At 46.0% G+C, this 57,197-nt stretch carries 52 protein-coding genes, 5 tRNA genes, 3 rRNA genes, 1 pseudogene and 1 riboswitch (1 of these 62 cut by a window edge); of the genes and pseudogenes, 35 read left to right on the plus strand and 26 right to left on the minus strand.

The genetic code is table 11. The features are described 5' to 3' along the window. Window positions 1–153 carry the 3' end of a bifunctional 4-hydroxy-2-oxoglutarate aldolase/2-dehydro-3-deoxy-phosphogluconate aldolase gene (locus tag VEJY3_RS16170; RefSeq protein WP_014233478.1) on the plus strand. The gene continues 471 nt to the left of window position 1, outside the view, so only the last 153 of its 624 coding nucleotides appear in the window; the start codon falls outside the window, past its left edge; it ends in the stop codon at window positions 151–153. Between the two features lie 103 nt (window positions 154–256). On the opposite strand, the gene VEJY3_RS16175 is transcribed toward VEJY3_RS16170, so the two are convergent. Together VEJY3_RS16175 and VEJY3_RS16180 are read right to left on the minus strand one after the other, a co-directional pair. Continuing rightward, the gene (locus VEJY3_RS16175; RefSeq protein ID WP_014233479.1) at window positions 257–1,030 is read right to left on the minus strand and encodes a siderophore-interacting protein; all 774 of its coding nucleotides are present in this window, start codon (window positions 1,028–1,030) and stop codon (window positions 257–259) included. A 187-nt stretch (window positions 1,031–1,217) separates the two neighbouring features. After that, window positions 1,218–1,802 (minus strand): LysE family translocator, encoded by a 585-nt coding sequence (locus VEJY3_RS16180; protein WP_014233480.1) that lies wholly within the window; start codon window positions 1,800–1,802, stop codon window positions 1,218–1,220. Between the two features lie 126 nt (window positions 1,803–1,928). Here VEJY3_RS16180 and VEJY3_RS16185 point away from each other — a divergent pair, with 126 nt between their 5' ends. After that, on the plus strand, window positions 1,929–2,369 hold the full coding sequence (locus VEJY3_RS16185) for an Lrp/AsnC family transcriptional regulator (RefSeq protein WP_014233481.1): 441 nt from the start codon (window positions 1,929–1,931) through the stop codon (window positions 2,367–2,369). Window positions 2,370–2,399: 30 nt separating this feature from the next. Here the strand turns inward: VEJY3_RS16185 and VEJY3_RS16190 are convergent, their stop codons facing one another. Further along, on the minus strand, window positions 2,400–3,017 hold the full coding sequence (locus VEJY3_RS16190; RefSeq protein ID WP_014233482.1) for an HAD family hydrolase: 618 nt from the start codon (window positions 3,015–3,017) through the stop codon (window positions 2,400–2,402). Between the two features lie 49 nt (window positions 3,018–3,066). Further along, on the minus strand, window positions 3,067–3,378 hold the full coding sequence (locus VEJY3_RS16195) for a cupin domain-containing protein (RefSeq protein ID WP_014233483.1): 312 nt from the start codon (window positions 3,376–3,378) through the stop codon (window positions 3,067–3,069). A gap of 361 nt (window positions 3,379–3,739) precedes the next feature. Between VEJY3_RS16195 and ompW the strand changes: the two genes are divergently transcribed. Further along, window positions 3,740–4,384 (plus strand): outer membrane protein OmpW, encoded by a 645-nt coding sequence (gene ompW / locus VEJY3_RS16200; RefSeq protein ID WP_014233484.1) that lies wholly within the window; start codon window positions 3,740–3,742, stop codon window positions 4,382–4,384. 153 nt (window positions 4,385–4,537) lie between these two features. Here the strand turns inward: ompW and VEJY3_RS16205 are convergent, their stop codons facing one another. Further along, on the minus strand, window positions 4,538–4,783 hold the full coding sequence (locus VEJY3_RS16205) for a Rho-binding antiterminator (protein ID WP_014233485.1): 246 nt from the start codon (window positions 4,781–4,783) through the stop codon (window positions 4,538–4,540). A 190-nt stretch (window positions 4,784–4,973) separates the two neighbouring features. On the opposite strand from VEJY3_RS16205, the gene VEJY3_RS16210 reads away from it, so the two are divergent. Continuing rightward, the gene (locus tag VEJY3_RS16210; protein ID WP_014233486.1) at window positions 4,974–6,107 is read left to right on the plus strand and encodes an MBL fold metallo-hydrolase; all 1,134 of its coding nucleotides are present in this window, start codon (window positions 4,974–4,976) and stop codon (window positions 6,105–6,107) included. A 158-nt stretch (window positions 6,108–6,265) separates the two neighbouring features. Here the strand turns inward: VEJY3_RS16210 and VEJY3_RS16215 are convergent, their stop codons facing one another. The 5 genes from VEJY3_RS16215 to VEJY3_RS16235 form a co-directional block, all read right to left on the minus strand. After that, entirely contained in the window at window positions 6,266–6,781 is a 516-nt protein-coding gene (locus tag VEJY3_RS16215) for a macro domain-containing protein (RefSeq protein ID WP_014233487.1), read from the minus strand. A 40-nt stretch (window positions 6,782–6,821) separates the two neighbouring features. Beyond that, window positions 6,822–7,247: a VOC family protein gene (locus VEJY3_RS16220; RefSeq protein WP_014233488.1), complete on the minus strand. Its 426-nt coding sequence runs from the start codon at window positions 7,245–7,247 to the stop codon at window positions 6,822–6,824. Window positions 7,248–7,373: 126 nt separating this feature from the next. Next, complete coding sequence (locus VEJY3_RS16225) at window positions 7,374–7,703, minus strand: DUF4144 domain-containing protein (RefSeq protein WP_014233489.1); 330 nt, start codon at window positions 7,701–7,703, stop codon at window positions 7,374–7,376. A gap of 25 nt (window positions 7,704–7,728) precedes the next feature. Next, window positions 7,729–8,265: a DUF924 family protein gene (locus VEJY3_RS16230; protein ID WP_014233490.1), complete on the minus strand. Its 537-nt coding sequence runs from the start codon at window positions 8,263–8,265 to the stop codon at window positions 7,729–7,731. Window positions 8,266–8,333: 68 nt separating this feature from the next. After that, window positions 8,334–10,181 carry a M3 family metallopeptidase gene (locus VEJY3_RS16235; RefSeq protein ID WP_014233491.1) on the minus strand — a complete coding sequence of 616 codons (1,848 nt, stop codon included), beginning with the start codon at window positions 10,179–10,181 and terminating at the stop codon, window positions 8,334–8,336. Between the two features lie 310 nt (window positions 10,182–10,491). Between VEJY3_RS16235 and VEJY3_RS16240 the strand changes: the two genes are divergently transcribed. After that, window positions 10,492–10,854, plus strand: a complete 363-nt coding sequence (locus tag VEJY3_RS16240; protein ID WP_014233492.1) for a hypothetical protein — start codon at window positions 10,492–10,494, stop codon at window positions 10,852–10,854. Between the two features lie 70 nt (window positions 10,855–10,924). Here the strand turns inward: VEJY3_RS16240 and VEJY3_RS25860 are convergent, their stop codons facing one another. Continuing rightward, window positions 10,925–11,098, minus strand: coding sequence for a hypothetical protein (locus VEJY3_RS25860; RefSeq protein WP_014233493.1), 174 nt, complete (start codon window positions 11,096–11,098; stop codon window positions 10,925–10,927). Between the two features lie 238 nt (window positions 11,099–11,336). On the opposite strand from VEJY3_RS25860, the gene VEJY3_RS16245 reads away from it, so the two are divergent. The 3 genes from VEJY3_RS16245 to VEJY3_RS16255 all read left to right on the plus strand — a co-directional run bounded on the left by VEJY3_RS16245 (window position 11,337) and on the right by VEJY3_RS16255 (window position 15,138). Further along, complete coding sequence (locus VEJY3_RS16245) at window positions 11,337–12,479, plus strand: sugar diacid recognition domain-containing protein (protein ID WP_014233494.1); 1,143 nt, start codon at window positions 11,337–11,339, stop codon at window positions 12,477–12,479. 162 nt (window positions 12,480–12,641) lie between these two features. Then, entirely contained in the window at window positions 12,642–13,991 is a 1,350-nt protein-coding gene (locus VEJY3_RS16250) for a GntP family permease (RefSeq protein ID WP_014233495.1), read from the plus strand. Between the two features lie 16 nt (window positions 13,992–14,007). Then, window positions 14,008–15,138, plus strand: coding sequence for a glycerate kinase (locus VEJY3_RS16255; RefSeq protein WP_014233496.1), 1,131 nt, complete (start codon window positions 14,008–14,010; stop codon window positions 15,136–15,138). 76 nt (window positions 15,139–15,214) lie between these two features. On the opposite strand, the gene VEJY3_RS16260 is transcribed toward VEJY3_RS16255, so the two are convergent. Further along, entirely contained in the window at window positions 15,215–15,685 is a 471-nt protein-coding gene (locus VEJY3_RS16260; protein WP_014233497.1) for an HAD family hydrolase, read from the minus strand. 35 nt (window positions 15,686–15,720) lie between these two features. Beyond that, a complete protein-coding gene (locus VEJY3_RS16265) occupies window positions 15,721–16,236 on the minus strand; it encodes a GNAT family N-acetyltransferase (protein ID WP_041170379.1) in 516 nt (171 codons plus the stop codon). A gap of 269 nt (window positions 16,237–16,505) precedes the next feature. On the opposite strand from VEJY3_RS16265, the gene VEJY3_RS16270 reads away from it, so the two are divergent. After that, window positions 16,506–17,600, plus strand: coding sequence for a NapC/NirT family cytochrome c (locus VEJY3_RS16270; RefSeq protein WP_024372614.1), 1,095 nt, complete (start codon window positions 16,506–16,508; stop codon window positions 17,598–17,600). A gap of 22 nt (window positions 17,601–17,622) precedes the next feature. Beyond that, a complete protein-coding gene (locus VEJY3_RS16275) occupies window positions 17,623–20,070 on the plus strand; it encodes a molybdopterin guanine dinucleotide-containing S/N-oxide reductase (RefSeq protein ID WP_041170380.1) in 2,448 nt (815 codons plus the stop codon). A 70-nt stretch (window positions 20,071–20,140) separates the two neighbouring features. Here VEJY3_RS16275 and VEJY3_RS16280 read toward each other — a convergent pair whose 3' ends face one another. The 8 genes and pseudogenes from VEJY3_RS16280 to thiD form a co-directional block, all read right to left on the minus strand. Next, window positions 20,141–20,866 carry a phosphatase PAP2 family protein gene (locus VEJY3_RS16280; RefSeq protein ID WP_041170381.1) on the minus strand — a complete coding sequence of 242 codons (726 nt, stop codon included), beginning with the start codon at window positions 20,864–20,866 and terminating at the stop codon, window positions 20,141–20,143. A gap of 138 nt (window positions 20,867–21,004) precedes the next feature. Continuing rightward, window positions 21,005–21,619: a thiamine phosphate synthase gene (thiE, locus tag VEJY3_RS16285; RefSeq protein ID WP_014233502.1), complete on the minus strand. Its 615-nt coding sequence runs from the start codon at window positions 21,617–21,619 to the stop codon at window positions 21,005–21,007. 59 nt (window positions 21,620–21,678) lie between these two features. Further along, window positions 21,679–22,476: a hydroxyethylthiazole kinase gene (thiM, locus tag VEJY3_RS16290; protein ID WP_014233503.1), complete on the minus strand. Its 798-nt coding sequence runs from the start codon at window positions 22,474–22,476 to the stop codon at window positions 21,679–21,681. A gap of 12 nt (window positions 22,477–22,488) precedes the next feature. Beyond that, window positions 22,489–23,157 carry a thiaminase II gene (tenA, locus tag VEJY3_RS16295; RefSeq protein ID WP_014233504.1) on the minus strand — a complete coding sequence of 223 codons (669 nt, stop codon included), beginning with the start codon at window positions 23,155–23,157 and terminating at the stop codon, window positions 22,489–22,491. 18 nt (window positions 23,158–23,175) lie between these two features. Then, window positions 23,176–24,126, minus strand: a complete 951-nt coding sequence (locus tag VEJY3_RS16300; protein WP_014233505.1) for an ABC transporter substrate-binding protein — start codon at window positions 24,124–24,126, stop codon at window positions 23,176–23,178. Between the two features lie 37 nt (window positions 24,127–24,163). Next, window positions 24,164–24,898, minus strand: a pseudogene (locus VEJY3_RS16305) (ABC transporter permease); the annotation flags it as partial. 58 nt (window positions 24,899–24,956) lie between these two features. Continuing rightward, window positions 24,957–25,715, minus strand: coding sequence for an ABC transporter ATP-binding protein (locus tag VEJY3_RS16310; protein WP_014233507.1), 759 nt, complete (start codon window positions 25,713–25,715; stop codon window positions 24,957–24,959). Then, window positions 25,705–26,562 (minus strand): bifunctional hydroxymethylpyrimidine kinase/phosphomethylpyrimidine kinase, encoded by an 858-nt coding sequence (gene thiD / locus VEJY3_RS16315; RefSeq protein ID WP_014233508.1) that lies wholly within the window; start codon window positions 26,560–26,562, stop codon window positions 25,705–25,707. Before thiD ends, VEJY3_RS16310 begins: the two co-directional genes overlap by 11 nt. Window positions 26,563–26,660: 98 nt before the next feature. Continuing rightward, window positions 26,661–26,768: riboswitch (TPP riboswitch) on the minus strand. A 295-nt stretch (window positions 26,769–27,063) separates the two neighbouring features. On the opposite strand from thiD, the gene VEJY3_RS16320 reads away from it, so the two are divergent. Together VEJY3_RS16320 and VEJY3_RS16325 are read left to right on the plus strand one after the other, a co-directional pair. Next, on the plus strand, window positions 27,064–28,449 hold the full coding sequence (locus VEJY3_RS16320; protein WP_014233509.1) for a TldD/PmbA family protein: 1,386 nt from the start codon (window positions 27,064–27,066) through the stop codon (window positions 28,447–28,449). Continuing rightward, window positions 28,449–29,792 carry a TldD/PmbA family protein gene (locus tag VEJY3_RS16325; protein ID WP_014233510.1) on the plus strand — a complete coding sequence of 448 codons (1,344 nt, stop codon included), beginning with the start codon at window positions 28,449–28,451 and terminating at the stop codon, window positions 29,790–29,792. Before VEJY3_RS16320 ends, VEJY3_RS16325 begins: the two co-directional genes overlap by 1 nt. A 95-nt stretch (window positions 29,793–29,887) precedes the next feature. Here VEJY3_RS16325 and trmY read toward each other — a convergent pair whose 3' ends face one another. Next, window positions 29,888–30,487: a tRNA (pseudouridine(54)-N(1))-methyltransferase TrmY gene (gene trmY, locus VEJY3_RS16330; RefSeq protein ID WP_014233511.1), complete on the minus strand. Its 600-nt coding sequence runs from the start codon at window positions 30,485–30,487 to the stop codon at window positions 29,888–29,890. Window positions 30,488–30,635: 148 nt separating this feature from the next. Between trmY and VEJY3_RS16335 the strand changes: the two genes are divergently transcribed. The 11 genes from VEJY3_RS16335 to VEJY3_RS16385 all read left to right on the plus strand — a co-directional run bounded on the left by VEJY3_RS16335 (window position 30,636) and on the right by VEJY3_RS16385 (window position 39,474). After that, window positions 30,636–31,160: a DUF3087 domain-containing protein gene (locus VEJY3_RS16335; RefSeq protein ID WP_014233512.1), complete on the plus strand. Its 525-nt coding sequence runs from the start codon at window positions 30,636–30,638 to the stop codon at window positions 31,158–31,160. 535 nt (window positions 31,161–31,695) lie between these two features. Continuing rightward, a 16S ribosomal RNA gene (locus VEJY3_RS16340) occupies window positions 31,696–33,248 on the plus strand. Between the two features lie 90 nt (window positions 33,249–33,338). Further along, a tRNA-Glu gene (locus VEJY3_RS16345) sits at window positions 33,339–33,414 on the plus strand. Window positions 33,415–33,416: 2 nt separating this feature from the next. After that, window positions 33,417–33,492, plus strand: a tRNA-Lys gene (locus VEJY3_RS16350). A 14-nt stretch (window positions 33,493–33,506) separates the two neighbouring features. Then, window positions 33,507–33,582: transfer RNA gene (locus VEJY3_RS16355), tRNA-Ala, on the plus strand. A gap of 13 nt (window positions 33,583–33,595) precedes the next feature. Continuing rightward, window positions 33,596–33,671 (plus strand) — tRNA-Val (locus VEJY3_RS16360). Between the two features lie 291 nt (window positions 33,672–33,962). After that, window positions 33,963–36,853 (plus strand): 23S ribosomal RNA (locus VEJY3_RS16365). 109 nt (window positions 36,854–36,962) lie between these two features. Then, window positions 36,963–37,079 (plus strand): 5S ribosomal RNA (gene rrf / locus VEJY3_RS16370). Together the 16S, 23S and 5S rRNA genes with 5 tRNA genes alongside form the textbook arrangement of a ribosomal RNA operon. A gap of 103 nt (window positions 37,080–37,182) precedes the next feature. Further along, window positions 37,183–37,273, plus strand: a tRNA-Ser gene (locus tag VEJY3_RS16375). Window positions 37,274–37,578: 305 nt separating this feature from the next. Beyond that, window positions 37,579–38,352 carry a hypothetical protein gene (locus VEJY3_RS16380; protein WP_014233513.1) on the plus strand — a complete coding sequence of 258 codons (774 nt, stop codon included), beginning with the start codon at window positions 37,579–37,581 and terminating at the stop codon, window positions 38,350–38,352. Window positions 38,353–38,442: 90 nt separating this feature from the next. Further along, window positions 38,443–39,474: a hypothetical protein gene (locus VEJY3_RS16385; RefSeq protein ID WP_014233514.1), complete on the plus strand. Its 1,032-nt coding sequence runs from the start codon at window positions 38,443–38,445 to the stop codon at window positions 39,472–39,474. Between the two features lie 178 nt (window positions 39,475–39,652). On the opposite strand, the gene VEJY3_RS16390 is transcribed toward VEJY3_RS16385, so the two are convergent. Both VEJY3_RS16390 and VEJY3_RS16395 read right to left on the minus strand, forming a co-directional pair. Next, window positions 39,653–40,009 (minus strand): YibL family ribosome-associated protein, encoded by a 357-nt coding sequence (locus tag VEJY3_RS16390; RefSeq protein WP_014233515.1) that lies wholly within the window; start codon window positions 40,007–40,009, stop codon window positions 39,653–39,655. An 83-nt stretch (window positions 40,010–40,092) separates the two neighbouring features. Continuing rightward, the gene (locus tag VEJY3_RS16395; protein ID WP_014233516.1) at window positions 40,093–41,088 is read right to left on the minus strand and encodes a 2-hydroxyacid dehydrogenase; all 996 of its coding nucleotides are present in this window, start codon (window positions 41,086–41,088) and stop codon (window positions 40,093–40,095) included. A gap of 220 nt (window positions 41,089–41,308) precedes the next feature. On the opposite strand from VEJY3_RS16395, the gene VEJY3_RS16400 reads away from it, so the two are divergent. Continuing rightward, a complete protein-coding gene (locus VEJY3_RS16400; RefSeq protein WP_014233517.1) occupies window positions 41,309–41,791 on the plus strand; it encodes a murein L,D-transpeptidase family protein in 483 nt (160 codons plus the stop codon). 33 nt (window positions 41,792–41,824) lie between these two features. Here VEJY3_RS16400 and VEJY3_RS16405 read toward each other — a convergent pair whose 3' ends face one another. Then, window positions 41,825–42,535, minus strand: a complete 711-nt coding sequence (locus VEJY3_RS16405) for a glycerophosphodiester phosphodiesterase family protein (RefSeq protein WP_014233518.1) — start codon at window positions 42,533–42,535, stop codon at window positions 41,825–41,827. 314 nt (window positions 42,536–42,849) lie between these two features. Here VEJY3_RS16405 and VEJY3_RS16410 point away from each other — a divergent pair, with 314 nt between their 5' ends. The 11 genes from VEJY3_RS16410 (at window position 42,850) to VEJY3_RS16460 (ending at window position 54,758) form a co-directional block, all read left to right on the plus strand. Continuing rightward, complete coding sequence (locus VEJY3_RS16410) at window positions 42,850–43,803, plus strand: malate dehydrogenase (RefSeq protein ID WP_014233519.1); 954 nt, start codon at window positions 42,850–42,852, stop codon at window positions 43,801–43,803. A gap of 155 nt (window positions 43,804–43,958) precedes the next feature. Beyond that, entirely contained in the window at window positions 43,959–44,624 is a 666-nt protein-coding gene (locus tag VEJY3_RS16415) for a response regulator transcription factor (RefSeq protein ID WP_014233520.1), read from the plus strand. Beyond that, on the plus strand, window positions 44,624–45,997 hold the full coding sequence (locus tag VEJY3_RS16420) for a sensor histidine kinase (protein ID WP_014233521.1): 1,374 nt from the start codon (window positions 44,624–44,626) through the stop codon (window positions 45,995–45,997). Before VEJY3_RS16415 ends, VEJY3_RS16420 begins: the two co-directional genes overlap by 1 nt. A 209-nt stretch (window positions 45,998–46,206) precedes the next feature. Then, a complete protein-coding gene (locus VEJY3_RS16425) occupies window positions 46,207–48,288 on the plus strand; it encodes a TonB-dependent siderophore receptor (protein ID WP_014233522.1) in 2,082 nt (693 codons plus the stop codon). A gap of 73 nt (window positions 48,289–48,361) precedes the next feature. Continuing rightward, window positions 48,362–49,129 (plus strand): DUF3450 domain-containing protein, encoded by a 768-nt coding sequence (locus VEJY3_RS16430; RefSeq protein WP_014233523.1) that lies wholly within the window; start codon window positions 48,362–48,364, stop codon window positions 49,127–49,129. Then, complete coding sequence (locus VEJY3_RS16435; protein ID WP_014233524.1) at window positions 49,130–50,497, plus strand: MotA/TolQ/ExbB proton channel family protein; 1,368 nt, start codon at window positions 49,130–49,132, stop codon at window positions 50,495–50,497. Further along, entirely contained in the window at window positions 50,497–51,051 is a 555-nt protein-coding gene (locus VEJY3_RS16440; protein WP_014233525.1) for a MotA/TolQ/ExbB proton channel family protein, read from the plus strand. The genes VEJY3_RS16435 and VEJY3_RS16440 overlap by 1 nt, the downstream gene beginning before the upstream one ends. Then, window positions 51,048–51,452: a biopolymer transporter ExbD gene (locus tag VEJY3_RS16445; protein WP_014233526.1), complete on the plus strand. Its 405-nt coding sequence runs from the start codon at window positions 51,048–51,050 to the stop codon at window positions 51,450–51,452. The genes VEJY3_RS16440 and VEJY3_RS16445 overlap by 4 nt, the downstream gene beginning before the upstream one ends. Then, window positions 51,452–52,072, plus strand: coding sequence for an energy transducer TonB (locus tag VEJY3_RS16450; RefSeq protein ID WP_014233527.1), 621 nt, complete (start codon window positions 51,452–51,454; stop codon window positions 52,070–52,072). The genes VEJY3_RS16445 and VEJY3_RS16450 overlap by 1 nt, the downstream gene beginning before the upstream one ends. Beyond that, on the plus strand, window positions 52,069–53,241 hold the full coding sequence (locus VEJY3_RS16455; protein ID WP_014233528.1) for a tetratricopeptide repeat protein: 1,173 nt from the start codon (window positions 52,069–52,071) through the stop codon (window positions 53,239–53,241). The genes VEJY3_RS16450 and VEJY3_RS16455 overlap by 4 nt, the downstream gene beginning before the upstream one ends. Before the next feature lie 533 nt (window positions 53,242–53,774). Then, window positions 53,775–54,758: a porin gene (locus VEJY3_RS16460; RefSeq protein ID WP_014233529.1), complete on the plus strand. Its 984-nt coding sequence runs from the start codon at window positions 53,775–53,777 to the stop codon at window positions 54,756–54,758. A 159-nt stretch (window positions 54,759–54,917) separates the two neighbouring features. On the opposite strand, the gene VEJY3_RS16465 is transcribed toward VEJY3_RS16460, so the two are convergent. After that, the gene (locus tag VEJY3_RS16465; RefSeq protein WP_041170382.1) at window positions 54,918–57,083 is read right to left on the minus strand and encodes a S9 family peptidase; all 2,166 of its coding nucleotides are present in this window, start codon (window positions 57,081–57,083) and stop codon (window positions 54,918–54,920) included. Between the last annotated feature and the right edge of the window lie 114 nt (window positions 57,084–57,197).

The raw sequence follows: 57,197 nt of genomic DNA on the forward strand, positions 1-57,197 counted from the left end.
GGGGTAAGTCCTAGTAACGTAAAAGATTACTTGGCCATTTCTTCTGTATTGGCGTGTGGTGGAACCTGGATGGTGCCTGGCGATTTGATTGACAACGAGCAATGGGACGAACTGGCGTCGTTGATTCGTGAAGTTGCAACAATTATTGAATGATTTATACCCCGCTAAGCCTGAAAACTATCGTTGATAGTCAAAAAAGCTATTAGGCATTTTGCCGACGCCCGGCTCCACCGGGCGTATTTTTTATCGTGAATTGCTATTGATTGGATTCGGCATCTTCACGCTTAATCACTTTATGCCCATCTTCTGCCACGCCTTGTTTCCAGTAGCTGCTGATGTAGATATTTTCACGCTCGACTTCTTTTTCATTGCGGAAGTACTGGCGTAATGCGCGCATAGAATCAAATTCACACGCACACCAAACGGCGGCATTCCCTTCCAACCATTCCAATTCGCGAACGGCGTCTGCCAGATTTTGTCCTTCAGTCAGCCAAATCAGTTCCATACCCGCCGGCGCGTGCAGTGGTTGAATGTCTGCGGCGGAGATGACGCTAATTACCGCATAGCCTTTTGCCTCTTCAGACAACGTTCGGATTTTGGCGGACAGAGCAGGGAGGGCAGTCATATCGGCTGCCATGAAAAACCAATCTGCGTCGGTATTGAGGTTAGAAATACTACCCGGACCAACGATGTTGATGGTGTCTCCTTTCTGTGCTGACATCGCCCAGCGAGCGGCAAATCCACATTGCAGATCTTGTGTGATATGACGAACAAAATCGACTTCAATGCTGCATTTCTCTGGATGATAACGGCGAATGGTATAAGTACGCATCAACGGGCGATTATCTTCAGACATCGCTTCTAAAGTGGTACCACCATCTTGATTAAAAAGCAGCTTAATGTAGCTACCCTCACAGTCTGCCGGGAATTGGCTGAGGGCATCTCCTTGCAAAGTAAGGCGCTGCATGTTTGGGGTAATCGTTTCTGTGTGCGTAACGACAAGTTCTTTAGGTTCAGGTTTCTTTTTCATCTTTACTTTTCTCGATAATTATTCTCTTTCTCATTTAAGAATATCAATATCTCTCTTGAGAGAGTAGTGTCTTTAAAGAAATTTACACTGTGAATTGAAACTGAAACCTAAGCGGGGAAGTTTGCGTCTTCGATGATTATCCCTCAAACATACAAAAACCTCCGAAGAGGTTTTGATTGGAATTCAGTTATATCATTGGAATCGTCGATAAAAGCAGTAATGCCGCCATGCCGTAATTAAACCCTTTGACACGTTTAGATGTGGTTAACCAGCGTTGTAGCTGTATCCCGGCAGCGGTCCAAAAAGTGACTGATGGTAGGTTAGCCAAGCAGAAGATGCCTGCAATAAATGTCAGCTCTAACCATGCGGCACCCGAGCTGTACACCGTGACAGCCGTGAGCGCCATTGACCAGCCTTTTGGATTCACCCACTGAAATGCCGCCGCACCGATAAACGACATTGGCTTAAAATCATTTTTTGTTTCTGCTTTACCACTGGTGGCGATTTTATAAGTCAGATACAGCAAGTAACTTAAGCTGAGTGCTTTTAATATTGTATGGGTAACCGGATACGCGTGAAATAACCCCATTAAGCCAATACCAACCAGAATTAGCATTGCACCAAAGCCAAAAGTAATACCTAACATGTGTGGAATGGTGCGTTTAAACCCGACATTCGCGCCTGATGTCATCAGCATGATATTGTTCGGTCCCGGAGTAAAAGTCGATACAAAAGCAAACAATGCCAGAGCGCCTAATTGATGGTATTCCATAGTTTTTTCCTTACATCAAAACTGTCCTGAGTGGACGTCATCTTTCAAACAACTATAAGTAGAAACGTCATCAATATTGTGCTTTTATTGACCTTGAATGGATTAATTAAGCAATAAAAAATCATTATGGATAAATTTGACGAAAGAATATTGCAAGAGCTTAAGTTGGACGGAAGAATCTCCAATGTTGAGCTGTCTGAGAGAGTTGGTTTGTCACCTTCTGCGACGTTGCGCCGTGTGCAAGAATTGGAGCGTCAAGGCGTAATCAAAGGCTATCGTGCGGTACTCGACAGTCAGCAACTGGGTGTCGGTTTTGTCGCCTATGTTTCGATAGGGTTAGCTTCTCACTCTAAACAGGCGCAGCACGCGTTTGAGGATCACGTACGTTTTGTGAAAGAAGTCGTTGAGTGTCATAACATCACTGGCGCGAACGAATATTTGTTGCGAGTAGAAACGCGGGACTTAGCCGCCTACAAAGCGTTTCACGCTGGGGTTCTTGGGGAGTGTGAGCACGTTCAGGGGATTACAACCATGGTGGTGATGGACACGCCTAAAGATGAGCGATGATAGCCTTACCACTGCTGCTATTGGAGGTGCCTACGTGGTTTCCCACTTTTTCCAGTTCAGCATGGCGTGATCGGCAAGTTTGAGCATCGGGATATCTTCATGGGTATCACCGTAGGCATAGACGGAGGCAAAATCATTCAAGTTAAATGATTCGTGTACCCGTCTTACTTTTCTTTCCAAACTGCAATCGCCTTGCAGATATCGTCCGCTGATTGTGGGCGTGTTGGTCAGCAGTTCACTGCATAGTAGATGGTATCCGTTTGCTTCACACCACGGCCGTAAATACGCATTTAGGGAAGCTGATACCACGACAATGGTATCGCCATTTTGTTGATGCCAACCCAGTTTATCTGAGGCTTCTGGTCTGAGGTATTGGGGGATAATCTCGTTAGCGAATTGAGTACCGATGGCGTTAACGTGCTGAGTCTCTTTTCCCGCAAAGGCAATAAAGCTCGCAATCGGACGCATAATGTGCGCAGGTAATATTCCAATTTTGTACAACAAGTAGAATGGCGTAATTACGAACTTGCCGACGCTCTTTCGCTTGCCTGACGCGGAATAGTGCAAGAACAGGCTGTACATATCCTGATTGGTGATGGTGCCATCAAAATCAAACAGTGCCAATGACGGCTTTTTCACATCGCTCACTATGAATGCCTACTTGTTTTCGCTTTTATCAAGGTAACTTGATTTTGAATTATTGGTAAAATACCGCCAACCAAATTGTTTCCGTATCGGGGGCGGTCCAACTGACTTTGTGTTTAGTGTGTGCCGGGATATCAATGTAATCGCCTGCTTCTAGACGTTTGACTATATCATTCTCAAAGGTGAGTTCTCCCGCTCCTTTTAATACCAGCACCCACTCATTTTCTTCTTGATCGTACCAACCAGTTTCGGGAGAAGTCTGCCCGTAAGAAACAATACGTTCAATACGCAACTTGTCGTAACACAGCAGATCTTCAAATATTTCTTCATTAACATCATGAGGTAAATCTTTAAACAGGTTCATCGCGTTTCCTGAGCTTGAAAAGTGTCTCACTCATCTGATGATAAGTGATTTATCGTCGTTCAGCCTGCTTAAGCTAGTACCTCTAAAGGGGCAAGAGCTTCTCACACGCACATTTTGCATTACAAGGTTGTGTATCATTTGCATAATTTGTTGATCAATTTGGCGTTTTCTAACACAGACTCGCTATATTTTTTACAAATTGATTTCCGTCAAAATAGTAAGGTTTTTATGTGCTAGATTGCGCGCAGTTAACAAATATAAATACCCGGGTTCGTTAATACTCTGACTTTCCATTGGATATTGCAGAGTTTCATGAACCAGTGACGGGTACAAAAACGAAGCCCTATAAAAGGAAATAAAAATGAAAAAAACAATCTGCAGTTTGGCAGTGGTTGCTGCGCTCGTGTCACCAAGTGTTTTCGCTCATAAACAAGGTGACTTCGTTCTTCGCGTGGGTGCGGCGTCTGTGGTTCCTAATGATAGCAGTGATAAGATTCTTGGCTCGTCAGAAGAGCTGAAAGTGGATTCTAACACTCAGCTTGGTTTGACATTTGGCTACATGTTTACGGACAACATCAGCTTTGAAGTGTTGGCAGCGACACCGTTTAGTCACGATATTTCTACAGATTTAGGCAATCTTGGCGATATCGCTGATACCAAACACCTGCCACCAACGTTTATGGTTCAGTACTACTTTGGGGAGCCACAAAGTAAGTTCCGTCCATACGTTGGTGCGGGTCTGAACTACACCATCTTCTTTGATGAAGGCTTTAATAACAAAGGCAAAGTGAATGGCCTGTCGGATCTGAAACTGGACGATTCATTTGGTTTAGCGGCAAACGTTGGTGTGGACTACATGATCAACGATCAATGGTTCCTAAACGCATCTGCTTGGTACGCTAACATTGAAACAGAAGCAACCTACAAAGCAGGTGGCGTGAAGCAAAAGACTGACGTAGAGATTAACCCTTGGGTATTTATGATCAGCGGTGGTTACAAGTTTTAAACAATAACCAGTAGTTTTCAGGTCTTTTGACCGCTAGCAATTTTTATAACGCGCAAGGCTAGAGGCCCAGCGTATGACAGGTTTGGCATGACTTTAGGGGCGGTATTCGGGCACTGCCCCTCTTTTTTGCTCTCATCTTTAAACCATAATGCACTAATCAAACGTTACTTCACTAAAATGTGGGTTGGCTTTTAGCGCTCGCATCATGAGCAGTTGTTCGGTCGGAAAGGCCACATGTTCGCCGTCAACATCAAGAAACAAACATTCTTGTCGCTGCATATCAAAGCCGGTATCAAACGCTTTCCCCTGATGGCTTTCACCATTCTTCAGAGTAATTTCAACAGGTAACTGAAACATACAGGCTATTTCAATAAAATCGTATTGATTGCAGGTCACCATCGTTGTTCTCCCTTTGTACCAAATCTATTTGCTTTAAGTATACCCAGTACAAAATGTTTGGTTTGAGATTCCACTCGAGGGGAATCGTTTCCACTGAAACCTAATCTTCATTTTACGCCTCTGGTTGGTCATAAAACAGACATGAAAGCGGGCTTTACTAAACCTATCGTCGAGCAAACGAAGCTAAGAAATGTCTGAAACGACCCTGAAGAGCAATTTTTTGAGCCCTGAGCGCAAATTAGGCTCACCGATTAAGCCGCAAGCTTATACCGCGCAACTCGCACATCGTATTCATCACTCTCCCCAGTTCGAAAATGGCCGGGTCAAAAATGCCATGCCGAACGTGCCAAGTCATCAGTCGCTCTGGCAGGTTTGCTGGAGCTATTTGGGAGGCCGTGCGCCACTGTGTCCCAATGGACATTTACCTTATTCCCCAATCGTTCAAGATCAGTTTTTACACCGCAGTGATTCTATGCGAGTGACCTGGCTTGGGCACTCAACCATGCTGGTGGAAGTGAATGGGGTTCGTATTCTGACCGATCCGGTATTTGACTATGCTTCACCGTTAATCGCGAAGGCTTGGTTCGAGCGTAACATCCCTAATACACACGCTCGAGAGAGTTTGCCTATCCCAGATGTTATCGTGATCTCGCACGATCATTATGATCACCTAGAGGCTTCGAGTATCCGTTTTTATGCAGATAAATCAGTCACCTTTTACGTGCCGCTTGGCGTTGGTAAACACCTTATCAAATGGGGAGTGTGTGCTGATGATATTGTTGAGTTCGACTGGTGGGAGAGCATACAGTATGCCAATGTCGAGCTTATTTGTACGCCGGCTAACCATAACTCAGGGCGAACTTATCTCGATAAAAACACCACATTGTGGGCTTCATGGGTCATTAAAGGGCGAAGCGAGACACTGTACTTTAGTGGAGACAGCGCTTACGACCAGCATTTTGCCGACATCGCACAGCGGTGCGGACCTATCGACATTGCCTGTTTGGAAGTAGCGGCGGATGTAAAAAACAATCAGGGCTATCCAGTAGAAAACTGGGGCCACATGCAAGCACACCATACGGTTCAGGCATTCAAGGACTTAGAGGCGAAAAAGCTATTGCCTGTTCACTGGGCAACTTATGAGTTGTTCACGCATAAATGGGATGAGCCAATTGAAGATTTGATTCGCCACTGCCAAAGCGAAAGCGTAACGTTACTCACGCCTATGCCGGGAGAGAGTTTTCTCGTTCAGAACGAATACAAAAACCGAACTTGGTGGCAGAAGGAATTCAGTGAAGAACGCGTAAGAGGGATTGAGGTGTAAGCTGTTTTTTGCATCTTATACTTATTGACGCCTCAGTGTGGTTAAGTCTTTAGCCTATTCTTCTCTGGTTCTCTGGTTCTCTGGTTCTCTGGTTCTCTGGTTCTCTGGTTCTCTGGTTCTCTGGTTCTCTGGTTCTCTGGTTCTCTGGTCGATTGGGTTTATTGATAGGCCGCGAGAGCTTGTTGCCAAATTCTAAGCATCTCATCGCTAAACAGGTAAAAGTGCATCTGCAGCGAGTGGTATTTCGGGCGCTGACAGACTGAGAGTGCCACTTCGGCAGCTTCATGTGGTGGATAACCATAAACCCCGCATGAGATGGCGGGTAGCGCGACAGTCTTACAGCCGCTTTCCAACGCCAGATCGAGTGCGTTTTTATAAGCCGATTCTAACACCGCTCGAGGGTCGTGAAATTTATCGTAGATCGGCCCAACGGCATGAATAACGTAACGTGCGTCTAACTTTCCAGCGGAAGTAATGCGCGCGTAGCCAAAAGGGCAGCGAATACCATCGATTTCTTTCACTGCTAAGCAAGCGACATACAGCTCGCGTCCAGCGACATGGTGAATCGCACCATCGACGCCTCCTCCACCGAGCATGCTTGGATTGGCGGCATTAACGATAGCATCGACTTTTGCTGTGGTGATGTCTCCCTTAATCAGTGAGATAGCGTTCATTCTGTTTGCCTTATCGAAATCATGTTGAGATAGCTGAAACTTACTCGATTATCACCTGAGGTTTGAGCTCGACAACATTCCCCTCGGGATCATTAATATAGAGCGATCGTCCAAAACCTTGCGCACCATAACGCTCGGCAAAATCCTCAGTCTGAATATCGTGGGTGTTCAGATATTGGATGAGTTCAGCTTCTTCAAACGGCGTAAGTTGCAAACAAAAGTGATCGACGTTCCTACCATTTTGTACAGGAGGTTTTCCGCCCAGTTTGCCCAGTTCACTCTCTACTGTGACGATATCAATCAATGCTGTACCGGCTCTGAGCTGAGTTAACCCCAATTCAGCGAGTTCCCTTTCGACCGGGCAACCTAGTATGTCTCGATAAAAGTACAACATGGCATTGAGATTAGTTGTTCGCAAAACAATGTGATCGAGTGCTTTTATTTCGATGGGGTTCTGACTAGGCATGTATTCCTCCTCCTGTTTGCTATTGAGAATAGCATATGGTTGAAGAGTGCTTGGACATCTGTGAGAGTGGCTGGCAGCACTTAAATCAAGATTAGGAACTTATGTCTGATAGAAGAGTTTGTATTATTAACCAGCTAACGCAGAAACGGCCTGCTGAACACTACTGAAATGGATTTTAATGATGCATCTTTGAGCCTGACTAAATTCATGAGATTGAATCAGAGTAGTGACTTCCTCGACAGACAAGGTTTTGTTATTTGGATTCAGGGTTATGTGATTGGCATTATCATGCTGCAAGCCGAAAGTTTGACCGTTTGAATCAATCACGTAATCTTCTTGTCCCCAAATGAGTGCCTGACACTCTGTTTGTAACTCTGAGTGGGATTGCAGATAGATGAGTTCGTCATCGCCCTCTAGTTTCAATAAGCACGGCCACATTACGGTGTTTAGCGTCATTCTATTGCCTTGTTGTTTACTGACGTTAAAAGCCAGAATTTGGTGTTTTCAAGAACTCAACTTCCTCTGGTGTACTCGTTCTTCCTAATATCGCATTACGATGTGGATAACGCCCAAATTGGTCGATGATGGCTTTGTGTTTTAGCTCAAAATCGTAGTTGTTTTCAAGCCCCGGAGCTCTAAACAATTTTTCTGCTTCCACATGGATGACACGAGATTCACTGTGCATAAACGGCATGTACAAAAAACTACGTTGATCGCGATTCAGCGCTTTATGCAGACCAAGTCGAATGGCCTCTTGTGCTAACGAGAGCGCGAGTGGATCTTGTGCAAACGCTTTTGGCGTATTGCGGTACACGTTACGCGAGAACTGGTCGAGTACAATGATTTCGGCTAATCGACCTTGTGCACTGTCGCGCCAAGTAAACAATTCGCAGCGAGCCGCTTGTTCTAGCACTGAAGAAAACCGAGATTCAATGAGTTTATCCAGTTCAGGATTACTTTCGAACCAATTTTGTGGGGTCAGTTCTTCAAACCAGAACTTGATGATCGACTGATGCATAGCGCTTCCTTTTGTAACCATTTGTCAGTAGCAAAGAGCCAGAACGCAGATTCTGGCTCCTCTTTTTACTATCGACCGTACGTTTCTACGATGTAACGTTCAAAATCGTCACACATTTGCTCGTCGGACGTGGTATTGCTTGCGAGTTCCTTACTGCCGTCGACGACTTTAATTGTCGCGTTCAGCGATGCTACGGGAGCTCGTTCACGCGTGGCAAGTGAGTTGATTTTCTGCTGCTGCACTTCCCACGCTTGCTCTGGTGACAGGTTACATACGTTGGCAAGATACTTGGCGTTGAATCCTTCACCTGTCAGGCTAACAATCGTTTCGTTGTGCGACAAATTGTTGCCTGCGTGCCAGTAATGCTGCGCTAGTAGTGGACCGATTTCTGGGTTGTCGGTTAGGTAGCCAAATTTATCCAGGAAGTAAGCTCGGGTCTGATACACAGCCATATGCGCGAGCAGATAACCTTGATAAGCACAAGCGGCTTCGTCAGATAGTAGGTGCGGAATTGCCATAAGTGGGCGAGGGCTGCATTCCAACCCAAGTATCTGCTTCTCACAATCACGTGCAAGCTTGGTGATGCGCTCTGGCGTTAACTCTTCATCGCTGAGTTGATATAGCGCGCGCTCAAAATATGGCACAACTAAGATACTGCGCTCTTCGTAGGCTTTGAATGGCTGACGGCTGTTGATCATCGCTTGAATGATCTCATCAGGAACGGGGTTACCTTCTTCGTCCAGAGCGTACTGTTTTAGCCAATCCGCATCGGTCAGCAGGCTGTCACAGAACATCGATTGCGTTTCTGCATACGCCATGGACGTCGGTGCAAACTCCTGTGAAAAACAAGGAGCATTCATTTTAACGTTGGCAAAGTGCGCGGCGTGGCCGCCTTCATGGAATAACGTATTAATGCCATCGTAGCCGCTGCCTACTTGGTCTGGTTTGGCATTACTGGTGAAGTTGACCTGCGCAGCAACCCATTCACCTTGGTTGTAAAAAGAAGGAATAGGGCCGTGGCAGAATCCGTTCGGGTATTTACCTTTGCGATCCAGTAAATCCAGAGTCAGTGTTGCGCCTGAGTAATCAATGTTCAGACGGCCAAACGACTCTACCCAGCGTCGCAGAGATTTCGAGAACGGTACGTATGGGTCTAGGTCACGCATGACGTCACCTGCGAATGAATAGATAAAGTTGTAGCCTGTCAGCGCATTTTGACCTTTCTCTTTCGCCAGGTTTTCTAAACTATTCAGGTGCGCATCTCGAGTACGCTGTTCGAAATCTTCCAGAATCTCGAACAGCTGCTCAGAGGTCATCTTCTCGGTTTTTTGTACTGAGTAATCAAAGAAAGTTGCATAGCCCAATGAACGAGCGAATTGATTACGCAGTTTGATCAACTCAATAAAGCCATTTTCCAGCAACCATTGCTCAAGGTTCAGCAGCGCCTGATGCGCAGATTGGCGCACTTCTTCATGATTATTGGTTCGAATGGTCGAGCTCAATACCGGAAGCGAACCTTCGGTTTGTTTGCCATTTTCATCGGTAAACGTTTGGACATGGTTCTGTTTTTTTTCAAAAAGCTCGGCTTCAAAGGCAATCAATTGATTTTTTAATTCTTGCGCTTTTTCACCTTCGATTGCATGTGATTCAAACATCGCCAGCCAGCCTGACAAACCCGTGATGGTTTGCTGCTTTTCTTGCGGGTCAGAAATGGAGTCAGCGGCTTCAAGCTGTTGTTTGATTGCGGTAATTTGTTCCGCGTTGCTCAAAAAGCTTGTCCATGCTGTTTGTGCTTGCGTCGAACCGTCATGGTCATCGCTGATCCCCATGTAAGTTTCCCAAAAGAAATCTTCCTTGGTGCGGTGAATCGCGAGGTAGCGCTGATTGAGGTCGTTGAGGTAATGCGTTGCGGTCATTTTGATCCTTCAAATGGTTGCGTTATGTAGACGGTTGATTATGGCACGCTTGGGAGCAAGAAAGGAGTGTGCACTTTATTTACTGCTTTTGCTGTTCGTAAACGTAGTTTTACTATTCGTTTACATTTTAATGGGTTAGTGGCTGATTTGTTTCTAATCGAGCCTGTAAGTTAAACCTGGTTGGTTAAAGCGTAGGCGATTGTGTGCCTCAGTCTCGTCGTTGATCACGGCATTTAGCATCAAAGCCATACACAGATAGTTTTTGCATATATAGTTTATGCATTCTCTTTCAGCAACGATAAAAATTAAAATGATAAAGAAAACACTTACAACGTTACTGACACTAGGTTTGATGTTGACAGGGTGCTCGTCGGTCACATCGCCACAAAAGGATTCAGTGAATAGTATCCAAGAGAAATGTGCACTTATTCTCAGTAGCCATATGTCCGAGGATCAGCGCTGGGCGGTCTACAATGACTTGCTGCAGGAGTACGCAATACATGGTTTACACAATCAGGCTGATGGTGACCGGTTCAATGCGTTTATCCAGTCTGTGCAATCGGATGAAACCAGACAATTAATGACGGAGTTGATTGAGGTGACCGATTGGGGATGCGCCAATGGTAACTATCTCGAAGAGATGACGATGTTTATTGAAGAAGTGACAAAATAAACCGAGCGTAGGCCGCTCGGTTTAGTGTCTGTTATTCAGCAGGAGTTATGAACCGCAATCGGTTGTGGGATTACTCTTCAGGGTATTCACCCATGCCTTGAGTTTTACCTTCTGCTTTCCAATGCTCACCTGGGTCAAACGCTTCATCACATAAGTCAACGGTATAGCCCATTTCGGTAATTTCTTTCAATGTTAGGTTGTCAGCGATTTTTGCAACTTCGCCGGCCTTATTGTGTAATTCCATGGTTGTTCTCCCTTACTTCCGTTTTTCGCCAAGTGACTTCAACGTGCTGCTCCAAGTACATCGAAGTGCCTTTGGTTTAAGTATATATGCCAGACGTGATAATGACGTATAAAACCCTATTTTTAATAAGTCTAATAAAGCGCTGGTAAGAGCTACTCGTCTAATTTGTATTAACGTCATGGTGATATTGGACAGTTTGTGATTTATTGGATTGTTCATTGTTTAGGAAGGAAACGTTATGGTGATTCTGGATCATGTGCTCGCACAGGAGATCGTCGACAGAACCATGTCTATTATTGGTCACAATGTTAATGTGATGAACTCATCTGGCATCATTATAGGCAGCGGTGACGCCAAGCGAATTGGGCAGGTGCATGACGGGGCGGTGCTTGCGATAAGTCACGGGGAATCCTTAGAATTAACTCAACAGCAATGTTCCACTTTGCAGGGCGTGAAACCGGGTATCAATATGCTGCTCAAACTTCATGGTGAAGTGGTAGGCACGGTTGGTGTTACTGGAGAGCCAGACACCATACGCGATTTTGCGAGTTTGGTTAAAATGACGGCTGAGCTCACCATTGAACAAGCCGCATTGGTCGAAAAGTTTCAGTGGGATAGGCGTCATCGAGAGGAGTTTATTCTGTCTTGGATTAAGGGCAGTTTAACCGACGAAGAGCTTAAAGATTGGGCAATGCGACTGTCGATTGATATTACTCAGCCCAGAGTCGCTACGGTAATTGAAGTTTCGACTTCATCAGCCTCGAAAAGCATGAAAAGTGTGCGAAATATTGTTGAGCTGTTGGAATATCCAGAACGAAATAACCTTGTCGCCATTGTCTCTGTAAACGAAATTGTCGTTCTTAAGCCGTGTCAAAGTATCAAACAGTGGAACAGCCAAATAGAAAGCGAACGGATTGATAAACTGATGTCTCGCTTAAGTGACCATGACTCACATACCTTTCATATTGCTCTTGGTCAGGTATTTAGCGAGCCCAAAGATGTGGCGTTATCGTATCAAAGTGCTAAGCAAGTATTAGCCGTTGGGAAGCAGTTTTACCCAGAGCGACGTAAATACTTATTTGATGATTTACGCTTGCCGGTGTTGTTGGCTCCATTGGCGGATGTTTGGCAGGGTGAACAAATTATTGATAGTGTGAACCTGTTGAAGGGCAAAGATAAATCTGGTCAGCTGCTGAAAACACTGGATGTATTATTCGAATGCGACGGGAACGTGAAAGAGTGCGCTAATGCTATGTTTATTCATAGAAATACACTTAGGTATCGTTTGGATAAGATCACGGAAATTACCGGTTTATCCACTACAGATTTTGTGGGTTTAGCTGAGCTATATATTGCGACCCGGCTCTCAAAAATGACCTAATATTGTGCATTGGCCCAATAACGGCCAATTTTCTATTCCGATCATTTGTCACTCGGCCTAAAGGAATTTGATCGCAATCAATTGATAATTCTAATGTCCCTACATATTGAGTGAGCGAGTCGTTTGACTCAGCTCGATACAATAAAAATAAATGGAGTTATCATGAACCTTATATTAATCCTGCTCGGGGTGATCGCGTTTATCGTGCTTACCACCACCAAATTTAAGTTACATCCCTTCCTCGCTTTAATAATCGCGGCGTTTCTTGCTGCGTTTGCATATGGCTTACCTGCCGATAGCATCGCTAAAACCATCGCTTCTGGCTTTGGCGGTATCCTTGGATACATCGGTTTAGTTATCGTCCTAGGTACCATCATCGGTGTTATCCTGGAAAAAAGTGGCGCAGCGATAACCATGGCGGATACTGTGATTAAAGTGCTGGGTGAGCGTTTTCCAACCCTCACGATGAGTATTATCGGTTACATCGTTTCTGTACCAGTATTCTGTGATTCTGGCTTCGTTATTCTTAACTCTTTGAAAGAGTCACTGGCCAAGCGACTCAAAACGTCAAGTGTGGCGATGAGTGTGGCGCTAGCAACAGGTTTATACGCGACACACACCTTTGTACCGCCAACTCCGGGCCCTATTGCAGCAGCAGGTAACCTTGGTTTGGAATCTAACCTTGGTTTGGTTATTGGTGTGGGTATCTTTGTAGCGGCGGTCGCAGCGTTAGCAGGTATGTTATGGGCAAACCGATTCAAACATGTTGAGCCTGATGGCCTTGAAGCAGAAGAAATTCAACATGATTGGAAAGCTCTGAAAGCCTCTTACGGCAAACTTCCGACCGCAAGCCAGGCATTTGCCCCAATTTTTGTTCCAATCTTACTGATCTGTTTTGGCTCCATTGCAAAATTCCCAAGCTTGCCGTTAGGTGAGGGTATACTGTTTGATGTACTGACTTTCCTAGGTCAACCTTTGACGGCATTGGTAATTGGCTTGTTCCTTTCAGTTCGCCTATTAAAATCGGACCGTAAGATTGAAGAGTTTGGTGAGCGCATTAGCCAAGGCATCACGGCGGCAGCGCCTATTCTATTGATTACTGGTGCTGGTGGTGCATTTGGTGCAGTGCTAAAAGCGACGCCGCTTGGTGATTACCTTGGTACGACATTATCAGCGTTAGGTGTTGGTATCTTTATGCCGTTTATTGTTGCCGCAGCTTTAAAGTCAGCGCAAGGTTCTTCAACCGTTGCTTTGGTGACTACCTCTGCTTTGGTAGCACCAATGCTTACGCAGCTTGGTTTGGATTCAGAAATGGGCCGCGTGCTGACTGTAATGGCAATTGGTGCGGGTGCGATGACGGTTTCACATGCAAACGATAGCTTCTTCTGGGTTGTTTCTCAGTTTAGCCGAATGTCAGTCGGTTTGGCGTATCGAGCGCAAACCATGGCAACTCTAATTCAAGGTGTTACTGCAATGGCGTTGGTATACATTTTGAGTCTCGTTCTCTTATAAGTCTCAGGAAATAGATATGAAAGTGGTAATTGCACCTGATTCATTTAAAGAAAGCTTAACCGCCAAGCAAGTTAGCGAAGCGATAAAGGCAGGTCTTGCTCGTGTTTGGCATGATGCCGAGTTTGTTACGGTCCCCGTTGCCGATGGTGGCGAAGGTACTGTCCAGTCCTTGATTGATGCAACACAAGGTGAGCAAGTCTTCACTACTGTTTTTGACCCTTTAAATAAAGAGGTTCAGGCGTTTTACGGCATTCTCGGTGATGGTGAAACTGCCGTGATTGAGATGGCAGAAGCCAGTGGTTTGCATCTTGTTCCAGCGGAAGATCGTGACCCTAAACTGACCAGCAGTTTTGGTACTGGTCAGTTGATTAAACATGCTTTAGATCGTGGTATGCAACGTTTAATCATTGGTTTGGGCGGGAGTGCAACCAATGACGGTGGTGTCGGTATGTTGGCTGCGTTGGGAGTTAAATTTCTTGATGAATCGGGGAATGCAATTGCCACAAACGGTGGTGGCTTAATTAATCTCGCTTCCATCGATACGTCAGGCCTCGACGTCCGTTTAGCACAATGTGAAATACTCGTAGCGTGTGACGTGGATAACCCTCTTTGTGGTGAAAAAGGTGCTTCGGCAACTTTTGGGCCACAGAAAGGAGCGACAACCACTGATATCTCTGTGCTGGATAATGCATTGCGTAAATTTGGTGAGTTGACAGAACAAGTCACAGGTAAGCATGTACTCACCCGAGAAGGTGCAGGTGCTGCGGGTGGCATGGGGGCTGCACTGCTAGGTTACACACCTGCTCGTTTACAACCGGGCATTGAAATTGTATTAGAGACGGTCAAACTAGCGGATCATGTTGCCGATGCTGATATTGTTTTTACGGGAGAAGGAAGAATTGACCATCAAACGGCTCACGGGAAAACTCCGATGGGGGTCGCGAAAGTGGCGAAGCAATTTAACCTACCAGTAATAGCGTTGGCTGGCTGTGTGGGCGACAACTATCAAGCCGTTTATCAATGCGGTATTGATGCGGTATTTCCTTGTGTGCCAAGAGCCATGAGTTTAGCGGATGCGATGACAGAAGCGGAAACTAACGTGGCTAATTTGGCCGAGAACGTCGCACGGTTATGGACAAAGAAATGATTTAGATCTGTCTGAGACAAAAAGATAAAACTCCACGTCATGTGGAGTTTTTTGTTGATATGGTGAACGATGGTACTTAGTCTGAAACCAGCTCCGACAAACAGCGGATTTGCTGCTCAATGGGTTGACTCGGAGCGGGATCACCAGCAGCGTTAAACCATATGGCATTTAATCCCGCTTCGATCGCTGGGTAGATATCTTTGGTCGGTATGTCACCAATCATGGTCAACTCTTTTTCCTTAGCACCCAGGATTTTCGCCACCGCTTGGTAAAATTCGGCACGATTCTTTTTAATGCCGACATTGGCAAAGCAAAAATAACCGTTGATGTACTGGTCTAAATCAACTCGCTGGAAAGCCCGCTGGACATCTTCCATTACTGAATCTGACGCACTGGTCGCGATGTAAATCTGATGATTTTGCGAGAGCGCAGCCAAAACCTCTTTGGCCTGAGGGATCGCTTCGACAGTGTTCCAGTCACACATTTTCCCCTTTGCGTGAGGGAAGTCGACCATTAATGTGTTGCCCCAATCGAATAGATAAATCATGTTTGAATTTTCCCTCTTTCACTCTATTAACGTTCTTATATTTCCAGAGCGTAGATTTTGTCTGCGAAACGAATACCGCCTATTTCATAAGCCTCTGGGATGACTTTCACTAGGCCAAAGCCGCATTTTTCCAACACACATTCAGAAGCGATATTCCCCTCAGTCACCGTGGCAGAAAATACATTGATCTGATGTTGCGTATGTGCCCAGCTTATTACGGTTTCGAGAGTTTCGGTACCTAATTGCTTGCCATGAAACTCTGGCAGAAGCAAATAGCCGACTTCTGCAGCTCCGTTATGAACAACAAATCCGGTGATACCTATCGGTTGTTCGGTTACGGAATCTTTTATCACCAAGCAAAGCCAGTGTTCGCTCTTCGGTGTCCAGGTTGATAAGCGCGATGCGAACTTTTCTCTTAACTGTTCCTCGTTGGGTGCATCGAAACAGAGAGAGATGATATCCCTTTCAGTATGAAGACGATGAAATAATGCCCAGTCGTTTTCTCCGATAGGTGTCATTATTGTTCTGGGAGTGGATAGTTGAATCGACATACGCTTCCTATCTGCATGAGTCTCAACAGACAGTTTCTCACCTTTTTTATACATTGTTCAATTGGTTGCATTTATAAAAGGCATTTATTTTGTGAGTGACGAATTATTCAAATTATTAATGCTGAAACTTTATTAATGGGATCAATGTGGCGATATTTCATTCTTGAGATACAGAAATCAGTAGCGTATGACGTGGATCATGTGCCACCTACCCACAAAGTATTAGTTTACAACCTACAATTACAATTTGTGAGCAAGTGTTGCGAGTTATTACAATGAAAAAACGAACTATTATTTTGTTATTAGCGGTTGGGATAGGGGTTGGTTGGTTAACCCTCGGGGGATCGGCTGCGGTGATGCATTACACTTCATCTACGGAGTTTTGTGTCTCGTGCCATACCATGGAAACACCTTATAAAGAGTATCAAGGGTCTGTTCACTTTAGTAACGCAAAAGGCATTCGCGCAGAATGTTCTGACTGTCACATCCCTCATGAACCTGTCGACTATTTGATTACGAAAATTCGTGCATCGAAGGATATTTACCACGAGTTCATCACAGGCAAAATAGATACGCCTGAAAAATACGAAGCGCACCGGAAAGAATTGGCTGAAATGGTTTGGGAGCAGTTCCGCGAAAATGATTCTGCAACCTGTCGTTCGTGTCACGACTTTGATGCGATGGAACCGTTTGAGCAATCACGTGATGCTGTAAAAATGCACGAGTACGGAATTGCAAACAATCAGACCTGTATTGATTGTCACAAAGGTGTGGCTCACTTCGCACCAGAGGCCGAACTCGACAGTAAAGCGTTTGAAACACTCATGAGCTTTACCACTCAAACTTCTCCGGGAGCAGAAGTGGTTTACCCAGTCACAGCCATCGATATGGGTGAGTTGGGTACTATTAATCCAACAACGAAGTTAGACGTTGTCAGTACGGAAGGTGATGCTCGCACGGTTAAACTGAACGCTTACCAAATGAAAGGAGCCGAACAAGTGCTCTACATGGGTGAAGGTCAACGTGCGATTGTCGCCACACTGACAGAGCAAGGTCAGCAAGCGCTTGAAGGTGGCGAGTTTGCTGCTGATGTATACGGTAACGAATGGCGCTCTGTTTCTCTAACTGGCACGATTGATTCTCCAGTCGTAGATACGCTAGAGCCAGTATGGTCATACGCAGAAGAGTTGGACAATGTTTACTGTGCAACTTGTCATGCGAAGATTCCTTCAAATCACTTCACGGTGAACGCATGGGGACCAGTCGCGAAGAGTATGGGTGATCGCACGGATATTACCGCCGAAAACCTAGAAATTCTGACTAAGTTCTTCCAGCACCACGCGAAAGATGTGGTTGGTCACTAACGATAAATAGAAGGAAAAGATTATGACTAATATGACCCGCCGCGGATTTGTGAAAGGCACTGGTATGGCGGCCGGTGCGATGGCCTTCACTTCATTTTCACCGTTGTCCGTTGCCTCTTCGGATGCGCGTGGTAAAGGCATCTTAACGGCTGGCCGTATGGGCCCTATGCTGTGTGAAGTGCAAGATGGCAAACTGATTTCTACAACGAATGCGCTGCCTCAGACGGTACCAAACAGCCTGCAAAGCACAGGGCCAGACCAAGTGCATACTAAGGCTCGTGTTAAATACCCAATGGTGCGAAAAGGCTACCTGGCAAACCCATCCTCACCCGAAGGCCTTCGAGGCAGTGATGAATTTGAACGCGTGTCCTGGGATGAGGCTTACAAGCTGATCCATGAGCAGCACATGCGTATTCGTAAAACCTATGGTCCAGCTTCTGTTTTCGCCGGCTCGTATGGTTGGCGTTCTAGCGGCGTGCTGCACAAAGCGCAGACCCTGCTGCAACGCTACATGAGTATGGCGGGCGGTTATTCTGGTCACCTAGGCGATTACTCTACGGGGGCCGCACAGATCATCATGCCGCACGTTGTCGGTTCGATTGAAGTCTATGAGCAACAAACCACTTACCCTGTTGTTCTTGAGCACAGTGACGTGGTGGTACTTTGGGGTTTAAACCCAATCAACACCCTAAAGATTGCGTGGAGCTCAACTGATTGCGCGGGTCTTGAGTTTTTCCATCAACTGAAAAAATCGGGCAAGACGGTGATTGCGATTGACCCGATTCGTTCTGAAACCATCGAATTCTTTGGTGATAATGCCGAGTGGATCGCGCCGCATCCAATGACTGACGTAGCGATGATGATGGGTATTGCGCACACTTTAGTCAAACAAGGTAAGCATGACAAAGCTTTCCTCGAGAAGTACTCCACGGGTTACGATAAATTCGAAGCGTACTTATTTGGCGAAGAAGATGGGGTAGAGAAATCAGCCGAATGGGCGTCAAGTATCTGTGGGGTGCCTGTTAAGCAACTAGAGCTGTTGGCCGATATCTTCAGTAAAAACCGCACCATGTTAATGTCTGGCTGGGGCATGCAGCGTCAACAGTACGGTGAGCAACGTCACTGGATGCTGGTTACGCTGGCCTCTATGCTGGGTCAGATTGGCTTGCCGGGCGGTGGTTTCGGTCTCTCGTACCACTACTCTAATGGTGGTAACCCTGCCCGAGATGCGGGAGTACTTCCTGCAATTTCAGCATCGTTAGGTGGCGGTTCATCAGCGGGTAATGACTGGGCGGTGTCTGGGGCTGTACAAAGTTTCCCAGTGGCGCGAATTGTAGAAGCGCTGGAAAACCCAGGCAAAGCTTATCATCACAATGGTCACGAGCTGACGTTCCCTGATATCAAAATGATTTGGTGGGCTGGTGGCGCGAACTTTACTCATCACCAAGATACCAATCGTCTTATCAGAGCATGGCAAAAACCTGAACTGATCGTGATTTCAGAACCTTACTGGACAGCTGCTGCGAAGCATGCCGATATCGTTCTGCCAATCACCACGTCGTTTGAACGCAACGATATGACCATGACGGGTGACTACAGTAACCAGCACTTGGTTCCAATGAAGCAGGTGGTTGAGCCTCAGGGAGAAGCGCGCAACGACTTCGATGTTTTTGCTGATATGGCGGAGATGATCGCTCCGGGTGGACGAGATGTTTACACCGAAGGCAAAACGGAAATGGAATGGCTGTACGGGTTTTACAAAGTGGCGCAACAAGGTGGTCGTGGCTCTCGCGTAGCAATGCCGAACTTCAGTAAATTCTGGGAAGATAACCAGCTGATCGAGATGAAATGGAACGAGAAAAACGCTCAGTTTGTCCGTTATGCTGACTTCCGCGAAGATCCTGTTTTGAACCCTCTTGGTACGCCAAGTGGCAAAATTGAAATCTACTCGAAGACGATTGAAGGCTATCAGCTAGAAGATTGTTTGCCGCACCCTGCTTGGTTCGAACCAACAGAATATACGGGTAATGCGCAAGATGGTGAGTTGCAGCTCATGACAGCACACGCAGCCCATCGTCTTCACAGCCAGTTTAACTACGCGAAAATCCGCGAAGAGTACGCGATTGCGAACCGTGAACCGATTTGGATTCACCCTGAAGATGCGAAATCCCGTGGCATAAAAACGGGCGACCTTGTTCGAGCTTTTAATGGCCGAGGTCAGGTGTTAGTCGGCGCAGAAGTGACGGATCGCATCAAGCAAGGTTCGGTATGTATTCACGAAGGTGGCTGGCCAGATCTGGATCCAAAAACCGGGATTTGTAAGAACGGTGGCTGTAATGTGCTGACACTGGATATTCCGACCTCCAGACTCGGCAATGGCTGCGCGGCAAACTCGGCACTGGTTCGTATCGAAAAATATACCGGCCCTGAGTTAGAACTCACCGCGTTTGAACCACCTAAAAATGGGTAGCAACAAGTAGCATTTAAAAGCAAGAAGCCAGCAATTCGCTGGCTTCTTTTTTATCTAAAATTCGTTCGTATTAGCGCGGCGCTAAAGCAACAAACGGCATCTTTTTAGTGACCTGAAATGTGGGCAGAAGTGTAAATATCACGGCGACAAATACCACTGAGCCTATCAAATCTTCAGGGCGATGCATGCCTAACCACAAACGGCTGTACGCGACACTGACTCCCCAAAACCAAAGAGAAAAAGCGGAAAAGTAACATTGCTGTTGAAGCATTAAGCCTCCAAAGAAGGCGAGACAAATTGCGACGAAAATCGTGTGTCCAGAAGGAAAAGAGTAGTCTTTTTCTCCTTGCCAATGGCGGGTTCGCCAATCGCTGACTTGGTTTGAGACGTGTTCAATCGCGCTCGATTGTTGTTCTGTTGTTAGCTGATAAAAAGACTCTGGTGTGTCTATAAGCTGTTCGGCAACCAGAAGTTCGGTATATGGGCGTGGGCTTTCTGTCATCAGTTTTAAGCCTGCTTTACAGACAAAACCAATCACTAACAGTAAGCCAAGCATAGACAGCTTCTGCATCCACTCTTTATAGCTGGGTTTAAATCGATAGAGAGACAGAATCAACAAGATAAGAGTGATAAGAAACCCCTTACTGCCAGCGGAGTCTGTTAATAAAGTGAAGGTGATACCGAGTCCGTCCGATACTGGAGAGGAGAGATTCTGATATGAAGAGGAGAGTGACAATGGGATGATGCCAAGAACAAACAAGGCGAGCATCATCAATCCGTATTTTTTTGTTTTCATTAAGAACTTTTACAACCGGGAATATAGACAGTTATCTTACGCCACTGGGCGTGAAAAACTTATCAAAGATGTGTCAAATCGCAAAAGTAGAGTGAAAATGGTTTGAAGAAACTCATTACCTCATTTGTTCTTGGTATATCAGGCCATTAGGCTAAGTAAGTACTCGCAAGCCAGTTTAGGGTCGTCGGCATGACAGATAGCCGATACCAGAGCCAAACCGTGTACACCCGTTGCGCTTAGCGCTGGGATAGTCGATTCGTTAATGCCGCCAATCGCGACGATCGGCAGAGATGTAGTATTGAGTGCCATTTTTAAACCATCTATATCCCAGTGTTTTTGGGTGTTGGTTTTGGTCGGTGTCGCATAGATGGCACTTAAGCCTATGTAATCGATGGGTAGGGTGTCGACTTCCGCGAGTTGTTGCTCATCCTCAATGGATAAACCGAGGATTTTATTTGGACCAATCAGTTCGCGTGCGATATGAGCAGGCATGTCCGATTGACCGAGGTGCACGCCGTCAGCATCGACGGCAAGTGCAACATCAACTCGGTCATTGATTATCAAAGGTACGTTAGTATTTTTGAGGATATCTTTTACCGCTTGAGCCCGTTCGATGAAAGCACGTACGTCACCATGTTTCTCACGAACTTGCACCATGGTCACGCCACCTTCCACTGCTTTACTGACCACATGCTTGAGCGTGGCAAGATCTTGTTGGTCATCGGTGACCAAATACAAACGATAGGCGTTCATTTTGTTTCCTTTATGCCTCCAACTCTTCGTTATGAGCCGGAGGCATCGATGTTAAGTTGTCAGTCTTGAATGACGGTAAGCTTGAGTCGTTTTGCCAGTGTTTGTTCGTCAAGCTGATACAACTCGTCAAGCAAGGTTAATTGTAAGCTGCCCGGACCGCGCGCTTGTTCGGCGGCGATTTCACCCGCTACGCCAAGTACGGCAGCGGCGGCCAAACCGGTTTCATCACCCACCGCGGCAAATGCGCCAGTGAGTGCAGATAACGTACAACCCATTCCCGTTACGTATGGCATCATTTCGTGGCCATTGCCGAGTGTTACGGTCTGCGATTTCGTCACGATGTAATCCGTCTCGCCAGAAATCACCACGTTTGCGCCATACTCTGCAACGAGGAACTGCGCAGCGCCTAATGCTGCATCGCTGCTATCCAGAGCATCGACCCCTTTGCTCTGAGCTTGTTCACCAGCCAGAGCAATGATTTCTGACGCGTTACCACGAATGATAAGTTTGTCTGCAAGACGCGCTATCTGACGAGATGTTTCTGTTCGCAGAGTGCTTGCGCCGCAGCCCACAGGATCGAGGACGACAACTTTACCATTGGCATTGGCTTGCTCTACCGCAAAGATCATACGAGGTGTCCACTCGCTGTCGAGCGTGCCAATGTTGATCACCAGCGCGCCATCAAATGACATCATTTCTGCCATCTCTTGTTTGGAGTGCGCCATGATTGGAGAGGCACCAATTGCCAGCAGAGCGTTCGCCGTGTTGTTCATTACAACGTAGTTAGTGATGTTCACAACCAACGGCTTTTGTTGACGTACAGCGGTTAATGCTTGAGTGATATTTTCAATTAACATGGGCGTCTCCAATTAATCTTGCTGAGCATTCAAGCCTTGTTGCCAGAAAGCGACTTCCATACGCGTTGCCGTTTTGAATACCTGAATCAGGTTCTGGCCGCGCTGGCTATTGATATCGATTTCAGCCAATAGCTCGTTAAAGTGCGCTGCGCCCTCCGCAACACCTGACTGGAATTCTTCACCGCCATAAAGGGTGATCCAGCTAGCGTACGGGTTACCTTCAATGATGGTGTTTTCATCTTCCATCAACATTTTGCCAATAACCGCGTAGCCGATAGAGCAAGGCGCTAATGCCGCATACAGGTCAACCAAATCCCCCGTCATACCTGCATCTAACACATAGCGTGTGTAGGCTACGGTGCCGAAATCTTCCGGTTCGTTTTCCAGATCGGATTCAGTCAAGCCCCATTGACCACAGTAAGTAACATGGTGAGCGATTTCTGAATCCAACAACGCATGAACGCTTGGCAGTGCGCGACGCATGTCATACAAAGTTCGTGCTTTATAAATCGCTAATGCGTAAGCGCGCGCGTATTGCTTGAGAAATAAAAAGTCCTGTTTCAAATAATGCAGAAAACAAGGTTGAGCAAGCGTACCGTTCGCCAGTTGCTGAACGAAAAGGTGCTCGGTGTATTCCTGCCAGTCTTGACGGCAAGCGTCGATCAAATCTTGGTATTTCATAATGGGATAACCTCAGAATTAGTCAAAGCTAGGCACGTAATCTTTTGCTTTTGGTAGTGTTTCGATGATCTTTTGTGAGTACATGAACTCGGCGTAATCGTCGTAGCGTTTTAGATCAACTGCGGATGGGCGAAGCGCGAAACGAGTCAAAGTGTCATTCCAGGCGCGTTGGTTCAGTTCATTGTGCAGCGTGTCTGGGGAGTAAGCAACAAACTCTTTCCAAGATTGTTTTGGATGGTTCACGATGTAAGTAGTGGCTTGCTCAAGCGCTTTGTTGAAGGCTTTGATGGCCTCTTTGTCGTATGTATTTGCATTCGCGACAAACACAAGTTCGTCATATGCTGGCACGCCGTGTTCTTCCGGGAAGAAGGCTTTAGCTTGGTAACCCTCTAACGCAAGCTGGTTAGTTTCGAAGTTACGTAGTCCACCCCAAATTGCATCCACTTTACCTGATGCCAGAGAGGAAGATAGCGCCCAGCCAACGTTGATGATTTGTACGTCAGAAAACTTCACATTCTCTTGTGCCAACATTGTGCCGATGGTTGCTTCTTCATTACCCGCGATAGCAATACCGATCTTCTTGCCTTTTAGATCGGCAAGGCTGTCGTTTTTACCGTTGTCCAGCACCATCATGGTATTAAGTGGTGTTGCGATTAACGTAGCAGAGCGGATAAGTGGCAGGCCTGCGGCAACATCAATCGTCAGACTTGGTTGGTATGAAATCGCCATATCCACTTTGCCTGCGGCAACCAGTTTAGGTGGCGTGCTTGGGTCGGCAGGTTCTTGAATGTTGATCTTCAAGCCTTGCTCTTTAAAGTAACCACGCTCTTTCGCAATAACGATAGGGCCGTGGTTCGGATTCACGAACCAATCCAACATCAAAGTCAGCTCTTTTTCGGCCGCCAGTGCGTTAGTTGAAACAATTGAAGCAAGCAGAGCTGCAGCGCTAATAAGTTTGTTTTTATTCACGGGTAATCTTCCTTTTGGTGATCTCTATTTGTTTTATCTATTTGCTTTCCCAAGGGATGGCTTTTTTCAATAATTTGTCAGTGATGAAGTAGAGTGCGATGGACAGCACGGCGAGGATAAACAGTGCGGCAAACATCTCGTCGATGATCATGCGTGCGTTGGCTTGTAGCATCAGATAACCCAAGCCTTCACTTGAACCGACCCACTCGCCGACGACCGCTCCAATTGGGGCGATAACCACTGCGACACGAATGCCTGAAGCCAATGTCGGCAGTGCCGCTGGCAATTGAATGTGACGCAGAAGTTGCCATTTCGAAGCGCCCATCGTTTTCACCAAATCCAGGTATCCAGTTGGGGTATTGCGTAAACCGTCGTAACAACACGTCGTAACAGGGAAAAAAATGATGATCGCTGCCATCACGACTTTTGATGCGATGCCGTAGCCAAGCCAAAGCATCAGAACGGGTGCAATGGCAAATACCGGAATCGCCTGGCTAGCAATCAGAATCGGTAGCAGCCAGCGTTTTAGTGGTTCGAACAGCAACATTTGCAGCGCAAACAGCAAACCCATCGACAAGCCGAGTCCAAGACCAAGTAGGATTTCCTGTGCGGTGACCCAGGTGTGTGCGAGCAACACGTCATAGCGGGAGATTAATCTATTCAGCACATCAACAGGCGCAGGCAAAATGAAACTGGGCATATTGAACGCCACGACAATCAGTTGCCACAGGCCTAAAATGACCGCAGTGCTGATCACCAAGCGCAGAGCTGGATGGGTGACTCTTTCTTTTTTGCTGATACGTTCTGAGACGGAGTTGTATTGAGTCATATCACTCATAATCTTTCTCCAACTGATCTAAGATCGCTTGTTGCAAGGCGGCACATTCGCCATCAAGCACGCGAGGAGGCATCGTATCTGGCACCAGCAGATGTTTAGCTTGTGCAGGTGTGCCTTGCAGTACATACAATTGGTTGGCAAGACGAACGGCTTCTTGCGGATCGTGAGTAATCAGCACGACCGTTTTTCCTTTGAGCAGTGTAGCCGATAAGGTTTGCAGCTTATGACGAGTAACGGCATCCAGAGCAGAGAAGGGCTCGTCCATCAAGACCACAGGTTTGTCCTGCATCAGTGTACGAGCAAGAGCAACACGCTGGCGCATACCTCCGGAAAGTTGCGTTGGCTTAGCGTAGGCGTCGTCAGCTAATCCAACTTGTTCGAGCAATTGAATAGCTCGCTGTTTCTCATCGGTTGAATTTGAGTTAGCGTGAGAAAAGCGAGAACTCAAACAAACGTTGTCCAGCACGTTGAGCCACGGCAGTAACAAATCCTGTTGAGCCATGTAAGCGATACGCTCGTGCAAAGCTATTCCGTCAGTGGTCGTCAGTTCACCTTGCCATTTCACCTGTTCATCAAGTAAACCGGCGAGATAGCGCAAAATGGTGGTTTTACCGCAGCCGCTTCGCCCCAGTAAAACCGTCCACTGACCTGCAGGAATGGTCATGTTCACTCCTGCCAGAGTGGGTGCCTGGCTTTCGTTGTATTGCAGACTAGCGTGACTAAACTGAATACCAATCGCGTTAGCGCACATACGTGTGACCTGCGAAGAAGTGGTGGACCGGGCCGTGACCTTTACCGACTTCCAGCTCATCGGCATGGGCAATCGCTTGAGAGATGTACTGTTTACCTAAGTGCACGGCTTTGTGTAGGTTATTGCCTTGTCCAAGGTAAGACGCAATAGCAGAAGAAAGCGTACATCCCGTACCGTGTGTATTCTTGGTTGGGAAGCGCTTCGCGCTAATGAGTTCTGAAGAGTCTTGCATGATCAGTAGGTCGCTACTGTTTTCACCTTTCTCCAAGTGACCGCCTTTCAACAAGACTGCTTTTGCGCCGAGTTCACGGAGATCCGCAATCATCTCATTCATTTCAGCTTCGGATTGCGGTGCTGCTTTTCCGGTTAACGCTGCGCCCTCAGGAAGATTAGGGGTGATGATGTCTGCGAGAGGGATGAGTTCTTCTTTTAACGTGCTTATCGCAGAGTGTTCCAGCAATAAATCACCGCTGGTGGCGACCATTACCGGGTCAATAACCAGATGTTTCGGTTGGTATTGTTTAATTTTGTTAGCCACTACTTTGATGATGTTGGAATCGGCCAGCATGCCGACTTTAACGGCCACGATATTAAGGTCAGTGAATACCGCATCGAGTTGGCTTTCAACGTGCTCAAGTGGAATAGGAAAAATGGCTGAGACGCCTTGAGTATTTTGCGAGGTAATTGCAGTAATGACAGAGCATGCAAAACTGCCCGTTGCAGACATGGCTTTAATGTCTGCCTGAATACCAGCGCCGCCACCGCTATCTGAACCAGCGATCGTCAAAACAATTGGGGTTGTTGCAGATGGCGTCTTGTGGGAATTAGGCTGTGATTGCTGCGTCATGGTCGCTCCTATTACAAGACGTATAGGAACTGACTTTGACCACGGTAGGCAGATCGATTTTCGTATCCGCTGCAGCGTGCCTAGTAAATTAGGCGAAAGGCAAAGTGCTCATAGTTCCCTACGTCAGTGCTAACTGAATCAGGTTCAACGGGTCTCGAATTTCGATCTCAGCCAACGCGTAATACGTGGCCCCCCGACTATTTCGTTTTGATGATAGCAGGACACTTACTTGAGGGATACGTTTTTTAATTGTTCATTTGTGTGTTGTGAGTGATAGAGTAGCCTTTATATGTTTTGTAGCGCGGAATTGACCAGTGCAACTCTCTGGTTTATGTGCAGAAACTGGAATATTTAATAAACAATCGTGGTCTCACTTAGCAAGGATTAGCACAAAACAAGGTTAATAAACTGTTAAAATTTAACGTGTTGCCAATTTAACTTTACTGAATTAACAGTAAGTTATTTAGGAAGGCTAAGACGATCATCAAGCAAGGAGACTTCATGCTTAATTCTGTAACAGCGAAGTCAGTGATCGATCATGCTCTTTTTCTAGGAGCTGATTTCGCTGAGCTATTCGTTGAACATCATCAAACTAACACCGTCCAGATCGCATCTGGTGAGGTGGATAAGGTCAATTCCGGTATCGATTTTGGTATCGGTATTCGCCTCTTCTTCGGTCACAAAGTGCTTTATGGGTACACCAACAGCACAGACGAAGCAGAACTCAAACGCGTCACCTCGTTGCTGGCTGCGAAAGACAAACGTGAGCAAATCGCATCTGCGGGTTCTCTTAATTTGAATCGCTACCCAGTTCAGCACGGATGCCGTTTGCCTCTGAGTAAAGACGCCAATCTGGATTCTAAAATCGCGTTTCTTTTAAAAGTTGATCAAGCGGCACGAGCGGAAAGTGAATACATCAGCCAGTTTATTGGTAGTGTGTTACAGCGAGAGCAGCAGGTATCTATCTTCAACTCGGAAGGTTTACACGTTGATGATACGCGTCATTACATTCGCGTCGCAGGTAACACTGTTGCTCAAAAAGGCAATGAGCAATCTTCTGGCATGGAAGGTCCCGGTGCACTGGCTGGCTGGGAGTTCAGTGAGCAGTTAGATGCCAAGGAACTGGGGCAGACTATCGCTCAACAAGCTTTGGTTAAGCTTGGGGCCGATGCGTGTCCATCAGGTGAAATGCCTGTGGTTATCGGCAATGGTTTTGGTGGTGTTATTTTCCACGAAGCATGTGGTCACTTGTTAGAGACTACATCGGTTGCGAAGAAAGCATCCGTATTCCATGACAAGATGGGCGAAATGATTGCTCACACGGCCGTGAACGCAGTTGATGATGGCACCATGACCAACGAGTGGGGCTCAATTCATGTCGATGACGAAGGGTTGCCTACTCAGCGCACTCAACTTATCAAAGACGGTAAGTTAACCAGCTTTATGGTCGACAAAATGGGCGGCATGAAAACGGGTTATGAGCCAACCGGTTCAGGCCGTCGTCAAAACTATAAGTTCGCTCCGACTTCTCGTATGCGTAACACCTTTATTGAAGAAGGTGAGCATTCACTGGACGATATGCTGGCAGGTGTTGAGCGTGGTATTTACGCCAAGAAAATGGGCGGCGGCTCTGTTCAGCCAGGTACTGGCGAGTTCAACTTTGCAGTACGTGAAGCTTATCTGATCGAAAACGGCAAAATCACCAAACCACTCAAAGCGGCAACGCTGATCAGTACTGGCCCTAAAGTTCTGAAAGAAATCAGCATGGTGGGCAAGGACATGGCACTTGCTCCGGGTATGTGTGGTTCTGTGAGTGGTGCTGTACCAACAACCGTCGGTCAGCCTTCGCTGAAAGTCGACAATATTCTGGTAGGAGGTGGTAACTAATGAGCCAAGAACAACAACTTCTTAATGCCGTTGACTACGTTCTGTCAGAAGCTAAACGCCAAGGCGCAGAAGCGGATGTGATTGTTAACCGCAACAGCAGCTTCTCTTTGAAAGCGAACCAAGGCAAGCTGGATGAATACAAAGTAAGCTCGAGCCAGGTACTCGGTGTTCGAGTGGCAAAAGACGCACGAGTAGCGACCAGTTATTCTGAGTCATTAGAACAGCCAAGCCTAGATTTGATGCTGACTAATGCGTTGCAGAGTGCTCGCTTCTCCAAGCAAGATGAACATCAAACGATCAGCTGTGTAGACAGCCAGATCACGACGGATGTTGCGGAAATTGCGCAGGAAGACACCACGTCTGTTGATGAAAAAATCGAGCTTTCTCTTGCGCTTGAGCAAGGTGTGGTCAGCTTACCTCATGCTTCAAGCTCGCCATACAACGGCTATAGCGATGGTGAAACTCAACTGATCATTGCTAATACGCAAGGTACTCTGTGTCAGCACTTCGAGCGCTCTTTCAACTGTTACGCCTACACGCTTTTTGAAAAAGACGGTAAGCAGTCGATGGCGGGTAAGATGTCGGTAGGGCGTCGTTTCGACGAGTTGAACTCGGCTTTCTGTATTGAAGAGGGTTACAACTTAGCCCGTGACTTGCTTGATGGCGGTCCGGTTAAAACTGGCAACTATCCAGCTATCTTCCATATCGATGCGCTGAGCAGTTTGTTCGGTGCATTCGGCAGTGCTTTCTCTGGTGTAAGCGCAGTGAAAGGGATTACACCATTGGGTAACAAGCTTGGTCAAAGCGTTGCAAGTGAATTGATCACCCTGACTGACACCGCATACATGGCAAATGGTATGGCAATTTGTGGTTTCGATAGTGAAGGCTTTGCAACTCAGGACAATGTGTTAATTGAGAATGGTCAGCTCAATACGTTATTGCACAACAGTCACACTGCAAGCTACTTAGGTGCCGTTTCAACCGCGAGTGCTGCTCGAGGAGCGAAATCAAGCCTAGATGTTGCTGCTAACCACAAAGTGATTGCTACGGGCAAGAGCAGTGTTGCTGAAGTTAAAGCGGGTGAGTACCTTGAACTAGTAGAACTTCAGGGTGTTCATTCTGGCGCCGATGCTGTCAGCGGTGATTTCTCGTTTGGTGCTAGCGGGTTCTTATGCCGAGATGGTCAACGAGTTCAACCAGTACGTGGTATTACTGTTGCGGGTAACTTCTACAAAATGCTGCAAGAAGTGGACGCGGTTGGAGATACTCAGCTAATCAATGACAGCCGAACTTTCTTTGCACCAGATGTGCGTTTTGCACGTTTGAGCATTGGTGGTAAATAAGGCTACCACCAGAAATTGAGAAACAAAAAGAGGACTCCATGGAGTCCTCTTTCGTTTTTTACCATCTGTCAGTGACACTATTCGTAAGCGAAGAACTAGAATTCGCGAATGTCCAGTTCATTGTGAATCAGTACTACACACTGAGAAGCAAACAACATCTTAGGACCAAGGCTTATCTTTTCTGTCCCAAGGCGTTTCAAACTGTTGAATGACTTCTTCGGCATTGGAATGTGATCAGTTAGCAAGAAACAAGGGTTTGTCCCAATTTCTGCATCACGAACGAAATCGCCTTTCTTATCCAACATATATAGCTGATGGTCTTCAGCCAGTTCTTGAACCAAGCGCTCGAAACTAATGGTACGAACCGTAATACCTGGCTCAACGTCACGCAGCTGCTCTTTGCCCATACCAACCGATGCATCCAAAGCACGCGCCACGGCAGCGATCAACGTCGACTCGTGGAATCCACCAATATTAGTCATATCATTCGATCGAATCGTAATCGTGCGGGAGTAATCTTTGGTGCTCTCAAGAACCAGGTACACAACTACGTCTTCACGATGTGACTGTGCAACAAACATAGTGTTCATCATAGTGTGAGCAAGGATCTCAGTGTGTGCTTCCTGACCGACACCTTCGAGTAGTGCTTTGCTGGTGGTTGGTGCAGCACGAGCTCGTAAAACAAAAGAGCGCATGAATTTAGCCTCTATATATGAAGAGTGAATGCGCGGAGTATATACCCAGACGACGCTTTGATGCGAGAATTATGAACTTACTTACAAAGCTACGATTGTGGTGCCGATTCTCGCCGCTACAATAGGGGTAACCCTTTAGGAGTGGTATATGGAAATTAAAAAAATCAATAAAGAAGTCTATAAAAAGAAAGTAAACCTGGTGATTGGCGGCTTTGTTGTATTGCTTGCTGTCTCTTCATTAGCCTTCAGTACGCTACTCATTAGTCTTTTTGGCAATACCAACATTCAACCGGAACAATCTACAGGTAACTTTCATTGGAATTTGATTGGCGTACTTCTGTCTCTCGCGACGTCCCTCTCTTTGCTAAACCAATTTAAAACTCACCCTTACATGCGAGAAGTTCTGTACGTTTGGAAGCTTAAGCAAATACACAACAAGATTTACCGTAAGCTAAAAAATATCAAAGCTGCTGCAAGTATGGATGATTTGAAAGCGCTGACCATTCTCAAGTTCTACTACACCACGCAAAGACAAGTATTCGAGTTAGACAACAACACGCTCACCATGAGTAGCGTAACTAAAGAATTAGAAACCATAGAAGAGATCGAAGTGAGCAAATCGCTTTCACTTGATATTACAAGCTTTGAAGAGTCTTGGTTGGATACATTCTGATTGCCTATTTGCTACCTGGCATTAACAAATGAGTGCTAAAAATAAGCGTTTGAGTGAGATTTCATCACTCGGCGCTTTTTTTTGAATTTTTTCTTCAAAAAGGGTTGCCAAGAAAAATCATCTCCCTATAATGCGCCTCCGTTGTCAGGGCAAAGCGGAAACGCAAAAGCAGTTGGCAACAAGGCGAATTAAAAGCTTCTAAAAATTAATTTAAAAAGTGTTTGACACCAAGAATTAGTTCATTAGAATACGCCTCCGCTTTGAGAGAAAAACTTCTCGCAAAGCAAGCTCTTTAACAATATAGACCTATCAATCTGTGTGGGCACTCGTTGATGATAATCCAATTAGGTATTTCTTTTCTTAACGGAAAGCGGTATCAAATTAGGTTTCAATGATACGAAGTGACCATTCGAATTGGGAAGCAGCCTTGAGCTGTTTTGTTTTACTTTTTCAAAAGTGAAAACCAATAAGAGCACAGTCAATTCAAACATTACGTTATGTAATGTTCAGTATTCATTGAGCCGAACAAAATCTTAAATTGAAGAGTTTGATCATGGCTCAGATTGAACGCTGGCGGCAGGCCTAACACATGCAAGTCGAGCGGAAACGAGTTAACTGAACCTTCGGGGGACGTTAACGGCGTCGAGCGGCGGACGGGTGAGTAATGCCTAGGAAATTGCCCTGATGTGGGGGATAACCATTGGAAACGATGGCTAATACCGCATGATGCCTACGGGCCAAAGAGGGGGACCTTCGGGCCTCTCGCGTCAGGATATGCCTAGGTGGGATTAGCTAGTTGGTGAGGTAAGGGCTCACCAAGGCGACGATCCCTAGCTGGTCTGAGAGGATGATCAGCCACACTGGAACTGAGACACGGTCCAGACTCCTACGGGAGGCAGCAGTGGGGAATATTGCACAATGGGCGCAAGCCTGATGCAGCCATGCCGCGTGTGTGAAGAAGGCCTTCGGGTTGTAAAGCACTTTCAGTCGTGAGGAAGGTTTATGCGTTAATAGCGTATAGATTTGACGTTAGCGACAGAAGAAGCACCGGCTAACTCCGTGCCAGCAGCCGCGGTAATACGGAGGGTGCGAGCGTTAATCGGAATTACTGGGCGTAAAGCGCATGCAGGTGGTTTGTTAAGTCAGATGTGAAAGCCCGGGGCTCAACCTCGGAATAGCATTTGAAACTGGCAGACTAGAGTACTGTAGAGGGGGGTAGAATTTCAGGTGTAGCGGTGAAATGCGTAGAGATCTGAAGGAATACCGGTGGCGAAGGCGGCCCCCTGGACAGATACTGACACTCAGATGCGAAAGCGTGGGGAGCAAACAGGATTAGATACCCTGGTAGTCCACGCCGTAAACGATGTCTACTTGGAGGTTGTGGCCTTGAGCCGTGGCTTTCGGAGCTAACGCGTTAAGTAGACCGCCTGGGGAGTACGGTCGCAAGATTAAAACTCAAATGAATTGACGGGGGCCCGCACAAGCGGTGGAGCATGTGGTTTAATTCGATGCAACGCGAAGAACCTTACCTACTCTTGACATCCAGAGAACTTTCCAGAGATGGATTGGTGCCTTCGGGAACTCTGAGACAGGTGCTGCATGGCTGTCGTCAGCTCGTGTTGTGAAATGTTGGGTTAAGTCCCGCAACGAGCGCAACCCTTATCCTTGTTTGCCAGCGAGTAATGTCGGGAACTCCAGGGAGACTGCCGGTGATAAACCGGAGGAAGGTGGGGACGACGTCAAGTCATCATGGCCCTTACGAGTAGGGCTACACACGTGCTACAATGGCGCATACAGAGGGCGGCCAACTTGCGAAAGTGAGCGAATCCCAAAAAGTGCGTCGTAGTCCGGATTGGAGTCTGCAACTCGACTCCATGAAGTCGGAATCGCTAGTAATCGTGGATCAGAATGCCACGGTGAATACGTTCCCGGGCCTTGTACACACCGCCCGTCACACCATGGGAGTGGGCTGCAAAAGAAGTAGGTAGTTTAACCTTCGGGGGGACGCTTACCACTTTGTGGTTCATGACTGGGGTGAAGTCGTAACAAGGTAGCGCTAGGGGAACCTGGCGCTGGATCACCTCCTTATACGATGATTACTCACGATGAGTGTCCACACAGATTGATATGGTTTATGAAGTTTAAGAGATAGAACATCCCCCAAGATGTTCACTTAGTGTCCCGTTCGTCTAGAGGCCTAGGACACCGCCCTTTCACGGCGGTAACAGGGGTTCGACTCCCCTACGGGATACCATTGGGTCGTTAGCTCAGTTGGTAGAGCAGTTGACTTTTAATCAATTGGTCGCAGGTTCGAATCCTGCACGACCCACCATTATCTCAAGATATGGGGCTATAGCTCAGCTGGGAGAGCGCCTGCCTTGCACGCAGGAGGTCAGCAGTTCGATCCTGCTTAGCTCCACCATTCTTGATTCGATGGGCGATTAGCTCAGTTGGGAGAGCACCTGCCTTACAAGCAGGGGGTCACTGGTTCGAGCCCGGTATCGCCCACCATCTTTAAGCGCATTTCTTTTAAAACAGAAAGTCTTAAGTGTTCTTAAAAATGGTTCTTAAATGAATCTAGCTCTTTAACAATTTGGAAAGCTGACAAATCAAACCTTGTCTTTAAATAGATAGGAGTTTGATTGTAAAGTTCTCAAAGTATTCCTAATGGAATACAACTAAAAACACATTCAAGTGTTCTTGGAATTTGAGTCCGGCAAAATCGAATGTCTCTCGCTCATTCAAATAATGAGAGACAACTTTGGTTGTTTAACTTCAATTCGAAACTCCTTCGGGTTGTATGGTTAAGTGACTAAGCGTACACGGTGGATGCCTTGGCAGTCAGAGGCGATGAAGGACGTATTAACTTGCGATAAGCCCAGATTAGGCAGTAAAAGCCACTTGAGTCTGGGATTTCCGAATGGGGAAACCCACTTACATAAGTAAGTATCCTGTTGTGAATACATAGCAACAGGAGGCGAACCGGGGGAACTGAAACATCTAAGTACCCCGAGGAAAAGAAATCAACCGAGATTCCGAAAGTAGCGGCGAGCGAAATTGGACTAGCCCTTAAGCTTTACACACGTTAGACGAACGGTCTGGAAAGGCCGACGATACAGGGTGATAGTCCCGTAGTTGACGATGTGTGTTCAGTGAAATCGAGTAGGGCGGGACACGTGATATCCTGTCTGAATATGGGGGGACCATCCTCCAAGGCTAAATACTACTGACTGACCGATAGTGAACCAGTACCGTGAGGGAAAGGCGAAAAGAACCCCTGTGAGGGGAGTGAAATAGAACCTGAAACCGTGTACGTACAAGCAGTAGGAGCAGGCTTTGTCCTGTGACTGCGTACCTTTTGTATAATGGGTCAGCGACTTATATTCAGTGGCAAGGTTAACCATCTAGGGGAGCCGTAGGGAAACCGAGTCTTAACTGGGCGTTCAGTCTCTGGATATAGACCCGAAACCAGGTGATCTAGCCATGGGCAGGTTGAAGGTTGAGTAACATCAACTGGAGGACCGAACCGACTAATGTTGAAAAATTAGCGGATGACTTGTGGCTAGGGGTGAAAGGCCAATCAAACCTGGAGATAGCTGGTTCTCCCCGAAAGCTATTTAGGTAGCGCCTCGGACGAATACTACTGGGGGTAGAGCACTGTTAAGGCTAGGGGGTCATCCCGACTTACCAACCCTTTGCAAACTCCGAATACCAGTAAGTACTATCCGGGAGACACACGGCGGGTGCTAACGTCCGTCGTGGAGAGGGAAACAACCCAGACCGCCAGCTAAGGTCCCAAATTACTACTAAGTGGGAAACGATGTGGGAAGGCTCAGACAGCCAGGATGTTGGCTTAGAAGCAGCCATCATTTAAAGAAAGCGTAATAGCTCACTGGTCGAGTCGGCCTGCGCGGAAGATGTAACGGGGCTAAGTAGTAAACCGAAGCTGCGGCAATGCACTTTTGTGCATTGGGTAGGGGAGCGTTCTGTAAGCGGTTGAAGGTGTGTGGTAACGCATGCTGGACGTATCAGAAGTGCGAATGCTGACATGAGTAACGATAAAGGGGGTGAAAAACCTCCTCGCCGGAAGACCAAGGGTTCCTGTCCAACGTTAATCGGGGCAGGGTAAGTCGACCCCTAAGGCGAGGCCGAAAGGCGTAGTCGATGGGAAACGGGTTAATATTCCCGTACTTCTTACAATTGCGATGGGGGGACGGAGAAGGCTAGGTGGGCCTGGCGACGGTTGTCCAGGTTCAAGTGCGTAGGCTTGAGAGTTAGGTAAATCCGGCTCTCTTTAAGGCTGAGACACGACGTCGAGCTACTACGGTAGTGAAGTCATTGATGCCATGCTTCCAGGAAAAGCCTCTAAGCTTCAGATTGTAAGGAATCGTACCCCAAACCGACACAGGTGGTCGGGTAGAGAATACCAAGGCGCTTGAGAGAACTCGGGTGAAGGAACTAGGCAAAATGGTACCGTAACTTCGGGAGAAGGTACGCTCTCGACGGTGAAGTCCCTTGCGGATGGAGCTATTGAGAGTCGCAGATACCAGGTGGCTGCAACTGTTTATTAAAAACACAGCACTGTGCAAAATCGTAAGATGACGTATACGGTGTGACGCCTGCCCGGTGCCGGAAGGTTAATTGATGGGGTTAGACTTCGGTCGAAGCTCTTGATCGAAGCCCCGGTAAACGGCGGCCGTAACTATAACGGTCCTAAGGTAGCGAAATTCCTTGTCGGGTAAGTTCCGACCTGCACGAATGGCGTAATGATGGCCACGCTGTCTCCACCCGAGACTCAGTGAAATTGAAATCGCTGTGAAGATGCAGTGTACCCGCGGCTAGACGGAAAGACCCCGTGAACCTTTACTACAGCTTGGCACTGAACATTGACCCTACATGTGTAGGATAGGTGGGAGGCTTTGAAACAGGTACGCCAGTATCTGTGGAGCCGTCCTTGAAATACCACCCTTGTAGTGTTGATGTTCTAACGTTGACCCCTTATCGGGGTTGCGGACAGTGCCTGGTGGGTAGTTTGACTGGGGCGGTCTCCTCCCAAAGCGTAACGGAGGAGCACGAAGGTGGGCTAATCACGGTTGGACATCGTGAGGTTAGTGCAATGGCATAAGCCCGCTTGACTGCGAGAATGACAATTCGAGCAGGTGCGAAAGCAGGTCATAGTGATCCGGTGGTTCTGAATGGAAGGGCCATCGCTCAACGGATAAAAGGTACTCCGGGGATAACAGGCTGATACCGCCCAAGAGTTCATATCGACGGCGGTGTTTGGCACCTCGATGTCGGCTCATCACATCCTGGGGCTGAAGTCGGTCCCAAGGGTATGGCTGTTCGCCATTTAAAGTGGTACGCGAGCTGGGTTTAGAACGTCGTGAGACAGTTCGGTCCCTATCTGCCGTGGGCGTTGGAGAATTGAAAGGGGCTGCTCCTAGTACGAGAGGACCGGAGTGGACGAACCTCTGGTGTTCGGGTTGTGTCGCCAGACGCATTGCCCGGTAGCTAAGTTCGGGATCGATAACCGCTGAAAGCATCTAAGCGGGAAGCGAGCCTTGAGATGAGTTCTCCCTGATACTTTAAGTATCCTAAAGGGTTGTCGTAGACTACGACGTTGATAGGCAGGGTGTGTAAGCGTTGTGAGGCGTTGAGCTAACCTGTACTAATTGCCCGTGAGGCTTAACCATACAACACCCAAGGGGTTTTGATGGACTCAATGTAAGAACGTTGAATGTGTAAATTGAGAATTAAAAACAGCTTTCCAAGTTTTCTCTAGAAATAGAGAGTAAGAATTTGCTTGGCGACCATAGCGTTTTGGACCCACCTGACTTCCATTCCGAACTCAGAAGTGAAACGAAATAGCGCCGATGGTAGTGTGGGGTTTCCCCATGTGAGAGTAGGACATCGCCAGGCTTTAAATATCGTTTTCAGGCATAACCTTTGATACAAGGTATATCTGAAAGCAAAACTAAAATTTGGCATCATTAAATAAGACTAAGTTTTAGTAACAATTTGTGGAGAGATGGCTGAGTGGTTGAAAGCACCGGTCTTGAAAACCGGCATACGTTAATAGCGTATCTAGGGTTCAAATCCCTATCTCTCCGCCACTTTTAACAAAAAACCGCTGTTCTTACAGCGGTTTTTTTGTATCTGTTGTTTTTAAACAGCCTTGCAAATAAAAGTTCTGTAACGTCTTGCTTATCAAGTAAGTACTTCTTCTAAAATTTACCTTTCTCGAACCTCTTTTTGTACATCTGCATTCGAGTTAAGTTCGCGTCGATTCTTTTCCGTGCAATAGTTTCTTCATTGTCTAGTAAGATTTCTGTGGAGCGGTACTTTATAGGGTGCTTAATAGCATTTAGGTAAACTTAACAGAGAGATAGAGTGTGTTACTTATTTGGTTGGAGGATAAATGAAGTTACTGTACTGGTTAGATGAATGGCGAACGTGTACCCGTATTGAACAGCGGTCTAAACTACCGATTTCCGGGTTTGATTTACTTGACGATGTGTATGTTAGGTATGAGTTAGTCGATCCGAATAAGCCTTTACTGTTTACCTTTTCTCCTTCTGGTACTGATGTTCAGGTACAGGATTTAAACCCGAATTTTAAACCCTGGGGTTATCAGCTCGCAGAACAGCAAGAAGTGAACATTATTGCTTTCCAGCATTTGGGTAAAAGTAATTGGTTCCGAAGTCGTAATTTGATTTTCTTTCTTGAGCAGTTATCCGAGCTATTAGCGCCCTTTAAGTGTCGTTTGGGTTATGGTCAGAGCCGAGGTGGCTTTGCTGTTGGTGCATTTTCAGAGTTGCTAAAGTTGGACCATGTCCTGCTGTTTTATCCTGTTAGTACGAAGAATAAGACTATTGTTCCATGGGATGACAGACCTAGCACTGATTTAGCTCAGCAGTTTGACTGGGAGAGTGGCTACCATGATCGAGATTTGGGTGATGCCAAAGGTTACGTTATTTATGACCCTACCAATTGCATCGATCGTCTGCATGCAGAACGTTACCCGGAACTCACGCACTTAAAAGTTGTTGGAATGGGGCACGGAACCCAATCCAACCAATTGGATAAATTAGAATTTTTTAATTCAGTGGCGGAGGAATTTATCCGCCATCAACAGATAGATATTGCCCAATTTAATGAGCAAACCAAGACTTTGTTTTTAAAAGAGGACTGATATCAGAGCCCCCTGCGATAGGGGGAATGATCACGCACTAAAAATTAAATTTTTAATACAATTGCTAGGCGCAATTTAGATGGAGGATTAATGAAGTTACTGTACTGGTTGGACGAATGGCTGACTCTTTCTCGTAAAGAGCAGGAAACCAGACTACCAATATCCGGGGAGGACTTGCTTGATGATGTCTTTGTTAAGTATGAGTTTGTTGATCTTAACAAACCACTATTGTTCACCTTTTCTCCTGCAGGTACTAACTTGCAAGTACAGGACTTACATCCCGATTTCGCGCCTTGGGGCTATCGTCTAGCCCAAAAACAAAAAGTAAATATTATTTCTTTCCAGCATCTGGGTAAAAGTAATTGGTTTCGCAGCCGTAACTTGATTTTCTTCCTTGAGCAACTGTCAACGCTGCTGGCGCCTTTCGAGTGCCGTTTAGGTTATGGACTGAGTCGGGGAGGTTTCGCGATAGGGGCATTCGCCAATTTGCTTAAGCTCGACCAAGTTCTGCTGTTTCATCCGGTTAGTACCAAAAACCAAGCACTGGTGCCTTGGGATAACAGATCCAGTACTGAAATAGCGCAACAGTTTGATTGGGATGGTGATTACCACGATCTGGATCTGGGAGATGCAAGAGGCTATATCATTTATGACCCGACGAATGATATTGACCGACTTCATGCTAAGCGCTATCCAGAGCTGACGCATCTTCGTGTTTACGGCATGGGACATGGAACTCATGCTACGTATATGAATAAATTTGGTTTTTACAAACAAGTGGCCGCTGACTTTATCCGCCATCAACAGATAGACATTGCCCAGTTTCGCCATCAAACCAAAACACTGCGCTTAAAAGAGGATTACTACCATTGCCTAAACAAGGCAAACGCAAGCTCACAACATCGTTTGAACTTACTGAGTACTGCTCATAATGTGTTAATTGATGAGAAGAAAGAGCATGTGAAAGAGCATCAGGCGCAGATTGATATTCAGCCACTGGTAGACATTGCGCTTAAGCATGAGCATGACAATCCACAAGATACGGTCCAGCTTTTAGAAGTTGCTCAACAATTGGTTCCTGGTGATCCATTAGTTGAACATAAGCTTCAGCAATTGACTTAATCTCTATTGCAAAGCCTCGTTAGAAATAGCGAGGTTTTCCTTTCATGTGCTAATTACATTCTTATTAGCGAGCATTTTTCCTAAGTAAGAACTAGGCCACTAACCTATTCGATTGGTAGAAAATAAAAAGCCCGAGTTTTTGGACTCAGGCTCAATATAAACGTTGTGCTAACGCGAATTAAAATTCTTTTGGTGCAAAGCCTGTCATTACATCCAAACGTAGCTCTTTACCGATTTTGGTCATAGGGTGAACGATGACAAGTCCGCGCACGCGTTTTTTGAGTTTGCCAATGTCCGCTTGCTCAGCTTTGGTGATTTCACGAGAAAATGGCATATCTAGCAAGCTCTTACGCTCTTTGTTCAGCTCATAACTCTGTTTGTGTTTAAGCTGATTTAGCTTTTTGGTTAATTGCTCAACTTCGTCGGTAAACTTAGAAATCATTTCGTGATCACCACGAGAACGCGCTGCATCGAGCTTACGTTGGCAGTTATCTACGCGGTTATGCAGCTTTTGAATATCAGTTTTAATGCTCATGGTAGTTAGACTCTAAATTTCAATGGCCGAGGAGTATAGCATAGCTAAAATTCTACGCTCTACTATCCTCCTCGATTCCTTATTTAGTTGATCAGTTCATTGCCTGAAACTTGCCCGGAGAAGAATACTTCTACGTTATTTAGTGTCACTGACGCGATGTTATTAAGCGCTTCGTGAGTTAAGAAAGCTTGATGACCCGTGAACAGCACGTTATGGCATGCTGACAGTCGGCGGAAAACATCGTCTACGATAATGTCGTTTGATTTATCCTGGAAGAACAACTCTTTCTCATTGTCGTACACATCCAAGCCTAGTGAGCCGATTCTGCCTTGTTTTAGCGCTTCGATTGCTGCTACAGAATCCAATAACTCTCCACGACTCGTATTAATGATCATCACCCCATCTTTCATTTTCGAAAATGAGTCGGCATTGAGGAGGTGGTAGTTTTCTTTACTCATCGGGCAATGCAAAGTAATAATATCCGCATTGGCGTATATATCTTCAAGAGAGCAGTAACGTGCGCCCATCTCTATTGCCAGTGGGTTTTCGTAAGGGTCATGGCAAAGAATTTCCATGCCTAATCCCTTAAAAATTCTCATCGCAGCAATGCCGATTTTTCCCGTACCTATTACCCCAACAGTCTTACCAAAAAAGTTGAAGCCAACTAAACCTTCCAGAGAGAAATTCGCATCCCGGGTTCGCTGATAGGCTTTGTGTAGTCGACGGTTTAGACACATCATCATACCAACCGTATGTTCGGCAACCGCTTCAGGTGAATAGGCGGGCACACGTACTACTTGCAAGCCTAGCTTTTTAGCCGCTTGTTGGTCGACCTTATCAAATCCCGCACAACGCATCGCTATAAGCTTAGTCCCGCCCTGAGATAGCTGTTTTAAAACGGGTTCTGACAGATCATCGTTAACAAATGCACAGACGACTTCGCAGCCGTGAGCCATTTTCGCCGTCTTCGTGGTCAACCGAAAATCGTGATAATGAAACTCTAAATCCCGTTGATTTTTTACTTTGTTAAAAGAAGCTTCGTCGTAGGATTTGGCGCTAAAAAAAGCAATGTTAATCATGGTTCTCTCTCGAAATCATTGTGTTCTCTAATACCGTAATGCAACTTAGGTACAATGAATAGATAAATCTGCAATACGGGCTCTGTCATACCAAAATGCCATTAACATAGGTTTTTTACGTCCCTGCGTTATAATCAGATTGCTTTGTCATCATCAACTGACTAGCATATCCCTTCTCTTCTTTCCTTGTTGGCTTCTTTATTTATTAGGCGTTCTGGCGATGTCAGTAAAATGGTGTTCTTTGCTTGTATGTTGTGCGTTCGTGTTCGAAGCGCAGGGTGCTGTCGATCTTGTTAAAGTCGACAAGTCGAAGCGTCGAATGTACTTGATGGAAGAAGGCGCTGTGATAAAGGAGTATCGAATTGCGCTGGGTGCTAACCCCAAAGGTCATAAACAAGAAGAAGGAGACAATCGTACACCAGAAGGTGATTATACTCTGGATTACGTGATCTATGACTCGGCTTTTTACCGTTCCGTACATATCAGCTACCCCGATCCTATTGATACGCTTGAAGCTCAGCGTCGCGGTGTCTACCCTGGTGGCAACATTAAAATCCATGGCTTAAAAAATGGAGAAACCCAAGATCCAAGCTTTATACAAAGTTTTGATTGGACCAATGGGTGTATCGCGATTACTAACGAAGAGATGGATGAGTTTATTCAATTGGTTAGAAGGGGCACACCTATTACCATTGAGTGGTAGCAGCATATCCCCCTCATGATCTAAAACAGTTTTTTACGGAAGAAACCGTGTAGGGTAATCACTGAAGATGCCATCTAAAGGTGGCAGATGTTTGAGTTTATGTGGGTTGTTGACGGTATAGCACATCACTTTATAGCCATGTTGTTGGAGTTTTTTAATCTGACGGGAGCGCACCCAATTGATGTTTAAGTTACAGCTGTAAGCCTTGACTTCTTCAAGCAGCAATCGGTCTTTTCTGGTAAGAAACTCACTCAATACACCTAAATGGTAGCCTCTGCAGTGCTCAAAGAGCGCTCTAATCACATCATGGCTAAAACTAGAAAGTAAAATACTCTCTGAGGGCAGAGGGCTACCAGAAAGCACTTTCGCTAATAACTTTGCAACTGGCTCTGCGGGATGACGATCAACTTTAACTTCGATGTTTAAATTGAGGTTGTGCTCTGCGGCCAGTTCAAGAAGCTCTTCCAACGTCATGATGGTTTCACCCTTAAACTCATCACTAAACCAACCACCAAAGTCTAAGCTTTTGAGTTCATCCAAAGTCAGTTCATCTATTCGCCCATGTCCGTTACTACAGCGGTTGACCGTGTGGTCATGGCATACCACCAAAATGTTGTCTTTTGTCGGCTGAACATCGACTTCTACCCATTTCAAATCAAGGTTTATTGCAGCCAGAACGCTTATCTTTGTGTTTTCTGGGTAAGACCCCGCCACACCTCGGTGACCAATTATCAATGTATCCATGTTGTCGTTCTTCTCGTTTGGGTTGAACCCGATAGTAATCGATATTAAGTTGTTTGGTTTAGCGGGCATCAAGCGAGGTCGATGCAACACCTTCATTTACAGTGGTATTCACAGGAATACAAATATGTTGGACTTTTACTCTATCGCAGCTCATTTTTAAAGTAACGACTAATCTTGCAAGCGCAGAACAATACCCAGAAACGCACGGAGTTGAGCTGAGCATAAGCCTTTATGCATGTCGAAAAATTTGATGATTGGATGGACTTGAATCCTGTATTTTGCAGTGATTTTTTAGAATTATCAGGGAGAGAAAAATGAAGATCGGTGTCATTGGCGCTGGAGCGGTTGGTGTTGGTGTTTGTAACTACTTACTCACAATGGGTAGTTTCAGCGAGCTAGTTTTATTAGATCAAAATCTGGAAAGAGCCGAAGGAGAAGTGTTCGATTTCCGTCACACAACGGCGTTAACGTTTTCTAAAAACACTCGTATTATCCCTTCGAATGACTATCTGGATTTATTAGAAGCTGACATTGTCATCATCACTGCTGGCGCACAAATCAAACATGGGCAGACTCGTCTGGATATCGCAGAAATCAACGCCAAGATTGGGGTGGATATCGCACGTAATATAGAGCGTGTGGCACCAAATGCCATTCTTATTGTTGTCACTAACCCATGTGACATTGTTACCCATTTTATTGTTGCTAATACTGGGTTTGAAGCGAATAAGGTGATCAGCAGTGGCTGTGTTATAGATACTGCCCGATTGATGAGTATTGTCGCCAACCGTGTGGATCTCGATCCTAAGAATATCTTTGGTTACGTATTAGGCGAGCATGGTAGCCATTGTTTTACGCCGAAAAGCTTGATTTCTATCGCTGGCCAACCGGCGGATTATTACTGTGATACGCACAATATCAAACGAATTGATGCGGATGAGCTGTTGGAGGCGGTGAAACAAGCCGGCTATGAAATATTTCGCCGCAAGAACAATACTGTACACGGCATTGCAGCGAGTGTATTTCGGATAGTGCAGGCAGTTATCATTAACGAGCGCTCGGTATTGCCTGTCGGAACGATGATAAAAGGGCAATATGGCGTGAATAAAGTCGTACTCAGTTTGCCAACGGTTGTGGGTAAAAATGGCGCAGACTCGGTTCTTACTCATCCATTTAGTGGTGAAGAGCTCAAAACGTTAAGAGCCATCAGTGAGAACTTACGTTCAATCGTAAAGAACGTTGCATCGTCAACCAGTTTAGAGTGTTAGCGAGTTTAAAACGGAAACCCTCGCTTAATTTCACAAAGCCTGCTTTAAAGCAGGCTTTCGTATTTTTGGTACAGATAAGCCTCTATTGCTCAGTTGTTTAACTTACAGGTGAGGAATATAATGAGAACTATTTTTATTTGAATAATAGGTTAGGCATGTCTCGAGTTTTAATCGTTGATGACGACGTTCCTCTGTGTGAACTCTTAGCGGCAGTGTTACAAGACGAAGGGTATACAGTATCTTCTGTACATTGTGGTGAGAGTGCTCTGCAATACATGGAAAAAACACCTGTCGATTTGGTTTTGCTCGATGTTATGTTGCCGAACTTAAATGGAATGCAAGTTGCGCGTCGTGTTTGTCAGAGATTCGCTACTCCCATTCTTATGCTCACGGCTTTGAATGATGAGAACTCGATGCTTGATGGCTATCAAGCCGGAGCTGACCAATATATCGGTAAGCCATTCAATGTCGCAGAGTTACTGATGCGCATTAAAGCTATCCTTCGTCGAGTAGGTTTGGAGCGCCAACGACAAACCATTTGTAATACCGTTCAGAATATAAGTGATCAACTAACGAGCTTGCCGCTGACCAGCACGGAGGCTGAACTTTTAAGTCACCTGGTTAAAAATCAGGGAGTAGTGATCTCTAAAGCGGAGCTACAAACAGAAGTTCTGCAAAAAGAGCTCAGTCCGTTTGATCGTAATCTTGATATGCATATCAGTAACATCCGCCGCAAACTGGTTGAGGCGGGTCTTTCAAAGCAGCACATCAAAACGTTTCGTGGTAAAGGGTATAGCTATTTAGAAGCTGTGAGCATGTAATGAAGCTTGTCTGCCCATCTTACATAGTAAAACGTAAAGACAGCCTTGCGTTTAAGCTGTTTAGCTACATGACGGCAATAGTCATCAGCATATTGCTTGTTCAGGACTTATCCGAACGAGCTTTGGTCAAAGCCATGCTAAAAGTCCCTGATAATGTCAAATCAGAGATGCTAGAACTTGCCCACCAAGCAAATGAACTGATTGAATACGGTGATATGGATGAATTGGCAGATTGGGCCAATGCACAGCAATTTTACCTGTTTGTATTGAATGAGCAGCTCCAACCCATTACACATCGTTTGATGCATCCACACTTTGAATTTAAGCTTCAGTTTAAACGCAGTCTTGACTCTCAATTGGAAGACAAAGTTAATCAACCCCTTATCAATATTCCTCTGGTTAATGAACACAATTTAGTGATTGAACTCCCGCATCGTTTGCACCCTGCGAATGACTTTATCCTTTATTTTTCTATCATCAAGGTCGTGATTGCCGCGGTAATTTTGTCTTTATTCTCACTTTTAATGGCGCGTAAATTACAGCAGCCACTCGCTCGTCTCAGAGAGGCGAGTAAGAAGCTTTCTAACGGGGATTTCGACGTCAGTGTTGTGCAGGAATTAAAGTCTACCACCCGAGAGTTTATTGAGCTCGCGGAGGACTTTGATCACATGACCAGAGAGATCCACTCACTAGCGGAAAAACAACGTCTTTTGATTCGTGATGTTTCTCATGAGCTCAGAACGCCACTAGCCAGGCAAAACCTCGTGCTACACCTCTTGCGCAAGCGCGTGGGAGAAGATGAACAGGCTCTGGTTACCCGGCTAGAAGAGGAAACTAAAGAGCTAAACCACCTGATCAGCGGCATCTTAGAATTTAGCCGTCTTGAGAATGCCCGTTACGATAAAGCGACTAAACGTAATGATTTAGAAGTGCTTTTGGCACCACAAGTAGAGCGCTGCAAAATCGATCTTAAACAAGAACAAAGCTTGTCATTTGTTTCTCTTGCGACTGAGCCGAGCGCATATTGTGAAGAAACATTGGTGGTGCGTTGTCTTAATAATCTTGTTGGCAATGCCATCAAATACGCAGGCGAACGTGCCCAGATAGAAGTGGCTCTGAGCCACAAAGAAGTCAATGGCCAGCGTTATCTCGTTATGTCGGTATCTGATGATGGGCCCAGAATTGCAGAGAACAAGTTGTCGGAAATCTTTAATCCTTTTACACGCCTGGATGCATCGAGAGATAAAAACGTCGGAGGGTATGGTCTCGGGCTGGCGATTGTCAAAGAATCGATGCGAATAATGGGAGGAAGCGTTAAAGCAGAAAGCCGTCCGCAAGGTGGGTTAAACGTAAGTTTGATGTTCAGACAATAATACGACATGATGCGGCCAAGATTTTTTGTGATCTAGATCTCGTATGAATAATTCGTCATCCAATAGTTCTTTACAAAATCCTGCAAATGCAAAGAATGTAAATTTAATGCAAATGGTAATACTTATCACTTATATTCACTCGCGATATAAATAAGAGGGAATCACATTCATTGTATGTGCGACCCGAAACACAATCGGAGTGAAAGTATATGTTTACTAAGAGCCATTTGGCATTAGTGATCGGTGCGGTGTTAGCAGCACCAGCAGTGGCAGAAATTCAAACGGATGAGCATCTAGTTGTTGAAGGACGCGAGTTCGGCTACAAAGCGGATACCAACAGTACAGCGATGCGTATGGAAATGACGCAGCTAGAAACTCCGGGACAAGTTGCCGTCATTGACGAAACCGTGATTGATGAGCAACGAGCGAGTACGCTGGGTGAAGTACTGCGTAATGACGCGAGTGTAAGCGCTGGCGGCACTAGTCGTAACCGTGAACGTTTCTCGCTTCGTGGATTTGAACTAAGTAGTTCTGATGGTTTTCTAAAAGATGGTCGCCAACACTGGTCACATTACCGTCAGCCAATTGAGCTTTTAGAGCGTGTTGAAGTTTTAAAAGGTCCGTCTGGTCTGCTTTACGGTAAGTCTGAGCCGGGTGGTTTAGTAAACATGGTTTCCAAGAAGCCAACAGCCAAAACACAAGTAAGCCTGAGCCAGGACATCGGTTCAAACGAGCATTCACGTACAGTGCTGGATGTAAGTGGCTCTTTAAACGAAGCGGAGACGCTGCGTGCTCGTGCGATTTTGGCAAAGGAGAACTACAGTTCTTGGCGAACATACGGTGATGGTACAAAGCCTCAAACTGACCGTTTTGTTGGTGGTTTAGTTGCTGAGTATGACATTACCGAGAACGTTATGGTGTCAGCGCACTATGACCGTACAAAAGATGAAGGTAGCGTAGACTCAGGTGCTTACGTTGTGAATGGTAAGCCTGCGCGTGGTGACAAATACATTTGGGATGCGCAGTGGTCGAAGATCGATAACGACGTCGAAAACTATGGCGTCGACATTAACGCTCAAGTAGTTGAGAACGTTAATGTTAAAGCGGGATACAACCGCCAGGACTTTGAGCGTTTTGACGTAGAGTCGTACCCAAAGTTCAATGAATACGATGCAGGTAACGTCATTGTTCACCGTGGCAACGATCGTTCAGATAACTGGGTGTTCGATACCGCTTATTTGGACGTCACGACGGGCTTTGCTCTGTTTGGTACGGAAAACACACTGTTAGTCGGCGCTAACTACTTAGATTACAGTTACGACCGCTTTATGGCGTTTCATAATGAAGCTCAGATTGCTCCGGGAGAAACGGTGCCAAAGCCTGACTATCGCAGTTCTAGAAAATGGCCAACGAATGAATACGATACTTGGGGAATCTACGCGCAAAATATGATGACCATTAACGATTACTGGCAGGTACTTGCGGGTGTTCGTTATGATGAAAAACGCAGTGATGAGTTAACAGAGAGTCAAATTTCTCCGAAGTTTGGTGTGACTTTCCACCCAACATCGAATGGCTCTATTTATGTGCAATACTCTGAAAGTTTTATGCCACAAGGGCAGGTAAATGGTGAGGATTATACTAACGATGGTGAAGAACTAGACGCAGAACGCGGCATTTCTTACGAAGTTGGTACTAAGTGGGAGTTGTTTGATCAACGTCTTTACTTAACAGGCGCTCTATTTGATATCACCTTAGAGAATGTAAAGCTAACGGTGGATGCGCCAAATAATCCGGGCAAAGAGACGATTACGCAAGATGGTGAGCAAGTTCACCGTGGAGCAGAAATTCTAGCGCAGGGCTTTGTGACGGATAAGTTGTCGCTTACGGCTTCTGCAATGTATTTAGATGCAGAGATTACACAAAGTAAAAGTTACAAAGGTAATCGTCCGGCAGATGTACCTGAGTTTTCGGCGAGTGTTTGGTCTAGCTATAAAGTGCAAGACAACACTAACCTAAACCTAGGTTTGATTTATGAAGGTGATCGCTACGGAGATGAAGCGAATACCTTCGAAAAAGATGGGTATGCACGCATTGATATGGGTGTGTCATACAAGCATAAGTACGACGAAAACTTGGATATTATTGCTCGATTCAATGTAGAAAACCTATTTGATACTGAGTACTTAGCAGGTGGTGGTAGTACCGACCCTCTAGAGTATGAAGGAGCGAGCGGTGTAGTGGTTGGTGAAGGCCGAAACTACATGGCGACAATCCAGTTTAAGTACTGATAACAATCTGATTAATAAAGGGGAAGGGTCGTATTCCCCTTTAGTCGTTTTAGGAAATAGCATTTAAACTCGTATGAATCTAATTAAATCAAGTATCGCTCTGTTGATTTCATCGGTTTTGATTCCCGTTCACGCGGAAAATCTCAGCGGTGCACAAGCAGTGCAAAGTAAAACCAATCAAGCATCCGCGGCTAGTCAAAAACGCATTGATACCAGTGCGGAAAAGGCGTTGACCTTGGAGGCAGAAATCGAACAGTTGCAAGAAGAAGTCAGCAATTTAAAGATTTATCGCGATCACCTTACCAGTCTTGTGAATAGTCAGAATCAAGAAGTAAATAACTTGAATGACCAAATTGAGCAGATTGCGCACACTCGCCAAGGTGTTGTGCCGTTGATGTATCACATGCTTGACGGGTTAAAAGAGATCGTGGCGAACGATAAGCCGATTCGTAAAGCACAACGCGAAGAGCGTATTGCGAAGCTTGATTCGATGATGACTCGTGCGGATGTTGCCGATGCAGAAAAGTTTCGCCGAATCCTGGAAGCGTACCAAATCGAAATGGATTACGGCACTCGACTTGGCGTTTACCAAGGCAAGATTGATTTATCTGCGAACGAAACAGTCGAGGCCGACGTCCTTTATTTAGGTCGAGTATCGTTGATCGCACGTAGCTTATCCGGAGAAACGTTCTGGAGTTGGTCGCAACAGCAAAAAGCCTGGCAGCCACTTGGTTCTGACCAAAAAACAGAATTGGACAAAGCGTTTGCCATGGCAAACAAGCAAATCGCACCGAGCATGTTAACGTTGCCAGTGTCGCTGACCGTTGCGGAGGGCAAATAAATGATCAAAAAATGGTTATCGGTTGCATTAATCTCAGGCGCTGCGTTGATGCCTCACACCACATTTGCCAGCGACACTTTGTTGCAAAAAGCGCAGCAGGAAAATCGTCAACAGCAATCTCACAACGTAACGCGTGAAGCCGGTTTTAAACAATCAGAACAAGAGTTGCAGTCGCTTAAAAATCAACTGGCTGCAGAGCGTGCAGCTTTGCAAACTGAAGCTGACGCGTTAAGCGCGACGTTCAGTGAAAATGAAGCTGAATTGGCACAACTTGAAGAGAAGCTTCGTTTAGAGACAGGCAGCCTTGGCGAGCTATTCGGTGTTGTACGTCAGAATGCAAAAGAACTTGAATCTGAGCTTAAACATTCCGTAACGGGAGTTGACCGTAACACTTACCAGAAAGACATCGAGGCTATTGTTGCTGCGACCTCTTTGCCTACTTTGTCACAGCTTCAGGCCATGTGGCGCAGTATGGAAGAGCAGGTGAAGGCAAGTGGTGAACTCGCGAATGTATCATTCACATTGCTGGATGGTGAAGGTCGTGAGCAGACGATTTCGGGCGCTCGCCTGGGCGCGATGGCGTTACTGGATGACAACGGTTATGTGAACTGGAATGGTCAGCGTGGCGATGCGGTTAACTACCTTCGTCAGCCTGAAAATGGTCCGACAGCAAGCTCACTCACCTCGGGCGACCTAGAGAGCATCGTTATTGATCCATCACGCGGTATCCTTTTGGAGCAACTTGCGAACTCGCCAACCCTGCAAGATCGCCTCAGCGCTGGTGGTGTCGTGGGTAAGATCATTCTTGGCTTACTAGCTATCGGTTTGATCATTGCGCTCGTTCGTGGCGTATCGCTAATGATTGCACGTCAGAAGATCGCACAGCAACTGAAGAGCCCTACTCAGCCACAAGATAATCCGTTAGGCCGTGTTCTTGCGGTGTATCAGAAAGACAAACATCGCAGTGTGGAAGCATTAGAATTGCGTCTGCTTGAAGCGGTGGTTGATGAACAGACGCATCTGGAAAAAGGCTTGTCGATGCTGAAACTACTGGCGGCACTGGCTCCTATGCTTGGTCTGCTTGGAACCGTAACAGGCATGATCGAAACCTTCCAGGTGATCACTCAGTTTGGTAACGGCGATCCAAAAGTCATGGCTGGTGGTATTTCAATGGCGCTGGTAACGACAGTACTTGGTCTGGTTGCTGCAATGCCTCTGCTTCTGGCTCACAATGTGTTGAGCTCACAAGCAGAAAATATTCGCAATATTCTTGAGAAGCAAGGCATCGGCTTAGTCGCAGAACAGGCTGAGCGCGATATGCCGAAAGGAATGAATAAAGTGAACACTGTCGCGGAGAATGCAGCGTAATGGAGCAGATCTTACTCAACACATTGGGTTTGATCAGCGAAGATTGGGCCACAACCTTGATGAGCTTTATGCAGCAAGGTGGCCAGATCTTATGGTGGTTGGCTGCCGTGGTTGCGGTGTGCTGGTTATTGGTCATGGAGCGGGTGATTTACCTGACTACGGTTTTTCCTAAAGTAAAAGCAGAGCTTCGTGACCAGTGGTTGGCAAGGTCAGAACATCACTCTTGGTACGCGCATCAAATCCGCGAAGGATGGATTGCAAAGGCGCAGATTGAATTGCGTCAGAACTTATCAACGATCAAATTGCTTGTGGCTATTTGCCCAATGCTTGGCTTGTTAGGCACGGTGACGGGCATGATTACCGTGTTTGATGTGATGGCTTCACAGGGCAGCAGCAATCCAAAATTGATGGCTTCAGGCATCTCGCTTGCCACTTTACCTACTATGGCTGGAATGGTAGCAGCGTTGGCGGGGATGTTTATTCATGCACGATTAAGCAAAGTGTGTGAACGCAGAGCCATCCAATTAGAACAATCTTTAAGGAGTCAGAAGTGAGACTCGGACGCAGACCTAATCAACAAGACGAAGCTCAAGTCGATTTAACATCCATGCTTGATATCGTGTTCATCATGTTGATTTTCTTTATTGTTACTAGCTCATTTGTTCGTGAGTCAGGGGTAGAAGTCAATCGCCCGCAGGCTTCAAACGTGGTGAGCCAGAAAGATGCTGGTATTTTTATCGCGGTAACGGCAGCAAACGATGTGTATATTGACAAGCGTTTGGTCGATATCGAGCGTGTAGAAGCCTCTATCGAGCATTTGCTGCTTGATCAGCCTGATGCATCGCTTGTCATCCAAGCGGATGAGCATGCTTATAATGGTACGGTTGTAAAAGTAATGGATGCAGCAAAAGGCGCAGGCGTTAAGAACATTGCATTGGCAGCGGAGACACCTTAATGGGTAGGCTGTTACTTGCATTACCTGTGTCTTTGTTGATTTCAGTCAGCTTGTTTAGCTTTATGGCGTGGATGGTAGACAATGGCAACCAGCGTGCGCCCAAAGCTTCTGAAGCGGTTCGCTTTGACATGGTCATGGTGGAAAACGATGCAGACATACAGCGTCGTCAACGCTCGGTTCCAGAGCAGCCTGAGCCGCCGAAAGCACCAGAGCCGATGGATTTGTCTCAAGCGAACACGCAAGTTGAGCCGATGAGCCAAGTCACGCCGACCAGCGCTTTGGGCCTAAATACGGCGTTGGATGGTATTGCGATTAGTGCGCCAAATCTAAAAGGCACGATGGGTAATCAACAAGCGCTACCTCTTTATCGCGTGGAACCTCGCTATCCGAGCAAAGCTCAGAAACGTAAAGTAGAAGGTTACGTGGTGTTGCGCTTTACTATTGACGCGACTGGCCGTCCAAAAGATATTGAAGTGGTTGAAGCTGAGCCAAGTCGCATGTTTGAGCGTGAGTCGATACGTGCGCTTAGAAACTGGAAATATCAGCCAAAAGTTGAGAATGGTGTGTCAATCGAGCAGTTTGGGCAGACCGTAAGACTGGAGTTCAAGTTACCGAAATGATGAAGAAATTCCTAATTGGTGCCGTCTTATGCTTAAGCGCTTTTACGACCACCGCTAACGAGTTAAGTCAGTACACGGCTTCGCGTGTCCAGCGGGCACATGCTATGGCGCAGGAAGATAACCTCAAAGAGGCCATTTCTACACTTGAAGGATTAGATCTTTCTCGTGGTTATGATCAGGCTTTCGTCGCTCGTATGTTGGGTATTTTCTATTGGCAAAACCAGCAAATTAAGCCTGCAATTAAACAACTTGAGTATGCAGTGAACAGTGGTTTGTTGCAGGATGAACAGGCGTGGCAAACCCGTAAGATGCTGGCTGATATGCTGCTTAACGAACAACAGTTTTCCAAAGCGTTACCGCACTATTATGCGTTAAGTAAGAACGTGCCTAAAAATCACAAAGCCCATGATGTTTGGTTGCGTATAGCACAGTCGCATTACCAACTAAGAGAGTGGAATAAAGTGATTTCAGCCATGGGGCGCTATGAGCAGTTTGGTCAGCCAGACAAGACAGGCCCGCTTTCGATCAAGCTTTCTGCTGAGCTGGAACTCAAAAAGTGGAAGCCAGCGATTGGCACAATAAAGCGTTTGATTGCGATTGAACCTGCACGTGTGGAATGGTGGCGTCAACTGGTCGCTTTACATCTTCGCATTAATGATAATAAGCGTGCTTTAGATTCTTTGGCTCTTGCTAAGCTTCAAGGTGTCGAACTCAGCCAGGATGATTTGAAGCTGTTAGCGCAACTGTATGCAAATCGAGGAATTCCAGAACGTGCTGCGTTGGTCTTGGATGAGCTCAATGAGATTAATTCAGACAGTAAATTGAAAGCTCAGCAAGCAACGTACTGGCAAATGGCCAAAGAGTGGGATAAGTCGATAGATAGCTGGCGCATAGCCGCGAAACTCGACTCACAGTACAACTGGAACTACTCTCAGCTACTCGTACAGGAAGGGCAGTACCAACAGGCATTGGCCGTTTTGGATGACGTTTCTGGCAGACCATCTGACGTCGCGCTTATCAAAGCTCGGGTTTATTACAAGTTGAAGCGAATTGATGATGCGCTCGCAAACGCGAAACGATCTTATGAAATGAAGCCATCCGATCAGGCAAAAAGTTGGGTGACTTATTTGTCTCAACTTCGTAAAGCAGAATCCAGTTTAAATTCTTAGATAGCTGTCAAGAACACTCAAAAAGCTCGAGGTAACACTCGGGCTTTTTTGCATTTTAACCCTCCATATTTCCAATAATCTATAGCATTTATGCAAGAGAGTTAGACTGAGTAGTCTGTACCGATCAGTAAAAAATCAGCGAATTTATCTAACAAACTAGGCTGATTTCGATACAAAGCTCTGCATTGGTCAGGCAAAGATCATTAATTCCAACTCACTGGTTTTTACTTAATAACACATCATACTGCAAAGGTATCAGCCAATATTTTTCTATTGATAGAATTAAAATTAATAGATATCGGTACATTGAGAGAAGTAGCACGCAAAAAGCACAAATTTTATGCATATGAATGAAAAGTTCACTATTTTTATGTGACATTGTTCATATATTAATCAATGGGTGGATTGGTTGCATAATAAGTTGTTTGTTTTATTTAAATTTCATTACTACCTTGTTATCTGTTCGTTGCAAATGATGCAGGGTTATTCTGTTTTTGAACGAATCGGCACAAACAACTATATGGATGTTAACAATGAAAATGAAAGCTCTAGCCGTAGCAGTGGCGGCACTAGCATGTGGTACACAGGCATTCGCAGCAGAAGTTTACAACAGCGATGGTACATCTCTATCAATCGGCGGTCATGTATCTGTGGGCGTGGGTGAGTATTATGACGAGGACGTAAAGGTTCACCAAGTATCTCCTCGTATCAACGTGGCGGGCAAAAAAGACATCGGCAATGGTGTGACTGTTGATGCTAAAGGTGAGTGGGCACTTAACTACCTAAACGGTGGCGATCAGTCTTTTTCAACTCGTCTTGGCTACATTGGCGCAACGCATGAGCAACTTGGTCGTCTGGTTGTAGGTACGCAGTGGACTCCATACTACGATGTAGGTGGTGTTGCTGATTTGCCAATCGCGTTTGCGAACGACTTCCTATATTCAAACTACTACGAGCTTGGTTCTGCTCGTGGTGAAAAAATGGTTAGCTACCGTAAAGGTTTCCAATTCGGTGAAGGCTTTGCGTTCAATCTAGGTCTAGGTTGGCAAGGTCAAAACGGTGATTACGATGACCGTGGCCAAGTTTCTATCAGCACTGAGTTAGCAGGCTTCGGTCTTGGCTACGCATACAGCGGTGGTGATGTTGAATTTGGTGGTCAAACTGGTAAAGAAAACGCAAGTTCACATATTTTGTCAGCATACTACGGCTCTTACGGTTCAGGCCTTTATGCGGCAGTTGTATACGGTATGAACGAATACTTCTTTGAAGGTCTAGAAGACACTACTCAGCTAGAAGCACTTTTAGCGTACGGTGTTAACGATTGGACTTTCAGCGTGAACTACGAAGGCGTGGAAGACGATGATCTAGACACTCTTTACAGCGAAATGGCACTACAAGCAGAGTACGCTGTTACTCCTTCATTCTATACATTCGCAGGTTACCAAATTGATCTAGGTAACGACATTGATGAAGATGAGAACGACTACTGGACTATCGGTGCTCGTTACTACTTCTAATCAATAGGACAGTATCTACTGCCTAAACACAGTTATTGTGTTAGCGCCTACTTCTTGCTTTGTAAAAAGGATTAAGGGAGTAGGCGTTTTTATTTCCGGCCGATTATTGTGCTGACGCTGATCGTAACAATGCCCGCAAGTGCGGGCATTGTTTTTCTGTTACTTTGTTTCTAGCAGGTCCAGGAAGAAAGCATACTCTAGTGCATCTTCTTTTAGGCGTTTAAATCGACCGGAAGCGCCACCATGTCCTGCCTCCATATCGGTCTTAAACACCAGCACGTTGTTATCAGTCTTCATTTCGCGCAACTTAGCTATCCACTTCATTGGCTCAAAGTACTGAACCTGAGAGTCATGCAAACCCGTGGTGACGAGCATGTTTGGGTAATCCTGCGCTTTAATATTGTCGTAAGGCGAATAACTCAACATGTAGTCGTAATAGGTTTTGTTGTTCGGGTTACCCCACTCATCGTATTCATTCGTGGTTAATGGAATCGATTCATCCAACATCGTCGTCACAACATCGACAAAAGGTACATGCGCACCAATGCCGCGGTATAACTCAGGCGCTTGGTTAATAACAGCGCCCATTAACAGGCCTCCTGCCGAACCTCCCACCGCGAACACTTTATCTTTTGCACCATAGTTCTTCTCGACTAAGCCTTTCGTTACATCGACAAAATCGTTAAAGGTGTTTTGCTTTGTCAGCTTTTTACCATCCTCATACCAAGGTCGGCCGAGCATTTCAGAGCCGCGAATATGGGCAATGGCGAAAACGAAACCACGATCCAGTAAACTTAAACGTGTTGAGCTGAAGGTTGGCTCTATTGTTGCGCCATAAGAACCGTAACCGTATTGATAAATAGGGTTGGTACCATCTTTGTTAAAGCGATCTTTGCGATAAACCAGCGAAACAGGCACTGACTTGCCATCACGAGCTTTGACCATGATTCGTTCAGACTGGTAATTATCAGCGTTAAAGTCACCCAGGACTGGGGTTTGTTTCATGACCTCAGATTCACCCGTTTTCAGATCGAAATCATAGTAAGTACCCGGCGTGGTTAAGCTACTGTAGTAAATGCGTACTTTATTGTTATCTAACTCGTAGTTTCCAGTTAGGTACGCCGCAAATGCGCTATCGTGAAATTGGAGGGGGAATTCGCTACCGCTGGATAGTTCACGCACAGTGACCGTTGATAAGCCATTTGCGCGTTGCTCATAAACCAGATGGTCATCGAACAACTCAAAATCGACCAGCTGAGTATCATCGTCTGCCGGAATAACATCTTGCCATTGAGAACGGTCGTGCATGTTGTCTTTGTGCACTTTCATCAAACGGAAGTTAATTGCCTCATAGTTAGTGTAGATGTAGTACCAGTCGCCAAGTTTTGCGATGCTGTACTCGATACCGGTTTCGCGCGGAAAAAAGGGTTCAGCTTGCGCATTTGGGTTGTTGGCATCAAGGACCGAAACACCACTGGTTTCTGTACTGGAGTGCCAAATGTAGACCTCTTCTCCATCCTTACTCTTGCTGATGTAGGTGTAGTACTCACTATCTGTTTCTTCGTAAATCAGCTCGTCTGTACTTTGCGGGGTTCCCAGTACATGGCGATAGACTTGGTAGCCTAACAGTGTTTGTGGGTCCTTTTTTATGTAATAGAACGCTTGGTTATCGTTTTGCCAGGCAATGGCACTAGAAGCGCCTTCGATTTCGTCCTCAAGGTATTTACCCGTCTCCAGGTTCTTGATTTTGATGGTGTAAATACGGCGACTTAACGTGTCTTCGCCATAAGCCAAAAGCGTTTCATCAGGGCTGACATGTAATCCGCTAACATTAAAGAATTCATGACCTTTGGCCAGTTCGTTGACATCTAAAATCACTGATTTATCGGTGCCGGAAAAGTCTTTGGCGCGCAGATGAACTTCATATTCGTTGTCTCCAGAGACTTCACTGGAATAAAAGTAATTGCCCTTACGAACCGGAACGGAGTTGTCGTCTTTGGCTATTCTGCCCTTGATTTCTTCAAACAGTGTTTGCTGAAGCGTTTCGGTATGCTTGAGAACGGTTTCGGTATATTTATTCTCTGCTTCAAGATGCTGCAATACCTCCGAATCTTTGCGCTCGTCGTCTCGCATCCAGTAGTAGTTATCGATACGGGTGTCGCCATGAATCGTCATGGCATGCGGCACTTTCTTTGCGACAGGCGCTTGTGTTTGCTGGGCAATGAGCTGTGACTGAGAATAATGGTTCATAGTTGAAGTTCCTTGATTACTGCATCCGGCCAAAATTGCGACTGATACGGCCAACGTCGTAAGAGTAAAACGCATCTGTTTATCCTTGTATTTTATACCCAAGTCATCGTTTTTAATGGAATCTAATTGTATATGGCTTGAGCGTGCTTTCAGGTTTGTTACCGATGTTTTTGATCTTCCAGTGATCGA

The organism is Vibrio sp. EJY3 (assembly GCF_000241385.1).
GTDB lineage: Bacteria > Pseudomonadota > Gammaproteobacteria > Enterobacterales > Vibrionaceae > Vibrio > Vibrio natriegens.

Bases quoted from the DNA above. Each gene is read 5' to 3' on its own strand.
- VEJY3_RS16175 (WP_014233479.1), bottom strand. From the start codon at position 1,030: ATGAAAAAGAAACCTGAACCTAAAGAACTTGTCGTTACGCACACAGAA.
- VEJY3_RS16180 (WP_014233480.1), bottom strand. From the start codon at position 1,802: ATGGAATACCATCAATTAGGCGCTCTGGCATTGTTTGCTTTTGTATCG.
- VEJY3_RS16185 (WP_014233481.1), top strand. From the start codon at position 1,929: ATGGATAAATTTGACGAAAGAATATTGCAAGAGCTTAAGTTGGACGGA.
- VEJY3_RS16195 (WP_014233483.1), bottom strand. From the start codon at position 3,378: ATGAACCTGTTTAAAGATTTACCTCATGATGTTAATGAAGAAATATTT.
- ompW (WP_014233484.1), top strand. From the start codon at position 3,740: ATGAAAAAAACAATCTGCAGTTTGGCAGTGGTTGCTGCGCTCGTGTCA.
- VEJY3_RS16205 (WP_014233485.1), bottom strand. From the start codon at position 4,783: ATGGTGACCTGCAATCAATACGATTTTATTGAAATAGCCTGTATGTTT.
- VEJY3_RS16210 (WP_014233486.1), top strand. From the start codon at position 4,974: ATGTCTGAAACGACCCTGAAGAGCAATTTTTTGAGCCCTGAGCGCAAA.
- VEJY3_RS16215 (WP_014233487.1), bottom strand. From the start codon at position 6,781: ATGAACGCTATCTCACTGATTAAGGGAGACATCACCACAGCAAAAGTC.
- VEJY3_RS16220 (WP_014233488.1), bottom strand. From the start codon at position 7,247: ATGCCTAGTCAGAACCCCATCGAAATAAAAGCACTCGATCACATTGTT.
- VEJY3_RS16225 (WP_014233489.1), bottom strand. From the start codon at position 7,703: ATGACGCTAAACACCGTAATGTGGCCGTGCTTATTGAAACTAGAGGGC.
- VEJY3_RS16230 (WP_014233490.1), bottom strand. From the start codon at position 8,265: ATGCATCAGTCGATCATCAAGTTCTGGTTTGAAGAACTGACCCCACAA.
- VEJY3_RS16235 (WP_014233491.1), bottom strand. From the start codon at position 10,181: ATGACCGCAACGCATTACCTCAACGACCTCAATCAGCGCTACCTCGCG.
- VEJY3_RS16240 (WP_014233492.1), top strand. From the start codon at position 10,492: ATGATAAAGAAAACACTTACAACGTTACTGACACTAGGTTTGATGTTG.
- VEJY3_RS25860 (WP_014233493.1), bottom strand. From the start codon at position 11,098: ATGGAATTACACAATAAGGCCGGCGAAGTTGCAAAAATCGCTGACAAC.
- VEJY3_RS16245 (WP_014233494.1), top strand. From the start codon at position 11,337: ATGGTGATTCTGGATCATGTGCTCGCACAGGAGATCGTCGACAGAACC.
- VEJY3_RS16250 (WP_014233495.1), top strand. From the start codon at position 12,642: ATGAACCTTATATTAATCCTGCTCGGGGTGATCGCGTTTATCGTGCTT.
- VEJY3_RS16255 (WP_014233496.1), top strand. From the start codon at position 14,008: ATGAAAGTGGTAATTGCACCTGATTCATTTAAAGAAAGCTTAACCGCC.
- VEJY3_RS16260 (WP_014233497.1), bottom strand. From the start codon at position 15,685: ATGATTTATCTATTCGATTGGGGCAACACATTAATGGTCGACTTCCCT.
- VEJY3_RS16265 (WP_041170379.1), bottom strand. From the start codon at position 16,236: ATGTCGATTCAACTATCCACTCCCAGAACAATAATGACACCTATCGGA.
- VEJY3_RS16275 (WP_041170380.1), top strand. From the start codon at position 17,623: ATGACTAATATGACCCGCCGCGGATTTGTGAAAGGCACTGGTATGGCG.
- VEJY3_RS16280 (WP_041170381.1), bottom strand. From the start codon at position 20,866: ATGAAAACAAAAAAATACGGATTGATGATGCTCGCCTTGTTTGTTCTT.
- thiE (WP_014233502.1), bottom strand. From the start codon at position 21,619: ATGAACGCCTATCGTTTGTATTTGGTCACCGATGACCAACAAGATCTT.
- thiM (WP_014233503.1), bottom strand. From the start codon at position 22,476: ATGTTAATTGAAAATATCACTCAAGCATTAACCGCTGTACGTCAACAA.
- tenA (WP_014233504.1), bottom strand. From the start codon at position 23,157: ATGAAATACCAAGATTTGATCGACGCTTGCCGTCAAGACTGGCAGGAA.
- VEJY3_RS16310 (WP_014233507.1), bottom strand. From the start codon at position 25,715: ATGTGCGCTAACGCGATTGGTATTCAGTTTAGTCACGCTAGTCTGCAA.
- thiD (WP_014233508.1), bottom strand. From the start codon at position 26,562: ATGACGCAGCAATCACAGCCTAATTCCCACAAGACGCCATCTGCAACA.
- VEJY3_RS16320 (WP_014233509.1), top strand. From the start codon at position 27,064: ATGCTTAATTCTGTAACAGCGAAGTCAGTGATCGATCATGCTCTTTTT.
- VEJY3_RS16325 (WP_014233510.1), top strand. From the start codon at position 28,449: ATGAGCCAAGAACAACAACTTCTTAATGCCGTTGACTACGTTCTGTCA.
- trmY (WP_014233511.1), bottom strand. From the start codon at position 30,487: ATGCGCTCTTTTGTTTTACGAGCTCGTGCTGCACCAACCACCAGCAAA.
- VEJY3_RS16335 (WP_014233512.1), top strand. From the start codon at position 30,636: ATGGAAATTAAAAAAATCAATAAAGAAGTCTATAAAAAGAAAGTAAAC.
- VEJY3_RS16380 (WP_014233513.1), top strand. From the start codon at position 37,579: ATGAAGTTACTGTACTGGTTAGATGAATGGCGAACGTGTACCCGTATT.
- VEJY3_RS16385 (WP_014233514.1), top strand. From the start codon at position 38,443: ATGAAGTTACTGTACTGGTTGGACGAATGGCTGACTCTTTCTCGTAAA.
- VEJY3_RS16390 (WP_014233515.1), bottom strand. From the start codon at position 40,009: ATGAGCATTAAAACTGATATTCAAAAGCTGCATAACCGCGTAGATAAC.
- VEJY3_RS16395 (WP_014233516.1), bottom strand. From the start codon at position 41,088: ATGATTAACATTGCTTTTTTTAGCGCCAAATCCTACGACGAAGCTTCT.
- VEJY3_RS16400 (WP_014233517.1), top strand. From the start codon at position 41,309: ATGTCAGTAAAATGGTGTTCTTTGCTTGTATGTTGTGCGTTCGTGTTC.
- VEJY3_RS16405 (WP_014233518.1), bottom strand. From the start codon at position 42,535: ATGGATACATTGATAATTGGTCACCGAGGTGTGGCGGGGTCTTACCCA.
- VEJY3_RS16410 (WP_014233519.1), top strand. From the start codon at position 42,850: ATGAAGATCGGTGTCATTGGCGCTGGAGCGGTTGGTGTTGGTGTTTGT.
- VEJY3_RS16415 (WP_014233520.1), top strand. From the start codon at position 43,959: ATGTCTCGAGTTTTAATCGTTGATGACGACGTTCCTCTGTGTGAACTC.
- VEJY3_RS16420 (WP_014233521.1), top strand. From the start codon at position 44,624: ATGAAGCTTGTCTGCCCATCTTACATAGTAAAACGTAAAGACAGCCTT.
- VEJY3_RS16425 (WP_014233522.1), top strand. From the start codon at position 46,207: ATGTTTACTAAGAGCCATTTGGCATTAGTGATCGGTGCGGTGTTAGCA.
- VEJY3_RS16430 (WP_014233523.1), top strand. From the start codon at position 48,362: ATGAATCTAATTAAATCAAGTATCGCTCTGTTGATTTCATCGGTTTTG.
- VEJY3_RS16435 (WP_014233524.1), top strand. From the start codon at position 49,130: ATGATCAAAAAATGGTTATCGGTTGCATTAATCTCAGGCGCTGCGTTG.
- VEJY3_RS16440 (WP_014233525.1), top strand. From the start codon at position 50,497: ATGGAGCAGATCTTACTCAACACATTGGGTTTGATCAGCGAAGATTGG.
- VEJY3_RS16450 (WP_014233527.1), top strand. From the start codon at position 51,452: ATGGGTAGGCTGTTACTTGCATTACCTGTGTCTTTGTTGATTTCAGTC.
- VEJY3_RS16455 (WP_014233528.1), top strand. From the start codon at position 52,069: ATGATGAAGAAATTCCTAATTGGTGCCGTCTTATGCTTAAGCGCTTTT.
- VEJY3_RS16460 (WP_014233529.1), top strand. From the start codon at position 53,775: ATGAAAATGAAAGCTCTAGCCGTAGCAGTGGCGGCACTAGCATGTGGT.
- VEJY3_RS16465 (WP_041170382.1), bottom strand. From the start codon at position 57,083: ATGCGTTTTACTCTTACGACGTTGGCCGTATCAGTCGCAATTTTGGCC.